Below are 57,671 nucleotides of genomic sequence, written 5' to 3'. Positions count from 1 at the left end.
AGATCAATCGTGAGCAGATAGACAAATGAAGCAGCAATGATAACTGTAACTGTAACGAATTCGATGGAGGCATCTACGATATCGGCACCATATTCGGTATCCTCTTTAATGCGGGTCACTAAATCGCCGCTATGATACTGACGTGCTTTTTCGTAAGGCATTTCATTGACTGTCCGGAACAAATCAGCCGCTATATCGCGCTGAACAAGCCCTCTCAGCTTACGGATCAAATAACGGTGAATGACAATAAGTCCAATAGACACAGCCATGAGTATCGCAACCCATTGAACTGCCGCAAGCAGCTTAGCTGTTGTTCCAGTATGTGCCATATCGATAAAGAAACCCTGCATCTTGGCAATCCCGATATCGAACAATATATCGACTGCGATGAGAAATGGGAACGCCGACAACAGCAACCCGTATCTCTTGGCATAGCGGAAAATAAACGACAGCTGCGCCCTCATCCCTGCCTGTGTATATGTGTTATTCATCTCCGTTCACCCTCTTCCCCTTCTCTTTCGTTTACCCATTTGAAATAGAATCCGCGACGGTTCATTAGCTGCGTATAGGAGCCCGATTCTGCGATTTTGCCGTTCTCCAGCACAATGATTTGATCGGCTTGCCGGGCCAGCGAGAGTCTATGCGTAATACAAACGACTGTCTTTCCTTGACGATACTGATGCAAGGATTCCATAACAAGCGCTTCGTTTACGAGATCTAAGGAAGCCGTTGGCTCATCTAACAATAAGAGGGATGGATTTCTTACGTATGCTCGTGCTAATGCTAACCGCTGCATTTCACCGCCAGACAGCTTGGCCTCGTTTTCGCCAATTCGTGTATCGTACGACAATAAACGGCTCTTAATGTTGTCATGAATGCAGGCTAATCGAGCAGCTTGCTCGATCTCGTCCTGTGAGGCGTCTTCGCGGCCAAAACGGATATTGTCCCGGATCGTTCCTGTAAACAGGATCGGTTCTTGAGAAACAAGCGCAAGCTGCGAATGCCATGCAGATGAAATTTCAGAATTATTGCAGTACATTTTCCCTGATGTCGGCTCTATTAATTTGGATAATAGCTTTAATAAGGTAGATTTGCCGGAACCGCTTCTGCCAACGATGACTGTCAGGGCTCCTTGTGGAATGGTCACATTAATATCGTCTAATACGGGCCGTGAACCTTTGTAAGCATAAGAAACCTGTGACAATTGAAGAGAGATCTCTGAGACTTCATCTTTTCTTCTATGACAAGATTGCACTACAGACTCCTCTGCATCCAGAAAATGTTGAAAACGGCTCGTATGCGCAATCGAGGCGATCAGCTCATTCCAAATGCCGGAAATCGACTGAATGGGTCTCGTCAGCTTCCCGCTGGCTACCAGAAAGGCTGTAAGCCCGCCGATGGTCAGATTCCCTTGAAGGGTCTGATAACCGCCAAATCCTAAAATAAACATCATGCTCCCGAACATAAAAGCGCGATTCGCGTAATCGAACATCCCGTCATAGACAGAAATCATCAGATCACGTACACGAATGCGATTCAGTTTTTGTGTGTACTTATGAAGGAACAAAGTGCGTAACGAAAGTGCGCGTACGCTTTGTCCGCCTTGAATCGCATCCTGCAAAAAAGAATCTCCGCGCGCCGCTTCTGTATTACGCTGATCGTGCTGCCGCTTTAAAAGTCCAGTCAGCGGATAGGTGATAACCGGGAAAGCCAGCGCAAAGCCAATCATGCCCAGCGTTAGTGTCAGATTCAACCAGCTGAAATAGGCAAAGGCAACGCCTAACTGAACGATGTTCGTGAAGAAGAGCAGAAACTTGTCGTTAAGCCCTTTTTGCGCTTCAGCCGCAGAGTCATTGATTCTGCTGTATAAATCCGAGCTATGATAGTCTGCCAAGTCGGATATTTTTTTCAACGATACAGCTTGAAGCAGTTTCATTTGCAGCCGGGATGTGGACTGATTGTAAAAGACTGACTTCAGCCATGCGATAACCACATTGATGGTCAATTGGGCGGTAATTGCTGCCAACCCGACGTATATCCCGCTATATACGAGTGCAGACGAATGCTCTGCAGCACCTGTTATCATTCTGCGAGTAGCTTCAATGATGCCAAGTCCAATAACGGTTGAGAGCAAGGAAGCCAGAATGACGAGCAAATACCAGCCCATATAAGGCTTAGATAGCGATAACAAACGAATGAAAGAACGATAGGTCGATTGACTAGAACGGCTCGCTGTGTCCATAATAATGAGTACTCCTCAAAGCATAACTGCTTTTAGACCTATACTATTAAAAGCCGCCTTCTAATCCTAGGGAACAAACAGGTATTAAAAATTGTAGACACAAAAAAGAACCGCATCGGATCAATGCCGATACGGCTCTTTGAAGAGCGCTATTTTTTGGAATAGACAATTTTTTTAATACTGCATGAAGAGAGAAAAAAACGGTCCGACAGCTGGTCGATCGTTTGCCCAACGGAAAACAGATGACGAATCTCCTCATTCCGCTGGATGAGATTTTTCCGGCTTCCAGACGCTTCTCCCCATTTTTTGCGTATGCCTTTAGGCTTCGGAATATACACCATCTCACCGTGTACATACTTCTGCATTTCTTTCAGCAGCGCTTCTGGAAAAACAAGATCGGCTTTGACATATTTCATACTTGCTCCGCTCCTTAAAATAGTATTTCTTTTTAAGGGAGCAAAGCCTCGCTATAAACAAACTTTAATGATCTTGTCATGTTATGGCGGTAAATAAACTCCGATTAAGCTCTATGCAAACAACCGCCGTTGTTTATAGTAAGACTTTGCATAGAGCGGCTTTCTAAATTATTCTCAATCATTTTCATGGGAACTTCCCCCCTTCTCTAGATGCTGAACCCAGTTATTAGGTGATGTTATTCGTATATTCGCTGCTTTATGCCAAATCCCTTCCCTGACTTTGAATCTTCTTCCATTTCAACAAAGCAATCACATTTTTCCTTCCGCATACAGCTGACCGCAAGCGGCCCCAATATCCGATCCAAACTGCGTCCTTACGGTAACATTGATTCCTTTGGACTTTAGCATTTGAACGAAAGCATTGACCCGGTTCCGATCGGTTTGTTCATAGCGTTCAACAGTCTCATCGGTCGAATTATACGGGATCAAGTTCACATGATAAAGATGCTCCCATTGACCTCTGTCCCGCAGCAAAGCGGCAACCGCCTCAGCATGTTCTATTGAATCATTCGTCCCTCTCAGCAAAATATATGCGATGTACACTTTCCTGCCCGTACGCTGGATATGATGATCCAATGCGTCCATCACTTCATCCAGCGGGAAGCGGTCATTGATCGGCATCAGCTGGCTTCTCTGCTCATCGAATGGAGAATGCAGCGAAAAGGTTAGATTGACTTGCGGATACTCTTCCATCAGCCTGATCATACCCGGCAATATACCGATTGTAGAAACTGTTATTCTACGATGGCCCAAACCGAATAGCTGAGGGTCCGCCAAAATTTTCAACGCATCGAATAAATAAGGATTGGCAAGCGCCTCACCCATTCCCATGAAAGAGACGCTGTCCAGGGCATGACCATTTATGTGAAAATTCAGCAGCTGATCCGTTATTTCATCTGCCGTTAAATGACGCTTCAAGCCCATTGTACCTGTAGCACAAAAACTGCAGCGGAAGCCGCAGCCGCATTGGGACGAGATGCAATACGATTCCCAGCCGCGTTTGTAGCTTAATCGAACGGCCTCCACTCGTTCACCGCCCGCTACGGCAAACAGAAGCTTGCTTACTTGCGCAGATTGCTTTTCCAATACAGGTGTAACGCTGCTTACTGAATGTCCAAGCTCTCGGATGAGCTCATCGCGCAACGGTTTGGGCAGCATCTTCATTTGTTCATACTCACCGATTCTTTGCTGAAAAATCGCGGTTGTGATCTGCTGGTATCGATAGCTTGGCTGTTTCATGCCCAATATGATTTGTTGAATCTTCTCATATTTCGATGTTGGTTTCATAACTTTCTCCTTTTGCCCACGGAGAAAAAACGCAAAAAAAGCACCAGGCCGCCGGTGCTTTTTGCGCTTTACGTTAACCAAGCTATACGAAACCGCACTACACGATAATGACAAGCATACCGCAAAGTGTGTTTGATCTATAGAAGGTTAACGTTCCGGTAGCTTCTTCGTTATTTTTGTGAACCATGCCGTTCTTCAAGCGCAATGACAGGCTCACCTCAACATCTACAACCTCAAGCATCCCGCACACCCTCCTTTAACTTCCATCCTGCGATTTAAAGTTCAACAATTTTTGTTGCGACGTTCTGGCAAAATTCCCGGTCATGCTCGACAAATAGAATCGTCGGCGCGTACTGGAGCAGCAGCTCTTCAATCTGCATCCGTGAGATCACGTCAATGAAATTAAGCGGCTCATCCCATATTTGCAAATGGGCTTGTTCGCAAAGACTTTTTGCGATCAAGACTTTCTTTTTTTGCCCGCCGCTAAAAGCGGAAATGTCTTTTTCAAACTGCACCCTGGAAAAATCAAGCTTTCTCAAGATCGATTTAAACAGACTTTCCTCGATGCTGTTATCTCTTGCGTAGTCCGTCAGATTGCCCTGCAAATGTGACGTATCCTGCGAGACATAGGAGATTTTCAACTGGCTGCCCAGCCTGAATGTACCCGTATGTTCGATATCTTCGCCGCATATCAATTTAATTAGGCTGGATTTCCCGGAGCCATTTTTACCAGAAAGAGCAATTCGATCTCCCTGCTCGATTGTGAAGCTGACATCATGGCAGGCTTGCTTCTCTCCATAATAAATCGATACATTCTCAAGCTCAGCCAGTTGCTGTTTGTGATAAAGGAGCTGCGAGATTTTCAAGCTTTCCGAGCTTTCAACGTTTTTGAGTAGCGTTGATTTCTCCTCCATTGCAGCATGCTGCCGCTGTTCAATCGACTTGGAGCGTTTCATCATCTTTGCAGCCTTATGGCCGATGTATCCTTTATCGACCTTAGAGCCGGAGTTCCTCGTCCCGTTTTTCGTTTTTTCCACCTCATGCGACCAGTTGCTCGTTCGTTTGGAGGCTTCCGACAACCGCTTAACATCCCTCCGAAGCTTCTCGTTTTCTGCAAGCTCGAAGTCGTCCTGCCGCTTCTTGTTTTCCCACCATTCGGAGAAGTTGCCGCTTTGGATTTCTACATTCGTTTTATTGATGGACAAAATATGGTCGACACAATTGTCCAAGAAGGACCGGTCATGGGAGACGAGAATATACCCGCTTTTGCCATTGAGATACTCACTGACCAGCTGTCTCGCTTCCATATCCAGATGGTTGGTCGGCTCGTCGATTAACAGAAAACTATTTTCCTTGAGAAACAAGGCCGCCAGCAGCACTTTCGTCTGTTCTCCGCTCGACAGCGAACCGAAAGGCCGATACAGCACATCCTCCGAGATCCTCAGAAGCGACAGCTCACGCATTAATTCCCAATGCACATAATCGGGGTAGATCGTCTCGACGACGTCAATCGTATTGTCCTCCTTGTTCTCTACCTGGAAAGGAAAATACTCGAAGCTGACTTTTGCCGAAATCGTGCCGCTGTATTCATATTTACCTAGGAGCAGATTCAAAAATGTCGTTTTCCCTCTGCCATTCCTGCCTGTAAATCCAAGCTTCCAATCGGTATCGATCTGAAAACTGACTTTATCAAAAATGTTATCGTAGCTGCCGTCATAGGCAAACGTTAAGTTCGTTACATTGATTAATGACATGGAATTATCCTCCTGTACAAAAAAATAAGAGCCACAAGAAAGTTACCTTTCCGCGGCTCAAATAAATACAGCAAACTATACCCTGCCTAGGCAGAGTATAGTAAGGCTATTCCGTTTGAGTGAAAAGAATAAGTAACTTTCTTGCTTAAGCGAATAAAAAATAAAACAAGCATGAAACAAGCGGGAAGATTGCTTCCGCCTGAACTGTTTTATTGTTTTATGTCATCAGCAAGAAATCCTACATTATTCCATTCAACTCCTCGACTTAAATTAGAGGTATCATATCACAAGTTTTTTATGAATTCAACCCGCTTCCTTGTATGAAACGATCAAGCCGCTTAACTTAAATGAAACTTAATTTGCTTGCTCATCCTTATAGAAAAAGTAAGATAACGTTAAGAGAGGGTACGATCAGCGGTAATCTTCTCCTGTTATAATAATAAACAAAACTAGATGAATGAACTGGGGGGCTCGTTATGATCGAATGGATTCAGCAAGCGGAAGGCATATGGCAATATATCGTATTATTTCTATTGGCAGCGGCGCCGTGGCTTGATGTTTTTGTCGTTGTACCGATAGGCATTATTGCCAAGATGAATCCTGTTGCCGTTGCGATTACCGGTTTTGCCGGCAACTTTCTGATGACTTTACTTATTGGCATTTTCTTTAAACAATTTTCAAACTGGAGAGAACGACGCAGATTGAAGAAAGGAATTACCGCTCTATCGAAAAAAGAAACGCGTGCGCGGCAAATATGGGATCGTTACGGCCTTCCGGGTCTAGCCCTGCTCGCTCCCCTTATTTTTGGTACCGATATCGCCACGTTACTAGCGCTGTCATTCGGATCGTCGCGGGTTCGCGTTATCCAATGGATGGCGGTCAGTCTTGCTTTATGGACGATTGTAATGACTCTCGGGGCGGTATACGGCTTTAGCTATATGAAATTGATTTAATCATTAAAGGGCAATGTAAGAGATCGAAACATGCGCAGCGGATTGTTCGATCTCTATTTCTTTCCCTTCAGTCAATTAATTTCTTCAAGCGCTTCAATCGATTTAAGCTTCCGCTGTCTAAGCTTCTTGCGAATGAACAAAAATATAATGATGAGCGGAACACCAATTACGAGCAAATATATGGATACATGCTTCACCATATGTTCAGCCGAACGGCCGTAAACATAGAACAATATGCCCACAGAATAAAACTTGACGGCCCTCCCTATTGAAGCAAAAGCGAGCAGCTTCCAGAGCGGAAATCGGAGCGAGCCCGAGATAATGGTGAATACTTTAAACGGAATTGGCGTGAAGGCGCCGATCATAATGGCTGCTTCTCCATTTTTCTGAAACAGGTTCATCGCTTTGTCTATCCAGTCCTTCTTGAGCAGTTTATTCAGCACGGAGCTTCCAATCATTCTTCCAATGAAGTAGCCGACCGGAGTGCCTAACAAGCAAGCAAAAAAACCTGCTGTAGCCAGCCAAAGCGCATTAGAAGGGTTAAGTATGCTGAGCGGTAGCTGCAGAAATAGTGCAGGAATGGGAAAAATAATAGCATCCATAAAAGAATGAATGAACAGGCCCAGCGTACCAAACTCGGCCAGGTAATCGATTATCTTTTGTAACATATACGCCTCTCTTCATGATGACTTAACCCGCAGGGGCTAATTCAAGCTGGCCCCTGCGGGTATTTTCCAACAATCCAGTCGTCTATAATCTGCAGCCGCCACCATCCACCATTAGCGTTTGTCCCGTTATATAGTCAGAATCTTGGCTGGCGAAAAACACAACAGCTCGTCCAATGTCTTGTTCGACGTCTCCTACCCGGCGCATCGGGATTTTTGAAAGTGTCTCTTCGAAATGCTCCGGCATATGTTCGGCCCACATTTGAACACCCGGGGAGTTCGCAAACGGACATATCACGTTAACCTTCACGCCGTAAGGTCCGAATTCATTAGCTGCAACTCGTGATAGACCTCGAACCGCTTCCTTGGCTGCTCCGTATGCGGCCTGATTCAAATCGCCATTGATGCCTGCTCCCGATGCAAAATTAATAATATGTCCCTTTGTTTGTTTTAAATAGGGAAGTGCGTGTTGCATCAAGTAAAAGGTCGGGAAAAATCCGGTTTTAAACGGCAGCTCCAAATCTTCCGGGGTCAATTCTTCAAATGGCTTCACTCTTGAAGCTTGCGCATTGTTGACGAGAATATCGATTTTTCCGAATGTAAATGCCGTGTGGCTTATTATTGGAGAGTGGGTTTGAAAATCAGCTAAATCAGCGTGTATGAAAATGGACTCGGGCTGAATCTCCTGTAATTCCGCTACAGCTCTTTCACCTGCTTCTTTGTTATAATCCACGATTGCCACCTTCGCGCCTTCTTTAACAAAAGCCTTTGCGATGCCGTTCCCCACACCGGAGGCACCACCTGTAATGATTGCTACTTTATTTGCGAGCTTTGTCATCCTAATCACCTCGGTTATTATTTATGAATCTCATTATGAATGCCTTGCCACCGCTGCTTCTAATGCATGACTGGACGGGATTGCCCTTCTTCTGCTTCACCTTCCGGAGCTTTAGTCCTTTTGACGAAGATCCCCAGTACGAGGGCTATAAGCGCGATGTAGAACGCAATCTGGAATGCGCCTTGCATTCCAGCTACCAGTCCGTGCACTGCTTCTTCAGGCGCTGTTGAATTGGAGGAAGCCTCTAAATACGATTTGGTGCCGTTGGAGAAAATACTAATGAACAATGCCATCCCTATTGCACCTGAAACTTGCTGGAGTGTATTCATAATTGCCGTTCCGTGCGGATAGAGATGCCTTGGCAGCTGGTTCAGCCCTGTCGTCTGTGCTGGCATCATAATCATGGAAATGCCAATCATCAGAATGACATGCAGCGCTATTAACATTCCTTTGCTCGTCTCAAGCCCTATCCCTGACATTAGAAAAAGGGAAATCGCTGTAATGATGAGTCCAGGCACGACAAGCACTCTTGGACCAAATTTATCGAAGAGCTTGCCGGATATAGGCGACATAATACCATTGACGATACCTCCTGGCATTAGCGTCAGTCCTGCTGAGAAGGCTGTCAGCATCAAAGCCTTCTGCATATATAGCGGCAGGATCAGCGTGGTCGAGAACAAGGTCATCGTCATAACGATCATAAGAATCGCCGTGAGTGCGAACATCGGATACTTGAATGTCCGCAGATCCATCATTGGCTGCTTGGAACTTAATTGACGCCAAACGAACAGCAGCAGCGCAGCTCCGCCCGCAGCAATGGACCATATCACATCTTGCTCCGACCAGGAAACCTCGCCGGCTTTACTGAAGCCATAGACAATTCCTCCAAACCCGATGGTTGATAACAGAATCGACAGCACATCAACCTTCGGCCTGGTAATGTCCGAAACATTTCTTAAGTAAAGAAAGCCAAACACTAACGATATAACGACTAGCGGGATAACGAGAAAAAACAGCCAATGCCAGCTTAATGAATCAATAATGAGTCCGGACAAGGTTGGTCCGATAGCTGGTCCAAACATTAACACGAGTCCAATCATCCCCATCGCTGCTCCCCGATTGTTTGGGGGGAAAATAATAAGGATTGTGTTCATCATCACAGGAAGCAACAATCCTGTACCCGCTGCTTGTACAATTCGTCCTGCTAATAACAGCTCGAAGGAATTGGAAAAGCCGCATATTATGGTGCCGACTAGAAACAGCAGCATGGCGGATAGAAACATCTGCCTTGTCGTAAACCACTGCTGCAGCAGCGCTGTTACGGGCACCAGTATGCCAATCACCAGCATATAGACGGTCGACAGCCATTGAATAGTAGCCGTCTCGACGCCAAATTGATTCATTAAATCTGGAAATGCAATGCCTAGCAACGTTTCGTTCAGAATGGCGACAAAAGCTCCAATAATTAAAGCGGTAATGATGGGGCCACGCTTAATGTTGCTTAAATCTGCTTTTCCTTGTGTACTCTCTGCTGCGATCACTTCCTACCTCCCGCTTCATGTTGTTCTTACACCCCTAGTATACGAGTGTTTATTAACTCATAAAAAGAGCTAATAATTTGTAGATTAACAATTGAAATTGTATAATAAATTAAAAGAGGAGTTATTTCAAACACTTGCTTAGGAGATGTCAATTATGGAGCTGCAGCAGTTGAAATATTTTTCCGAGGTCGCTAATCAATTGCATTTCGGCCGCGCTGCTGAGCGTCTTCATGCTTCCCAGCAGACGGTCAGCCATCAAATCGGGCTGTTGGAGGCCGAGCTTAATCTGAAATTGTTCAATCGTACGACGCGTAAAGTAGAGTTGACGCTAGCGGGTGAAGCACTGCTGGAGGAGGTCAAGCTTGTATTCATGCATTTGCAGCGAGGTGTGGATGAAGCGATTCGGGCGGAAGGCGGAAGAAGAGGCAAATTGACGATTGGCTACTTCGGAATTATGCTGTACAGCATTTTACCCAGTGTGGTTCGTCTCTATCGCGAGCGATTTCCCGATGTTGAAATTGTCATGCAGGAGATGGATTCGTTTCTGCTGGAGGAAAAGCTGCTTCAAGGAGAAATCGATATCGGCTTTTCCGTCTATATCAATGATAAGCATAGCGAGCAAAGCATGAACTGGCTCACCTATTCTGTGGAGCCTATCGTAATCGCCGTGCCGAAACAGCATCATTTAGCAGTGAAAAATGAAATTCGGCTGTCCGATTTGGCCAAGGAACCTTTTGTCGTGTTGAACCGGAACGATTCGCCGATGATGTTTGACGCCTTCGTTCTATTCTGCCGGCAAGCTGGCTTCAGTCCTAATATTGTACAGGAAGCCGCCAGCGACCAGGCTGTCATCGGACTTGTTGCCGCCGGTGTTGGCGTTGCGTTCGTTCTAAACTGTATGAACAAATTATTCGACAGTGATATTAGCTATATCCCTCTGGCAGAACCGATGTTTGAAGTGGAGCTCGCGATCTGCTGGCTCCATAACAATCAGACGGCACAGGTCGAGCAATTTGTAGAAGTGGTGAAACGATTTTTGTAATCCATTATTCGCTTGTCATTATAAAAGCTTTGCAAAATAAAAGTTGCGTTATGCGGCTTTTAGCGGAAATTTCCTTTATCAGAGTTGTAGATTTCCTTCCCTTGATCATCGTAACCGATTACAGTAATCGGCGGACCTCTGTGCTTTGAGGATTACTTAATTTGACGGTTTTACGGTTTGATAGGGAGGGAAAATGTCCTTTATTAATTTCCACTCTATTTCATTTATAACAAATAATTTGTTAATATGTAAAACTAAGATAATCGGTAGGCGGCTCATTACTCCTCAGAGAGAGCTTTCCTATTTAATTGCTATTTTCAAATGGATTTGCTGGATTCATTCGAGATCCAGGAAGTGTCGGTTGCATAGCAGTGCTTTTGTCCAAAACAAAAACACCTTTAAGAGATTGGTTTCATGTCTTAAGACATGAAATCAATCTCTTAAAGGTGTTAGAGTACATGGGATTATGTGATCTAACTTACAATAATGTAATATTTACTTCTTTAGATTCAACTCATTAATGGTTTGAATAATATCATCCAATGTATATCTAGCCAATGAATTTTCTAAAGCCAGTTGTGCTTCTATCAATGGTGCTTTTAAACTCTCATGAATATTGCTACCCACTGGACATTCCGGATTCGGTGCGTTGTGTACATCAAATAAACTATTCTGTTGATTAGTAACAGCTTTATAAATATCAAGTAACTTAATCTCTTTAGGGTCATAATTTAAACTAACCCCGCCAACACCTGAATGTGTTTTAATCAAACCAGCTTTTTTTAACAGCGTATTAATTCTCCGGATAACAACAGGATTTGTGTTCACACTTGTAGCAATAAAATCTGATGTAATGTGCCCGTCTACAATAGCACTAAACGCAAGAATATGAACTGCAACTGGGAATTGTGTATTAATACTAATAATAATCACCTGAAATTATCATACGCATCTAAAATTTCTTTGTCAATACGAACGGAACTCTTTGTTTATTAATTGCAGCTTGCTTTTCATTATGTTGAATGATATGATTTCGTCGTAACCATTTCAGTTACAACAAAACTTTATCATTCGGAGGAATATGAAATGAGAGAATTAATCATTCAGAACATCAACAATACTGAGAGTAAAGAATTGGATAATTTCGGAGGAAGTCCGTTTACGGTGAAGCATGTTATTGGTGGCAGTAGCATCGATCAATGTGAGGTATCCTTTGTTGAAGTACCTCCTGGGCAATACGCATACGGCTATCACTATCATGATCAATCTGAAGAGGTTTTTTACATTATCAGTGGTGAAGGAAGTCTTCGGACAATCGATGGAGATAAACAAGTAAGTACTGGAGATATGCTTTGTTTTCCTAAAGGAGAAAAAGGGTCTCACTTATTAACCAATACATCATCAACAGATAAGCTTGTCTATATCGATTTTGCCGTACGCAACAGTCCTGCTGATATTGCAGCATTCCCCGATTTGAGAAAATATATGATTATCGGGGAACATATTAATGCAATGGTGGACATGCCTGAAAACAAGTAACATGATCAATTAACCTCACATGCACGAATGATGATGAACGCACGATATAGCTTATTTGTGATTTGTTATGAACTAAATACTATTAAAGGGAGTTATAGTCTTGGGAAAGGGAATTTTCTATAAGGATTACACTAATGAATCTGTAGAAGTTTGCAGGGATTTGTGTAATGAATTAATGGCTCATCAAGCGAAACACGCCATTAAAGCAAAAGAATTATTTGAAAAGATGACTTTCGAAAACCGCCTAAAACCTGCCTTTGAACAAGCGACTGCAAAATCACTTTTAGTAGCATTTCATGAAGAAACACCTGTAGGCTATATCTTCCTAACTGCGGACACAATAAGTAAAAAAGTTAAAAAACACCGACCAGTTTGGGCATCAGGGTTTACAAAAGACAGTAACGGACTTTTCCCGGACTGGCTGCACACCCCTGCCAAGATTGCCACTCTCAATAGCTTATATATTTCTCCTGACTATCGAGGAAATCATATCGGTAAATATTTAACTGATCATGGAATGAACTGGATGAACAATGAATCCGGTGCTGAATATTTCTTTGTTTATGTTTCGAATGGCAATAATGTCGCTCCGCTTTATGTGAAACTTGGTTTCAAGTACAGTCATCCTGTATTTGACGGTGTTATTGACGCTTACTATATTAAGAACAATTAATATTTCGATCCTCAGTATAATATTCATGAAGATAAAGACAGACCGAATTCTTATTAACTCGGTCTGTCTTTATCTCTTCAGTAATTAGCCTTTAATAAATTACCGCTATATAGTTAAAAATATAAAAACACTATATTATATTATATTAATTATAAACAAAAAAATCTTTCATTCCACCTGCTTTCCCTACAAAAAAACAACTACAACCGCAATAACGGAAATAGTTGTTTTTATAAACTCTGCTAATAAATAATTATCGAATGATAAGCTCATATTCTTTATCATTCATGGTAATGACGGCTTTAAGCGGTGATGTTCCGCTCTCTACCTCGGTCGGTACCTCTGCAAGATAGAGCAACGTTGCGGTCTTAAGAGGTTCAATTGACGTGATATTCGTGTAGGTGAAATCGGCTCCGCCTTGATCCTCAATGGTCGAGAAGGTATTGTACTCGTATTTGTCATTATATTTGACCGTAACGTCGGCAAACCTGTCAGCGCTTTTACCGGCCTCTAACAAGCTCTTAAGCTTAATCGTAATAGCTAAATAGGTCGTATCCGCCTCTTTGGCCTCGTAATATGTGTAGAACGTTCCAGGCTTGGAGGGCTTAACAACTTTCGCAAACTTTGTTCCTGTAACCGTAAATTCAGCAAAGTCCGCTATAGTGACTGCTTTATTCACTTCGACGGCCACGTCGCTAGCTGGCTCTGGAGTCTGTTCCGGCTCTTCTGCCGGAGCTTCGTTCTCAGCAGCCTTCTGCTCTTCGTCCGCAGGTACGTGCCCTTGTTTCAGCTTTTCATTTTCTTCTTTTAACGCTGCAATTTCTTGCTTTAGTTGCTTGATTTCTTCATTAGAGCTGCCACTCCCGGATGAACAGCCAGCCAATAAACTGCCTAACAGGCCCAGTGTTACAATAAATTGTAATGTCTTCTTCCCCATCTAGCACCTCTATCTCCTATAGTGTTTCCAGTATACACCAATACATTACTATATTCTACAAATTCTCTCTCCATTCGACTTCTCCCTTGGTTAGAAAAAGACACTAAAGGGTGCTGCCCTTCAATTAATTCTATTCTTTTTCTGCATCCAAAGCTGCGATTTAACCGTTCTTTAAGCATTCAAGCTTCAATAGTAACCTTAAAGCTCTAGACGGAATTTCGATTAAAAATCGTGCAACAATCCCATCAACTTTAGTATTTGCATGAATGTTGTAAGGTAGAGAGGTAACATCATTTACTCCTGATCGATCAGGACATGGAGGTTGCTATCCTTTGTTAACCAAACCAGCCGGGACAACGATTCCCATTTTGCCATGCAAGTCCATTGATGAGCAGCTGGCGTTCTACCAAGCATTGGGATTCGAGCTCACTTACCGTCAAGCCAAACCCAATCTATATGCATGTGTCCGTCACCGTATCGCTGAGCTGCATTTTTTTGTACTCAAGCAATTAGATCCAGCCAACACTTACAGCATGTGCTATGTGAGCGTTCCAGATGTGGATACCGTGTATAACGAATTTTGCGAAAATCTTAAAAAAGCGTATCAAAAGATTCCCTCCAAGGGTTTTCCCCGATTAACGAAGCTCAATAATCTGTCAGAAGACCGGCGATTTAACCTGATTGATCCTGCCGGAAATCGCTTGTTAATCGGTCAAAAGCATGCCTCCGTTAAACCCGATCATCCTGCCTCAGACGTTAAGATGCCTTCATCAAGGTTTACCAAGGCTTTCGATGCAGCGTACCGCTTGGCATATGCAAAAAACGAACCCGTTGAAGCAGCCAGAGTACTTGATCTTGGTTTAAAGAATACCGAAGATGCTGCTGTTGAAGCTCGATTTAAAGCTTATGTATTGCGTGCAGATATTGCCTTCACTATGGATGATATGGAGCTTGCAAAGAAATTCTTCAATAACGCTGTACAGCTGAAGCTTACTGATCAAACGCTCGTAGGTGACGCAATAGAACGATTAGATGAGCTAAAAGTGTCGTTGGACTCTTGATTCAGCACGTTAGTCAATCGGATCCCTCGTAAAAAGCACAAAGAAGGAGTGTGAAAGTCTGCCATATGGCAAAGCGTTCACATTCCTTCCCTCTCACTTATTAGCGGTCTGCTCCCCGGTCTGGTTCATGATTGTTACGACTGGCTTACCCGCAGTCATTAGCGTTCTTGATCCCCAAGCAGCCCCAAGCAGTGCAATACCCGTCAACAGGAAGACGTACGGTATATCAATCCAACCGCCAAGAAAACCGCCGAGCAGCGGACCGACAACAATGCCGAATTGACTGGCAGATTGACTAAGACTGACCGCCCTCCCGCGAAAATCACGATCCGCATATTGGATGATCAAGGCATTTAATGCGGGATATACCGCTGCAAAAAACAGGCCATAGCCAAACCGCAAAAAACCAAATGGAACTAAGCTTTGCGTTACGAGCTGCAGCAAATTTCCGATGCCGCCGCCAACCAGTCCGATAAACAGCGTTTTACCATAACCGATCCCGCCGCCGATTTTACCCCACCACGGCCCCATGATGACGGTCGCAATTCCTATTGCCGAGAAAACGATCCCCGAGCTAAGCGTTGCCTTCTCGATAGAACCGCCAATTTGCACGACATAGATCGTCAGTAACGGCTCAATAATTAATACAGAAGTGGAGACCAGCATGATCAAACCGTATACTTGCAATAATCGCGGATTGGCAGCTGCTGTTTTCAAATCCTGCCTAATACTGCTTCGGGCATCTGACTTGCGCTCATGAACTTCCTTAACTCCCAGAACGATTAGAGCAGAGATCAGCGTAATGATGCCTGACGCAATGAAGCATCCTCGCAATCCGATCCATTGACTCAGCAATCCGCCCATTAGCGGACCTAAAATGCCGCCGGCAGCAGTCGATGTGGAAATGACACCTAGTGCATAGCCGACATGCTTTTCAGGTGTATTGGTACCGACTAACGCTATAGATGCAGGGGTAAAGCCCGCCATCAGCCCTTGGAATATGCGCACTACAATAAACATATAAGGATCTTGAACAAAAAAGTTAGCCAGATGGGCAACACCTAGCCCAACGCCTGAGCGAACCAGCATCAGCTTGCTGCCATATCTGTCAGCGAGTGAACCCCAAAAAGGCGCACAGAGACCGCTTATCAAAAAACTAATCGAAATAGAAATGCCGGACCAAGCCTCCAGCCCGCTTTTCACCCCCAAATCCTGTTGCAGAAACAATGGGAAAAACGGTACGGAAAGCGTATACGACATATGGTTGAGAAACAGACCCAGCCATAAAATATATAAATTGCGCTTCCAATGCAGCATATTGCCTGTCCCCCATTTCTACGCTGCATCCTGATGTCCAGCGCCGTAAGACGTCCGTCAGAAAGAAACCTTCTTGCTTATTCCACTATCGCTATGGTGCTTCTAGACCGTTTGAACTGCCGAACGACTGATTATCAGATCTCCCTCGATCTGTTGCGGATTCTTAAGCAGGTTAAATATCGGGCACACCTGTTCAATCGCTTCGTGGAGAGCTTGAAGCTTCTCCTCGGATTCGTCGGATTGTATGAACAACTTATAACGAATGTTATGAGGATAGATCGGTACCTCCTCATAACCAGGTTTACCGGCCAACGGATTCATCTCTCCTTCCACCGTCACCTCAAGAGAATGGAGAGACACTTCCCGCTCCGCAGCTTGAATTAAGGCGATATGCGTCAAGCAGCTTCCAAGAACGCCCAGTTGAAGCTCCGGCGAAGACGGCCCCAGATTATAGCCTGCAAAATCAGGCTGGCTGTCACTAATGACCTGAAAATCGCGAATTCGGATCTCGCGTACACCGCTTCGTCCTGCTGCTCTTACGCTCGCGCTAATTTTGGACACCGCTTGATCTCCATTTTGCTCAAAATGAGCCTTTCTTGCGTATATAGCCTTTCTCTTCTGTTCCAAATATTCATTTAAAGTTCCCATACGCTTACCCCTTTCAAATTAAATATAATAATTCCCATTGTTAAAGTATGTTATTAACCTAATATAGGCTAACCCATGGACGGTGTATAATAGAAAAGATTGATAAGCGTATTTAACATCTTATATAACAAAGAAACCAGCGAATTCTCCACTGGAGATTCGCCGGTTTTCAAAGGCAATGAATTACGCTCAGCTATTAGCGTTTGAAATAGAGACGTGGAGCACCATAACCAAGTGTATAAGCCGACTGGCTTCTTATCAGCTCTCGAGGGCCCCATTTAGATATAATTTCAATAGGATTTCCCGATGCATCCCATTTCGTCACTTTCGCAAAGTGATAACCTGGATAATAAATGGCGTCCACATAAGGCATTATTGTTGTTGATGCTGTGCTAAAGGTGTCCCCGGGCCGCGATGCAAATCTTCCTTGGCGCTTCATGAAATCGGTAATATCATTGTCATATCCTTGATTGGGAGCGCCAGCAGCATGAGGAATTCGATTGTCCACGATATAATCGTAACACATCAAATCGTTATGCGCCGGACCAACAAAGCTGTTATCGGTGAGGGAATTGTAATAGAAGGTTGAATCTTCTTGCTGGTATTCGCTGAGCGTATATAAAGTCACGTAAATTTGCTCAGAGACAACAACCTTAGAGGGTCCCGCATAGCTATTCGGATAAGTGACCGTAATATTAAGCGTTGGCTTCTGCGTCCCTCTCGGATCATAGAAGTCGTTAAACGTATAGTTCATCGAATAATTGCCGCCCCACCCCGTAGGCAAGAGCGTGCCCAGCGTTGTCGTACCGCTGCTCGTTGTGACAGTGGCTACTACTGAAATCGGGTTGCCTTCTGCCCATGCCGTTAATTGATGTGTACTGCCCCTTAATATATAAGCTGAGCCTGGTCCGCTTTCATATCCGTTCGTATAGTAAAATGCCCCTGGCCCGCCAGCATACACAAGCCCCGGTGTCTCTGCAACTATCTCCATCTGTGATAAAGAAAGATTGTTTGTATTCCCAGTATAATCGTACATGTATAGATAATAGTCTCCGTCTAAATAATTTGAGTAGCTGGAATAAGTATTAAAAACCATGTCGTACATCGACTGGCCATCCGGAGAAGATGGCGTAATCTTGGAGATCGCAAAACGGTAATCTTTACTTCCCGAGTTGCGGATTTTATAACGGTAATTGTCGAAATGCACCTTATAGCGCCGCTCATTGTTCGCATAACGAATCGGTGAATGCCCTGTCGGATAAGTAGCGTAAATCGTCTCTCGTCCGTTCTGAACCATCAAGGTTCCGCCGCTGTACCAGGCGATCTGTCCTGGCAAGGCAAACGCACCCAGCGGAATCGAACTCAATCCGATTAGCAAAGCAAGGAATATAAATGTTCTTCGTATTCCCTTCATTATTTAACTCTCCTTCGAGAATCAGATTATGAAACCCCTTACATAATAGAATAAATAATGGGAAATAAATAGGGAGCTTTGAACCATTTAAATTCCGACATATAACCTTGCTAGAATGCGAGCGAGACTGGCGTTCTAGGGCCCATTTCGAATATCCACGCATACAAAAAGGGAGCATGATGTCGTCAAACCTGACACCTGATCCCTTTTCTGAAGCTAACTGTAAAACATTATCTTCCCGATTTGAATACCTGACCTTCATCCTAGACCAGCTGTTCTTCCAGCACTGATAACATTGCCTCCAGACAAGCTACCCCCTTCGCCTCTGCAGCTCTAGCTTCCGATAAGTACTGGATGCCCTTCTCCGCTTGATCGGGTGAATTAGGGTCTCCGCCCTTTGGAAAAGGAAACAGCAAGCTGTATTCAGCAAGCGCATCAGCCACTTTATCATAATGAATGGCAGCTTCCTTGGCAGCAGCGATCAGCCGCTCGTCGGCACCCTGCAGCAATTGCTGCTCCTCCGCGACCTGCTTCAAAAACTGTGCAGCAAACAACCGTTGGTCATATACGTAAAGACCGTGCAATGCATTGCCATACACATCTACTTCACCTCTGCCAAGCGCTTCAATCCATGCATCATAACCTTCAAGGCCATTACGGTATTGTGAATGTTCCCGTTTGTAGCCCGGCGTGCGCGCATGGCGGACAGCTAATTGGAGCGCTCCTCTCAGCATTTCTCTTTTATCTGCGGGCTTATAATCAGTCACCGCCATCACATACAGCTCATGTACCTGACCGCGTCCCAATTTCTCGTAGGGCAATTCACCGTCTTGTGTAATATCCCGGCAGCGAAGCTTACGCGTATCATCATCATAGCCGTAAATCAAGCCAAATTCCGGTACGAAAAGATCCCAGGAAAGAACAGGAATGCCTCTGTCCAAGCTCCAATGCACCAGTTCAAGAGCATGCTCCAGCTCTTCAGGTGTTGGAGGAATTTCAGTAGGCCCGCCTGCAAAGCGGGTTTGGAAGCCCAAGTTCGCGAATTGCTCCTGATGATGGAGGGGCCACTCAAAGGCTGAATATCCCGCAACATTAACTCGCTCTCTATCGATAATAATTCGGAATGCGTTAGCTGTATAACCGGCAACCTCGACTAATGAAAAATTATTGCATGCAGTGTATTGCAAAATCGAGTAAATAGAGCCTGTATCGGTCAGATTCGTATGCGTAAAGCTATTCGTGTAGTCGGGACGGTTACTCATGAAACTAACACTCCTTCGGATTATAAAGTATTGGAGGTGCTAGAAGCTTTGCCTTCGGCTTGCCGTCATTGCGCCGCTGCTTCACATACATGCTAATCTGAAGCCGGAGCCGTTCACGCTGCAGCTTGCCGCGCGCACGGGATATGCTGTTGTAGACGTTCGCTACGGAAGTATCGAGAACGATGGCAATCTCATGCGGAGAAACCTGACGGAAAAAATGAGCTTCGAAAATCTCCTTTTCTCTCGGACTTAAGCAAGAAAAAAGCTCTCTAATCCCGTCTGCCAGCTCCTTTCGAAGCAAAATGACAGCAGGATCGGATGTATGCCGTGCGGCATCCTCATCGTAACGACGGCTGAGCCGGAATAGGATACGATCGATATCTTGACCGCTCTCTGCAACATTCGCGCTCTCGGTTCGCCCAGATTTTCCGGGACGTGTCGATCCCGCTGCAATGCCGGTGAACGGCTGCTCTTTCGCATACAGCCCGCCTCTGCGAAGCTTCATATACGCTTGATTGCGAACGATGCGCGAGAGCCAAGCTGCAAACCGGTTATGATCGGCCAATCGGCCTACATGCAGAAACGCCTGCACCAGTGCTTCTTGGACAACATCCTCCGCAACATGATGATCATGCGTCAGTGAGCGGGCCCACTTATACATATTCGCCCGGTTTCTCCGGACAAGCTCGCCGAAAGCTTGCTTGTTTCCTTCCATAGCCATCGCACTGAGCTGCTCCTCCGGCATCGAATCAAGACTATTTTCTGTCGCTATGCTATTGGCCGCCATACTTAAATCAACATATGAATCTGCGCTGCGATTCAAACGCGCCGCCTCATCAGCCTTTCCCCGCATCGCTAAGCTCCTTTCGCCCCTCCATCTCTATTGATGCCAAAGCGCTCACGAATCTATCATCTATTCAAAAAAATAATTTAAAAGGACGAGCCTTCACTGGCCGCCCTTTCGTTCTCTTCTATTTAATCAGGATCATATTTCAGCAAATGATCCATAATGGTCTGCCTGCCAATAGGCGTCCAGCTCATTGCAAACCAATTATCAATAAGATTAACCTTATTCCTTTTTACCGCGGGTATCTCGTGCCAGACCTCCGAGTAGATCAAACGCTGGTACATGAGCTCGCTGCCTGCCAATACATGATGTTTATGTACAAAGAGATGATCCGTTTCTAGCATTGGCAATGCTTCTGGCGGCATCTCCTGTCTCCAAATATCACCGATTACCGGAATGCCAGGCTCAAGACCAAGATCACTGTAAAGCAGCTCATTTAATGGATGCCCTCCGGTACCTTGTATACCAATTGTGCGATGACTAACCTGCATAAGAGTCACACGTCTTCTCCCCAGCTTTAACTGCAGGGCCCGCTTTACTTCCGAAGCACGTAATTCTAGCCGGGCAATCGCCTGATCCGCCTCGCTCTCCCGTCCAAGCAGCTCCGCAATTTTAATAAAATTCAATTTCCAATCCCATAGAGATAAATCGAGAATAACCGGAAGCGCAATTTCTTTAAAGTTCTCCTTGAAATCGGTGTGATAGTGATCCGCAATGATAAGATCGGGAGCGGATTGCCTCAACTCCTCCATCTGAGAACGAAACCGCTGCGCGTATTCGTTTTCATTAACGCCGGGATAATGAAAGAGATCAAGCGAGTATGTCGGCTCAATACCGATGGATTGCAAGTATTGTTGGAACCCTAGCGAAGAGGCTACCGCGACTCGCAAGGATTGACGCTTCATATATATAGTAGGCGGAACGCCAACAGCACGCTGGAACATGCGGCTGAAATAAAACTCGCTGCGGAAGCCAACGCTTGCCGCCACTTCTTTGACACGGCTGTGGCTTTTATTCAGCAGCTCCTTCGCTTTATTCATCCGGATCATGCCCAGATACTCGACCGGCGTCGACCCCGTTACTTTCAAAAACAGGCGGGAGTATGCCGCGGGAGTCATCCCCGCTTCCTCTGACAGCCTCCCGATGCTGATTTTATCAATATAATGCTGTTCCATATAGGCAATGCTCCGGTCAAGCCTCTCATCATTCCGCTGACCCGATTCTGGCGTACTCATTATAAGACCGTGAATAAATTGCTCCAATTGCAGCCGAAGCGATAGACGGTCATGTTTTTCTTCATTTCGGCTGTCCTCATACATCCGAAGTATTTGCTGCAAGATTTGCTGCGGCTGGACGACCGGTATGCGGCCAGGACGAAACGGACCGGACAAAGCAAGAGAAATCGATGTCGTCATCCCCGCCTTAGTCTTCGTCAATGTGACCGGACGAAAGAATACACCGTAATAGGAAAAGCCCCCGGATCGTTCCGATAGTTCGACAATCATTCCCGGTACAAGCAAATACAGTTCAAACGGTTTAATGTCACAAAGCATACCGTCCATGAGAACGACACCTTCGCCTTCGGTAATATAGCACAGTATGTAAGCAGGAATACGGAAGGTTCGGACCCCAGGACTGCCTGCAAAGCTTCTTTTTCGCACAGACAAGAACAGGTATAACGAATGAGCGTGCGTCTGACTAGCGGGAGACAGCATCTGGCACCTGCCTTTCATAGAGCAATCATTATGTTTCTTCTAATTATATAGCTCTGCGGCGAATGAGCAAAGCAATCATATAAGGCGCCCCTATTAATGCCGTAATTAATCCTGCAGGTATTTCATACGGTGTAAAAACCGTTCGTCCTAGTAAATCAGCCGACATTACAATCAATCCTCCTATCAAGCCTGCAACAGGCAATCGCCTAAGACTTCGAGTACCCGCTAAATGGAATGCCATATGCGGCGCCATCAATCCGACAAATGCAATCGTGCCAGCCATCGATACGGCAGCCCCCGCTAATCCCACGCTGAACAATAGGAGTATAAGTCGCGTCCATTCTAATCGAATGCCCATCCCAACTGCGGCTCCGTCGCTTAACTGCAGTAAATCCAGATGACGGGTGAAAAATAACAGAGCGGCAAACAGAAGTAATATCCAAGGCAAAAGCGGCCAGAAATGTTCCCAAGTTCGTCCATACAGACTTCCAGCCATCCATGTAAACGCTTGGGACACTCGAAAGATTTTACCTAAGGTCAATAGATAAGTAATGAGCGCTCCGGCCATCGCCGATATTCCGATACCGATCAGCAGCATCCGCTCGGTAGAGCTGCCCTTTTTCCAAGAGAGCTGATAAATCGCTAAAGCCGTAACCAACGCACCGCCAAATGCAATCCAAGGCAGGCGACTCATTGAGAATCCTGGTGCGAGAACGAGAACGGCAACAACAGCAGCCGCGGCTCCCGAATTAAGGCCGATAACGCCGGGCGATGCCAGCGGGTTACGGGTGATGATTTGCAGAATACTTCCCGACAAGGCCAGACCGCAGCCGGCCAAGAATCCAACCAGCGCTCTTGGCAGCCGGAGCTGACGAACCGTGAAGGCATATTCGTCGCCGCCAAGTCCAACCGCCGCTAGAAGAGCCTCCCCTGCCGGAACTGTTCTTTCTCCGATAACAATGCTGAGTAACAGTACCAGTATATTTAATAGAAGAAACACAATGACGACCCTTATCCAGCGTCGTATTATAATAGAAGGAATTATTTCGTTCTCCCCCTTCGCTGTGCCAGATAAATAAGGAACGGCGCACCAAAGAAGGCCGTTACGATACCTGCCGGAATCTCTTGTGCTGGAAGCACGAAACGCGCGCCGATGTCTGCGAGCAGCAGCAGCAAGGCACCAAGCAAAGCGGAATAGGGAATCATCCACCGATAGTCGCTCCCAATCAGGAAACGTGCAATATGCGGAACAGCCAGACCAATAAAGGCAATGGGACCCGCGATTGCCACGGCACCGCCCGCAAGCAGTACAATAACCACAATGCATAGCACTTTAATAAAAAATACACGTTGGCCTAATCCTTGAGCCAGTTCTTCCCCCAAGCCAATTACATTCATATGGCGACTGAGAAAGAAAGCAGCAGCTAAACCTGCAAGCATATAAGGAACCACTTGGACAAACAATTGCAGATCTCTGCCTGTAAGCGATCCGGCAAGCCAAAAGCGCATCGTGTCCAATGATTGTTCATTCAGAATCAGTATCCCTTGGGTAAGGGAAGCGAATAACAGATTAATGGTCGCCCCGGCCAATATGAGCTTAACCGGAGTCAAAGAGTGTCCCCCTATGGAGCCTAATAGAAACACTGTTGCACCCGCAATTGCAGCTCCGGCCATCGCCGCCCATGAAAAAACGGATAGCGAGGTGGATTGCAATACGATAGAGACGATAACAACTGCCAACGCCGCTCCATTGTTCACTCCGAATATTTCTGGTCCGGCAAGACCATTCCTGCTAAGTGCCTGCATAAGGCAGCCGGCAACCGCCAGTGATCCGCCTACTGCCGCAGCTATCAATGCCCGAGGCAATCGGACGGAACGAATAATTAATTGATCGTACGCTCCATCAAATGAACAGAGCGCATTTATAATAGAAGAAACAGAAACTTGAACGACGCCAAAGGCAATACTTGCGATCAACGCAAAGCCGACTCCTGCACTAAGAAAGATCAATCCGATCCATCTATACTTCACACCCATACCTCCTAATTGGAAAAGAAATGAAGAAAGATTGGGCCGTCGATAGGACGACCCAATCTTATCTTTATTTCAGCAAAAAGGAGTGCAGATCGTCAACCACTTTATTTACAGCTTGAATGCCCAATCCGCTCATCCAATATTCCCAGTCAACAGGTTTCACCTGCTTGCTCTGAACACCAGGCAAGGAAGTCCACAGCGGACTTTTCTCCAGTTTGGCAAAAGCATCCGGCTCTCTGTTAAACCAGAGAATAACATCGCCGTCCAGCTCTGTCATCTGCTCTTCCGTTACATCCTTCGAGAAGCCCTCGACATTTTGCGAATCGACGCGCTGTACTCCGGCGTCTGTCATAATCGTACCTGCGAACGTATCCTTCAAATAGATCTGAATTTTATCTGCACGCGGACGGAAGAGCGAAACCTTCTTCACATCCTGACCCGCCAAATCAGCTTTGAACTGATCGATACGTGCTTGATAAGCATCCAGCAGTTTTTTCCCTTCCTCCGATTTGTTAACCGCATCGGCATGGAGCTGAAGATTGTTTTTCCAAGTCACACCTAATGTCTCAACGAACACTGTAGGAGCGATTTGCCCCAGCTGGCTGTATATCGCATCATGCGTATCCTTGTTTCCGATAATGAGATCCGGCTTCAACGCATCGATCGCTTCCAGATTCGGTTCATTGACAGAACCGATATTTTGAATGCCTTCTGTACCCTTCAAGTAGGCTGGATAAGGATCACCCGCAGCCAAAATCGACGGTGCGCCAATCGGTTTGATGCCCAGTTCCAGCAAATTATCGAGTGCGCCAATATCCAGCACGACGATTTTGGATGGATTAGCCGGAACCTTCACATCTCCGTATGCGTCTTTGACTGTCCGCTCCGTGCTCGGCTCCACCGTCGCTGCAGGCGTATTTTCTTTAACCGCTGCCGCTGGAGCTTCCGTGTTCCCTTTGTTCGATTCCCCATTTCCGCAAGCGGAGAGGATCAGAATAACCAATGCGATTAAAGACAACGTTCCCCATCGTTTCAAGCTGTGTACCTGTTTACTTGCCAACATGCCTAAATTCCCCCTGTGACCTAATTAAGAATGATAACCATTATTAATAAGATAACGTATTACCTCAAAAAGTGTCCATGCAGAAACTTATTCATCTCATGTACTTTTTTTCAAGTTGCATATAAATACCCATATTAATCCAGTTCTCCACCGCGGGATAACGGGTTGAAGACCTTATGCATACGCAGCTCCGTGTCCGGGAATAACCGTCTAGCCGTCAATTGCTCCACCCCGATATACGGGTCAAATAGGAAAAACTGCCGAAACCGCTCGCTGTGCTCAGGGAATCGTTGCTGATACTGCTCAATCACTCCGCGTACTTTACTCCAAAATACCTGCTCCTCCAAACCAAAATGATCCTGAAGGAAAATCGCCAGCTCCCCGAGATTAATAAAGAAAAAGGCATCATGCACAAAATCCCGCACTGCTTCCAGATCATTGGTCTCCAAAAATGAATTCCGGTTCACACGCTGATGTTCGGCCGGGGTTGAAGCCAAATTAGGACAATCTTCCGGATTCGCAAGTCCTTCTCTAGCAAAGCGGATTCCGTCATGAAAATCCTTCAATGCAACTCGGACCGGAAGACCCTCGCGAAGCACAAGTACCATATTCTGAGCATGAGACTCCAGCGCAATGCCATGTGCATACAGGAGATGAATAATCGGATTCACGCTTGCCTTGAGAAGCTCATTCAGCCAGTGCTCCAGACCAAATCGCTCAATCCACGGCGCAATATACGGCTGACCGGAAGGATCAGCAGCGCATAAGGCATTATACGGAATAGCTGTCTCACTCTTATCCAGATGCATCGGCAAGCTTTCTCTCCAAATGCAGGACAACGTGCCATAGGATTTGGATTGTAAGGGTGCAAGCATGTCGCTGTTCGCATACGCAATGCCAGCAACTTCGCCTAACAGAATAAGCCGCAGCTCATCACGCAGATAGGCATCCCTGGAAGCGATCCGTTTGAGCCAATCGGAGATAACAGGTGCATTTTCCACCGTATGAGGCGCTAATATGCGGCTAGTCGACGTGTTCAAGATGCTAAGCGACAGCTTGAGGTAATGCTTGCTCGGACGGGTTCGGTTTACTAGCGTGCGAATAGATTGCTGAGCCGTGTATGCCTCATCAGTGCGGCCCAGCAATAAAATCTTCTTGCTTCTTATGTCAGCAGAGAGCACTGACGACAGTGTCGTTCGCCATTGCCAAGGATGAACCGGCAGCATCACATAATCGCCAGGATTGGCCCCGGCCTCCCGAATGCAAGCCATAAACCGCTCCAATTCTTTCTCTCCTAGCTGCTCTCTCAGCCAATTGGACGAGCCGGGGTCCGGATGCAGTGCAGAATGGCTAACCCTAACCCGGCTGCGGTGAACAGCTACCCAAACAGGATGAATCGCTTCGGCAAATTCGGGACCATACTGCAGCTGATCTGTAATATCAAAGCCGATACGTGACTTATAGCTAGGGTGATAGGGATGTCCGTCCATCATTCCGCTTTCCCAATCCTCATCGGACATGGCGTGCAGGTTCAAATTATCCTTGTGCCGCTTGTATTGTGCCAGAGTGTCGTTGATTAATGTCTGCTCCAGCTCCTGGATGAAATGAAGCACCTTCTCCTCGGCAGCCCCAGCGCCCTCTGCAACCTCCAGCAAAAAAAGAGCAATGGACTCGGCTTCTGTCTCGCCGATGCCGCTCCTTCTTCGAACCGGCTCTTGGTCAAGCCGGATTCGCCCGAAGGTATAGCGCCGCTCGCTTCCGAACAGATAGGCAATTGGCTCACCATCCAGCCCGGTCCCGTCAATGCGGGTATCTCCCCCCTCCGATTGATAAGCGATTAGCCCTTCAAACAGCATCGACTCTATCAATTGGCGAAAAATTCTTCGTCTTACAGCAACATAATGCGGGGACTGGATCGCTTCCCGGTAAAATTCAAAAGCGTGCTTCCCTTCCGGCTTTGTTCCGTAATCTGCTTGCCCGTTCACGTTCACCATACGCACATGGTTCACTCCCCGTAGTATGAATAGCGTTCCAACGCATAAGCATGAAGCGGATTGCTTACCCGGTGCACGCAGTCTATTTGTCCGTCATCAATCCGGCGCCTCGTCAACTGCTCGGCCTCAATCTCGTCCTTAAACACATCAAACCGTTCAAATCGGCTTTGCAGCTCCGGAAATTGTTTTTGATAATCCATAATGACGTTGGCTGTTACTTCCCAAAAGCTCCGTTCCGATAAGCTGTAATGCTTCTCCAGAAAAAAGGCCAGCTCTGTCAAATTGATCAACAGCAGCGCATCCAGTAAGAAATCGGTCAATTCCTCCGCTGTTTCCTTCTCGATGAAAGAATTCCGGTTAGGGCGCTGATGATTCGCCGGCGGATATTCGATGGCGGGATACTCCCGTCGTTGCTCCACGCTGGGAGAATAGCGGACACCATCATGAAAATCCTTCAAGGCAATACGCTTCGGCAGGCCGCGTTCCATGACGATTATCATATTTTGCCCATGCGATTCCAGCGCTGCGCCATGTGCATGCAAGAGATGAATCAAAGGGATCACCGAGACCCGTAGCAAGGTTTGCAACCATTCCTCCAGACCATACTCTTCAATCCATGCTTGGATAAGCGGCTGCCCGGCGTTGTCCGTATGAACCAAGGCGTTGAAGGGATAAGCTTCTTCTCCTTCAGTGAGGAAACCATGCAGACTTTCTCTCCATATGGCGCCAAGCGAGCCGTATACCTTTTGCTCCAGCACATTGGGAAGCTTCTGATGGTGATAGGACACCCCCAGCACTTCTTTCAGTACGATAACCTGCAATGTCCGGGATAGAAAAATATCCTCAGCCACAATGCTGCCTAGCCAATCCGAGATGCGAGCTGCATTCATAATCGTATGCTGCGCCAGAATTCGTCCCGACGATGTATTCGTAATGTTCAGAGGCAGCTTGACGTACGCCTTGCTGCGGTCGCTCGTATTCGCAAGTGTCCGAATGGATTGCTGGGGCCGGTAAATTTCCGAACCGTAACCGAGATAGATCAACTCGCCTGTGCGCAGCTGCTCAGCGAATTCCGGCGCAATAACCCGCTCCCACTGCCAAGGATGTACAGGCATTAGAATATAATCTTCCGGCTGTTGGCCATATTGTTGCAGAACAGCGGCAAATCGGCCGTAGTCCTCGCCCAGCTCTTGCCGTATAAAATCGGCTTCAGACAACAAGCCTCCGGATATGGACAGCTTTGCTGATGAACGTTGTACGGCCAACCAGATCAGACGAAGATTCGGCTTGAATTCCGGCCCATACGCTGCATTGTCACGGAGTGTGAAACCGATACGAGATTTATAACAAGGATGATAGGGATGTCCCTCGATAAGATCACCCTCCCACTCATCATAATCCGCAGTGATCGCAGTAGATGAAGCCGATACTTGCTTGCCGCTATGCAGTACCGACATCGTATCCTTCAGAAGTGTCTGTTGAATCTCATCGATAAAAGTGGATAATCGCTCTTCTTTCGCTGCAAGCGCGGACGAAATCTCCAGCATGAATTGAGGAAGCGACTCCGCCTCCCTGGCTTCTCCCTCTGCTATACGCATAACAGGCGTCTCAGCAAGACGGATTCGGCCAAAACTCCATTTCCGTGAAGCGGCGAACCGGTATTGAACAGCTTCCCCGCTCTCACTTTGGCCATGCAGGCTGTAATCAGCCTCCGTCTCCCCGTGGATAACCGGTTCTATCAATATCCGCTCATACAGGAACGACTCAATCAATTGCCGGAAGATACGCCGTCTGACGATAGCGAGCTCCTCAGACTGTACGATGGACCATGCGAGTCCGCTCATACGTCACCTCCTGCTTCCGTACCGGATTCCAAATAAATATGCTCAGGATGAGGATGGCTTAAAAAGTCATGATGCGATATCGCCCAGCCGTAAGCTCCCGCATATGGGAATAACAAAATGTCGCCGGCGCGCACCCGTTCCAACTGAACATCCTGCGCCAGAACATCCTTTGGCGTACACAATTGTCCAACGACGGAAGCCATTTCCTGATTGAGCGAAGGCCGCTCGTAAGGATGAGGCCATTCCTCAACCGGGATAACCTCAAACGGATGGCTGTGCTGCCAGGACGACGGCAGACGGAAATGATGCGTGCCTCCTCGCACAACGATATAGCACTTTCCGTGATTTCGCTTAATATCCAGCACCTCCGCCGCATAATATCCCGTTGCTGCCGTTACATACCGGCCGCATTCGAAGTAGATCATCAAACCGGGGCTTACCGCTTCCTTCACTAAGCTGTCCAATCGACCCACAAAATGATTCCAGTCGAATTGCTGCTCCAATTCCGCGTAGTTCACGCCCAAACCGCCGCCTGCGTTTACATAACGGAGCGTTAAGCCATAAGTCTCCGCCCAGCGCCGTGCAAGGGTGCAATAGTAACGTACTAATTCCGCATGTGCCTCCGCGTCCAGATTGTTGGACAACGAGTGAAAGTGAAAGCCTTCCACCTGCAGGTTGGGCAGCGCTTTGATCTGTTCCATCGCTTGAGGCAGCTGCTCCTCTTCGATACCGAATTGCGTAGGGCGGCCGCCCATTGCCAATTTGGCTTGAGGCAGCGGGCCTTTCAGGTTAATGCGCAGCAAGACGGACACTTTTTTGTTATGGCTGCCAGCAATCGCATTCAGCTTATTGAGCTCGTGCATACTTTCGGCATGGATCAGATGCACATCATGCTGCAAGGCTCCCTCCAGCTCCGCCTCTGTTTTGCCTGGGCCCCCAAACAGAATCGGAATATCAGCAGACACTTGGCGAACCTTCTTGATTTCCCCAAGGGAGGCAACCTCAAAGCCGTGCACGATAGGTGCAAGCGCCCGCAAAATAGCCTCTTCCGAATTTGCCTTGATCGCATAGAACAGCTTGCAAAATCCGGGCAGGACCTTCACCCGGCTTTCCGTCACCTTTCGCAAGGCGTCCAGATTATGCAAGTAGGCGCAGATCGGTTCACTCTGCATCTGCTTCCGTTCCCGAACGGTCTCTGCCACGCGGCGGTGCTCCGTCTGCATTTGCTTTCCTGTAAATACTAAAGCCATAACGGAGTTCCCTTTCCTGCCGACAGCGCACGGCGATACAGCTCAGCCGCGCTTGCGATGTCCTCGACAGCCATGCCCATCGGATTCAAGACGATAATCTCATCATCCGACTCCCGGCCCGGCTTGCGTCCGATTAAAATTTCACCCAATTCAGCATGCAGCTGCTCCCGTGAGAACTTGCCTTCCAGCACCAGCTGGTTAATAATTTTTTTCTCCCGGTTCGATTGCTCCCAATCATCCACCACCACTTTGTCCGCCTGGATGAATACGTCTTTATGCAAATCCATGATCGAAATATTACTGACAAACGTGCCCTTAGCAAGCCATTCATACGGGATATGCGGAGCGGATGCGACTGTAGCCGTAACGAGCACCTCTGCCTGCCGGACCGCTTGCTCCGCCGTCTCCTCGACGATCACTTCGATACCCTCAAAACGAAGCCGAATCTCCTCCGCTAGCCGGCCGGCAGCCTCCGGGTTCAAGTCGTATAAGCGAACTGCTCGAATCGCCTCAAACTGCTCCAGCAGAGACAATATCTGCATCTTAGCGATTAATCCGCAGCCAATAACAGAGACGGCTTGGAATCCCTCCCTTGCCAAATAACGAGCCCCGATTACAGTAACAGCGGCAGTGCGCATGCTGCTGATTAAGCTGCCCTCCATGACGGCAACGGGGTAATTCGATTCAGGATCATTCAAGATGATTAAAGCGCTGGCTCTCTCCTTGTTCCGTTTCGCCGGATTATCATGCTTGCTGCCAATCCATTTCAGACCGCTGATCGCGGTTTCTCCTCCGACATAAGCGGGCATCGCAATAATCCGGTCGGCAATATGACCGTTCTCACCGGCTGATCGCAAGTATGGCTTAAGCGGCTGCACATAATCTCCGGCGCTGTGCAATTCAAGCGCCCGGCTGACCGCAGCCACATAAGGATCAGAATGAGCCCCTCCCAGCTCGATAAGATCTTGCTTGCTTAAATATAAAATTTGATGCTCCATCGTCGTTTCCAATTTACGATTCACTCCCTTTTCAAATTTGTTATTGTATCGCTTCGATAGGGTGCTGCGGCAAAGCATTAACCCATTTCTCGTCATAAACGCTATCCAGATAGCGTTCGCCGCGGTCCGGCAATATCGTGACGACAGAAGAAGAGGCCGGAATAGTCGGCAGCAGCCTTTGCAGCGCCGCCACAATTGAGCCCGAAGAGCCTCCGGCGAATATCCCCTCCCGCTCCATCAGCATAAGACAGCCAGCGACGGAATCGCGGTCGTCAACATGAATGACCTGATCGATTTCCTCCGGTATGAACAGTTCCGGCACCCGATTCGCACCGATCCCCGGCAGCTCGCGCTGGCGGGATGGCGTCCCGAAAATGATAGAGCCTACAGCATCAACAGCAATGACTTTAACATGGGGATGGGCTTCCTTCACTCTTCTGGAGATGCCAAGTATGCTGCCTGTCGTACTCACCGCGCATACGAGATAATCCAGTTTATCCCCCATCTGCCGGACGATCTCTTCGCCCGCTCCATGATAATGGGCTTGCCAGTTCAACGGGTTCGCGTACTGGTTGATCCAGTAGGCATTGGGGTCCTGCTCTGCCAGTTCTTTCACTCTGCTGATGCGGCTTTTCAAGTAGCTTCCCTGCTCATCAGGTATTTTCACCATGTCGACGTTAGCGCCTAAATACCGGATCAGCCGAAGATTTGTTGACGTGATCTTCGGATCGACAACACAGGTAAACTTCAGCCCGTATCGTTTGGCAGCCATCGCAAGACCGATTCCCAGATTGCCTGAGGTGCTTTCGATCAAGTGCGTGCTCGGTGTAATCGTTCCGTCTTTCAACCCCTGCTCGATGATATAGCGGGCGGGACGATCCTTCATGCTTCCGCCGGGGTTCATCATTTCGAGCTTGGCATAGACCGCTGGACCAGGCGCGGCGAAGAGCGCATTTAAGCGGACCAACGGTGTTTGACCGATACAATCGATAATGCCATCCACCGCTTCGGGCATTTTTTTAGCGAGCTGCAGAGAACTTTTTTCCATGTGAACACACCAGCTTTCTTCTTGAAAAATAGGTATTTTGCCGCTTTTTTTGATAATTGATAATGATTATTGTTTTCATAGGCGAAATACATGCCCATTATGGAATCCCCAACTTCTCCCTGTCAAGATATTTTTTTTATGGATTATTTTTCATTTTTTCTAATTGACAATGATTATTATTGTTGATAATCTGTATCACGCAATCCCTATTCATTTGGTTCAAAGGCAGGTGACATGACGATCACACAGCAATTAGCATGGCAAAAAAATGCTCGAATTTTGTGGGGAGGCCGATTTTTAACGAGTATGGGACTAACGGGAATCAGCCCCTTTATCCCCTTCTATCTGGAAAACATGAATGCCGGGACGATGACGGATGTCCTGCTCTGGACCGGTCTCTCTCTCTCCGCCCCGGCCGTTTCTTACGCTTTGCTCACCCCTTTCTGGGGTAAGCTTGGTGATCGCTGGAGCCGGAAGTGGATGGTCGTTCGCGCCTTGCTTGGCCTAGCCTTGAGCATGCTTCTAATGGCCGTTGCCCAGACTCCGTTCCAGTTTTTTCTATTCCGGCTTTGCCAGGGAGCCTTCGGCGGCATCTCGGACGCCAGCAGCGCCTTCGTCGGAACCCATGCTCCGCATAAAGAGCAAGGGGTCGCACTCGGCAGGCTGGAAAGAGCATCAGCCCTTGGTCTGCTTGCCGGACCATTGCTTGGCAGTCTATGTGTAAGCACTTGGGGCAGCCGTCCGCTGCTGTTTATTACGGCAGGATTAACGGGACTCCTTGGCGTGCTCGCCGCATCCGTTCTGACGGATAAAGACGAGAAGCGTACAGCTTCTGCAGCAGCCAAAAGCACCGGTGTCCTACCGGCCTTTCTATCTCTTGTCCGCCAACCGTTTGTAAGGCGGTTTGTAGCTGCAGGCATGCTTTTCAAGCTGGTCGACTTCTCCATATTCGCGATCTTTACACCGTTCATCCGGGAGCTGTTTCACTCCCCCGCCAGCAGTGCAACCATTGTCGGATTGCTGCTCGCTGTATCATCTCTTGGCGAACTCATCGGCGCTCCTTGGTGGGGCAGACGGAATGACCGGAACCGGCTTGAACGAAATCTAATCATTGCCGGCGTGCTATGCGCCCTATGCTTGGCAGCACAGACCATTCCGCTAGGTATCATATGGCTGCTGATCATTCGCTTCCTGCAAGGTTTTTTCTACAGTGCACTTTTGCAGACCGTCATGCTTGCCGTACTCCGTTCATCCTCCAATTCCGATCGTGGTGTCCGGGTCGGCGCAACGAACAGCCTGCTCATGATCGGCCAAATATCCGGTCCTACGATTGGTCTGTACTTAGGAACGCAACTGGGGATGTCTTCGGTCTTCTTCGTCATGGGCGGCGTCATGCTTGCTGCTTCCTTGCTGTTCTGGCAGCTTCCTGTTCAGGCACAAAGGCCGAATGCGCAGCTGTCTTCCGATTGACAATTTGAAAGGAGTGTCGCTATGCAACTTCATGCCAAGCTAGATCCATCCTCCCCTGCTGTGGACGCTGTCATCAGATCGCAGCAGGAAAGTTTGACCCGGCTATTAAACACATACCTTCGGGAGAGCGGTCAGCATTCTCCAAGCTACAGCAGTCCCTATCGATCCGAACTTAGTCTTAAAATAGCACTGCCGCATATAAAGAAATCACTATATGGCTCTTTGAGGCATCACTCCGCCGGGGGACATCATGAATTTGGGGATTCTTTTTACACCGAGGAACATACACATGCAGAAGAAATTGGCTTCGAAGAGATTGTCGCGCTGCTGCTGGAGGAAGTGTCTTTCGCAGAGAACGATCCGGGGTCCCGGGAGCTGAAAAAGCTGGAGCTGCAAACGCTTCTGCTGAACAGCACCAGCCGGATGGAAGACTATTACCGTCATGCCAGCCAGCAGCCAATGCCTGCTCTTGATTTCCGTTCTTGCGAGCAGTCACTGTTAAGCGGACACCCCTTCCACCCCACACCTAAAAGTCTGGAGGGCTTTAACGAATTAGACAGCCTAGCGTATTCTCCCGAGTACAGGACTGCGTTCCTGCTTCACGGCTTTGCCGTATCGCAGGATTATGTTGTGGAGGATTGGCTTGCGGAATCCTCTGGCCGTACGGATGCGGAGTGGATCCCCGAGCAGATGAAGACCGCTGCTCGCAGCAAGCTTTCAGATGAATATACCAACTATGCCATCCTTCCTTGCCATCCGTGGCAAGCAAACTATTTGCTTTCGCTAGAATCCGTGCAGCAGCTGCTCCAAAGCGGTCATCTCGTAGATTTGGGCTTGACTGGACCGAAGGTTTATCCCACCTCCTCAGTGCGGACTGTCTGGAATCCCGAACAGCGCTGCTTCTTCAAGCTGTCACTCCATATCCGGATTACGAATTTCATTCGGGAAAACAACTATGAGCAGCTGCGGCGCACTTTCGATGCGGCTAAAGTCGTTCAAGCGATACGAGAACGCTATACGAACGAACAGTTTCAATTGCTGCTGGAGGAAGGCTATCGCACAGTTGGCTTATCTGGAACCACTCATCTGGGTGAAGAGCTCATGGCCAGCTTCTCTATGATCGTGAGGGAGGCGCCGGAAGCGTGCAGCTCCACTGAACAGCCCCCTTACGTACTCGCATCGCTGCTTGAAGTACAGCCCGGCAGTGAAGAACCGCTGCTGTTCCAGGCTGTCCGCGAAAGCCAGCCGGAAGAGCCGGCGGATTGGATCGCATGGTTGCGGCGTTATTTACAGTTGTCCATGCAGCCGCTTGTCCGTCTTTACACCGAAACCGGGATCAGCCTTGAGGCTCACGTTCAGAATTCGATGGTGAGCTTGGACAAAGGGATGCCTGCCGTCTTTTATGTGCGGGACCTCGAGGGCATTAGTGTGAATGAAACAATCGCAAGGCGCGAGAATTGGATACCTCATCTCATAGGGGAGAACAGCCCTGTACTGTACAGCGAAGAGGAATCCCGCCATCGTCTGAAGTATTATTTTTTCGTTAATCATCTCTGCCATCTGATTCAACGGCTCGCCTTCTATTCCGGTCAAGCGGAACAGCCATTTTGGCACGAGGTGAAGCTCACGTTAGAGCAGATGAAACGGGAATCTGATCATTCGGCTATGCATGACCTGTTGGACGACTTATTGAACAGCAATGTTCTTCCGGCCAAAGCGAATCTGCTCAGCCGCTTCCACAAGCGTGGCGAAACACCGCTCTATGTCAACATTCCAAATCCGATTAAGGGCTGCTGAAAAGCCAATTAAAAAGAGGTCTTCTCGGAACAATGTCATTAAGCTAAGCATAAACCTAATGACATTGGCTCCCTGGAGACCTCTTTTTGTGCATGCCTATTATAGATACTGTCTTTCACCCGTTTCTGCTGCTTTCACTACCGTATCCAAAAGTCGATGAATATCCACGGCAGCTTTGAAATCAGGCAGTCCGGACGTACCCTCCTGGATATCGTGGGCAAACCGACGATGTGCTTCCGCTACATTGACAAGAGGTCCGCCCTGTTGATAGATGCTCGCCATTACCTGGACGCAGCATTCTGGAACAGAGAGCTCATCCAATGAAGCCAGCGGTTCTCCTTCTATTCTGCGACCGCCCTTCAAGCTGTATGGTCCCATCTGAATGCTGCCTTTCTGATTTTGCAGCACAAGGGTCCCATCCTCCCCGCTAACCTCCATATATAATCCAGGATACTTTACGCCTCCCTGAATATGGACACTAGCAACAGTTCCTCCCTCCAGCTTGCCCTGTATTACAATTTGATCATCCGATGTTTTTTCCACAATTTCATCCGTACCCAAAACCTCAGCTTGCCTATATTGATTCTCCATCGTTGCGGACAGTTCTTTGAAAGGGCCTGCAATATAAGTGAGAGCATCCAGTGAATGTCCGCCGTAGATGGCAAGCAAATTACCGCCAGCGGTTCTGTCAAACACATATTTGCTGTTGCTGTAGCCGAAGCTTCCCATCACCTCGGTATACACCTTCAGATGTACAGAGCGTATCTTTCCTATATATCCCTCTTCAATAAGTTTCTTCATATATATAATCTCGGGTGCCTGCCTCGCCTGCAATCCAATTGCATGATGAACTCCGATGGCTTCCGCGAGCTGCTGCATCTCAATCGCTTCCACGGTATTTGCGCCAAGCGGCCATTCGCAATAGACTGGTTTTCCTGCGGACAGGGCAGCATGTACAGCGTCGTAGTGTTCGCCTACTTTAACGCTTACGACTACCATATCTACTTCGGGATGCTGCGCCATTTCGTTTGCATTTGCAAACGCATAAGGTATGCCGAATTCTAATGCGCTTTGCTCCGCGCTTTCTCTCCTGCTCGTGCTTACCGCAACTAGTTGAAGCTCTTCCAGCTGTTGAATCGCAGGAATATGCGTATGCTTAGCCCATCCATTATTTATGGATCCTCCTATGATGCCAACACGGATTGGTCTATCAGGTACGTTGCTCATTATGAAACCCTTCCTTCTGTAAAATGTAAGCAATTAAAACTATAGCCCATCCTTTGCTCAAAATGTAAGAAGGCAATTTTTCTACAGCTGCTTTACAATTGTAAAGTGTTGAACGATGGACAAAGCCATTTGTCCATGCCCGGCCCATTATGTTAGCATAGAGCGAATAAGAATAGCATTAGGAAGGGACGGCTCTACTCATGGATTCGACAATGGCTTCATGCGGCGAAAATACAGATTTGGCTAGGACGGTTCTGAAAATATTGGAGGGTAAATGGTCATTCCACGTCCTTGCACAATTGTCCAAAAAACAGCCGCTGCGGTTCAACGAACTTAGAAGGCTGATGGGCAATATGAATACAAAAGGATTGACGGATACGTTGAGGCATCTGGAAAAAAACGAAATTATTAATCGTGAAGTTTTCCCTACTGTTCCCGTTTCTGTCCAATACGCTCTAACTCCAAGAGGACAAGAATTGCTGGATGTTCTGGCCGCCATGAAACAATGGGGACAAAAGTGGCTGAGTCCGGGTTCGTGAACGAGCGGTTTCAGAGCAATAATCTATTTATAATTTCTAAAAGATTGTTGTTTTAAAGGATATGAATTGGATTGGAACGAATACATTAACAAGGAATACGAAAAGGAATTATTATGAAAACAATAACTTTATGTGGTTCTACAAAGTTCAAAAAACAATTTGAACAAGCAAATGCATACCTTACACTTCAAGGAAATATTGTAATTAGCCTCGCCTTCTTTGAGCAGAGTGAAGGGTTTGAAATAACTAAAAAACAAGCTGAACTTCTTGGAAATCTCCATTTTAGAAAAATCGATATTTCAGATGAAATATTCGTAATTGATGTAAATGGTTACATTGGAAATAGCACAAAAAAAGAAATTGAATATGCAAAAAAAAGGAAAAACAATTCGTTACTACTCTAATGGTGAAATTGCTTCAAATGAATTCAACTGTTTGTGAATCTCCTTCAATAAAGCCACCTCTTTACAGGTGATTCTTGTCAGTATACGGCATATCATAAAACTTCCTGTAAAGTTCTATCTACTCCACAAAATCAATCCTTAATATAGCTAATCTAACGCTGACAAGAGCAACAGTATTTAGAAATAGGGTTTTAAAACATAAAAATACAATACTCCGTAAATGTTAAAATATCCTATCATTTCATGAGGAGGCTGCCATGGTAATCGAGACAGAAAGGTTAATATTAAGAGAGTTTATTCCGGCAGATTTAGAAGCTATACATGAGTATGCATCCAATCCAGTTGTCGTCAAGCATATGCTATGGGGACCGAACTCTATAGACGATACTCAAAGCTACTTGGATATGACCTTGGGGATGCAGGAACAGAAACCTCGCCAAGGCTTTGAATTAGCCGTTATTCTAAAAGAAAGCGGTCAATTAATTGGCGGCAGCGGCGTTCACATCTGCAGCCCGGCAATCGGTGAACTAGGTTACTGCTTCCATGAGCTCCACTGGGGACGAGGCTACGCCTCAGAAGCCGCCCGCGCCCTGCTCTCTTTCGGCTTCGGTGAGCTTAATCTTCATCGGATCTTCGCAACCTGCCGTCCGGACAATATCGCATCAGCCAGAGTCATGCAAAAGATTGGCATGCGCTATGAAGGACATCTTAGGGAGCATATGTGGCACAACAAAGACAATAGATGGGTAGATTCGCATCAGTATTCGATTTTGAAACAAGACTATAAGCAGCCTCTTTGAAGCTTTGATTCATTTATAACCTCGCCTTGCTGCGCTTTCATATTAAGCAACACACAAAACAATACCTCCTCATTTACGTACAGTTGTCGCTCAAGCTGCTGAGAGTATCTCGGCAGCTTTATTGCGCTTTAATCCCCCTCTGGCTGCACCCAAAACGAATCAAAATGTAAATGTGCATGTTGTTAGGCGTGAAATCGGCGATTTGTCGCTTCAAAATGCAAATGTGCAGTTTGATTGGCCTAAATCAGCTCTATAGAGTGAAATCGGGCGATTTCAAATGTACTTTTACATTTTGAACGGGATTTTGGGTCATTTGACCTCCATCAGCCTGCACTTTTACATTTTGTTTGAGCATGGAGAACGACAGAACTAGTCTAACAAGGCGGTTCAACATCACAGTGGCAATATGAAATGCAGCTTCTCGACACCTCAAGGACGATTGCCGCATTGAGGTGATCATCTTTTTTTACAAAAACAATCATCCTGCTGTCACAAAAATAAAGCCTTAATTGTCTTAGATATCGTTAGATCATTACAACACTTGGAGGAATCGATATGAACTTACGAATGCATGCACATAAAGTTAATCCGGCTGCTTATCAGACGATGATGAAGCTGGAAGAGACAGTGAAGCAAATGAACGGCGATCCGATCCTGTTTGAACTAGTGAAAATTAGAGCTTCCCAAATAAACGGCTGCGCGTTTTGTGTCGATATGCATACGAAGGACTTGCGCAAACTAGGAGAAAGCGAAGAGCGGATGAGCCTGATTGTCGTATGGCGCGAAACACCATTATTTACAGAGAAAGAACGTGCAGCATTGGCGCTAACCGAAGCTGTGACTCAAATCTCCAAAGATGGCGTGCCGCAGGAACTTTATGACGAAGTGCGCAAGCACTTCAACGAAACTGAATTTATCTCGCTTATTATGGCGATTAATGTCATTAACAACTGGAATCGTATCGCAATCTCTACGGGCATGTTCCCAGGTTGCTACGACAATTAATACAATCGCAATGCAGTGAAGCCACCCCCACGGTCATATCATTAAGTGCAGCTTAACTTAATGACATAGACCGCAGGGTGGCTTTATTGTCTATATATTGATAGGATGATTACAACGGAGGTTGATATGCCTGTGACGTCGAATGAAATGACGCTGGAAGTTGAACAGCTGTATCGGAATTATAAACCGCTGCTAATTTCCATTGCCTATAAAATGCTCGGTTCGATGGCGGAAGCCGAGGATGCAGTTCAAGACGTGTTCGTTACGATCAGCAAGCATGGCGCCGATACGATCTCGCATCCGAAAGCCTATCTCGTTAAGCTGGTTACGAATCGCGTCCTCAACGTCATGAAGGCTGCTCCGCGCAAAAGGGAAAGCTATCCCGGAGAGTGGCTTCCAGAGCCCGTTATTGAGCTTGGCTGGGAGGACGCCCCGCTTGAGCGGGTCATCCAGCATGAGCAGCTTGGCTATGCCCTGCTAGTCCTGCTGCAAACCTGTACGCCACCGGAACGTGCCGTATTCGTCCTGCGCGAATCTTTCGGCTATGATTATGCCGATATTGCTGCGATGATGGACAAATCAGAAGCCGCTTGCCGGAAAATCTATAGCCGGGCATCCGCGAAGATCGGCCAGTCCCAGCATGGGGATAAAATAGTATTAAATGACTCCATGGAGAAATTTGTTCAATCCTTCTCCCAAGCGATCGATAGCGGGCGATTCGACTCCTTTATCCATCTGCTCACCGACGATGCTGTCCTGCTCAGCGATGGGGGAGGTGTCGTTCGTGCGGCAATCAATCCGATCGAAGGACGCCAGCGGATTGCTGCCTTCCTTACCGGAATCGCGGGAAAAGGTTCGCTCTCCGGAGAGTGGCTTCCTGCTTCGGTTAGCGGTCAACGAGGGCTGCTTCTTAGCCGGGAAGGATTGCCGCCGCTCGTTCTCGTACTGGAGCCGGATGCTGAACTCACTTCCATTCGCAGCATATATTTGATCGCCAATCCGAATAAGCTTACACGTATTACTCCATGAACGAACGCAAAAAAAGGAGCAGTCTGCAAATGCAGCTGCTCCTTTCGTCTATCCATTATAAAGCTCTATTAAGCTTGATCCATCCATTGAAAATGGAAGCTGCCTTCACGATCAAGACGCTGGAACGTATGCGCTCCGAAGTAATCGCGCTGTGCTTGCAGCAGGTTGGCAGGCAATCTCTCTGTGCGATAGCTGTCGTAGTACGCCAGCGCGGAAGCAAATGCAGGAACCGGAATGCCGCGGGTAACGGCAACGGAAATGACGTTTCTCCATGCATCCTGATATTGCTGTACAATACCGCCGAAGTAGTCGTCCAGGAACAGGTTTTTCAGTTCTGGGTCGCGGTCATAGGCGTCTTTAATATTTTGCAGGAAACCGGCACGGATAATGCATCCGCCGCGGAAAATCATCGCAATGCTGCCATAGTTCAAGTTCCAGTTATACGCGTCCGAAGCGGCGCGCATTTGCGCAAAGCCTTGCGCGTAGGAAGCGATTTTGCTGGCGAAGAGCGCTTTGCGAACGGCTTCGATGAAGGCTTGCTTGTCACCGTCATAGCCTGCTGCTTCTGGTCCGCTTAGCTTCTTGCTGGCTGCTACCCGCTCTTCTTTCATTGCCGAGATAAACCGTGCGAATACGGACTCCGTAATAATCGACAGCGGCACGCCCAGATCGAGGGCGCTTTGGCTCGTCCATTTGCCTGTTCCTTTTTGTCCAGCGGAATCCAGAATGACATCCACCATCGGTTTGCCGGTCTCCGGATCGGTTTTCGAGAAGATATCAGCTGTAATCTCGATCAGATAGCTGTCCAGCTCGCCATTATTCCATTCGGTGAAAATCGAATGCAGCTCTTCTGTGCTTACATTCAGCACATCCTTCAGCAAATGATAAGCCTCGCCAATCAGCTGCATATCACCATACTCGATGCCGTTATGCACCATTTTCACATAGTGTCCAGCTCCGCCTTCACCGATATAAGTGGAACATGCATCGCCGTTCACTTTTGCCGAAATCGCAGTTAGAATCGGCTCGACCAGCTCATAAGCGCTTCTTTGACCGCCGGGCATAATCGCCGGCCCCTTCAAAGCGCCCTCTTCGCCGCCCGATACGCCTGCGCCGATGAAGCGGAAGCCTTTGGCCGACAGCTCTTCATTTCTGCGTTGCGTATCCGGGAAGTAAGCATTGCCGCCGTCGATCAGAATATCGCCTTCGCTGAGGTGAGGAACAAGCTGATTGATCGTGTCATCCGTCGCTTGACCGGCTTTAACCATAATGAGAATTTTCCGCGGTGTTTCGAGGGATTGAACAAACTCTTCCACGCTGTATGCGCCGATAAAGTTTTTGCCCTTCGCTTCCTCAAGCAGCTCATTCGTTTTCTCTGGTGAACGATTATAAAGCGCGACTGAAAAACCTTTGCTTTCAATATTTAAAGCGAGGTTTTTGCCCATGACGGCCAAGCCTACCACGCCGATTTGTTGTTTTGCCATTGTGAAATCCTCCCTTTCTATTGGACCTTTATGATTAGTTCTGAGCTGTTTTTTTCCAATCGGCAGCGAATTTCTCCAGACCTTGATCAGTCAGCGGATGCTTGGAGATCTGCTCGATAACAGAGAAAGGAATCGTCGCAATATGTGCGCCTGCCAGTGCAACGCGAGTTACATGATCCGGGTGACGGACAGAAGCGGCAATAATTTGTGCATCCAGACCATGCGTGCGGAACACTTCTGCAACTTTGACGATCAGTTGAACGCCATCCTCCGAAATGTCATCCAGACGGCCAAGGAAAGGTGATACGTAAGTGGCGCCAGCGCGGGCAGCCAGCAATGCCTGATTAACTGTGAAAATCAGCGTAACGTTCGTCTTCACGCCTTTTTTCGTTAAGTAACGGCAAGCCTCAAGGCCAGCGAGCGTCATTGGCAGTTTAATGGTAATATTTTTATCGTAATTGTTGATTTTGATAAGCTCATTCGCTTGGGCGATCATCTCTTCAGCCGTAATCGCATCTGGTGTTACTTCTGCAGATACGGACTCGACCTCAGGTACTAACTTCAAAATCTCCTCAATGCGGTCCTCGAACTTCACGCCTTCTTTGGCAACGAGAGAAGGATTGGTCGTTACGCCGGACAATACACCGATTTTATAAGCCTTTTTAATATCTTCCACATTTGCGGTATCAATAAAGAATTTCATGATTCATTACCTCCATTTATTGGTTGATATAATTGCTTAATTGATTACAGCAGCTCTTTAGCCAAGCGGACTACATTTTCCGTTGAGAATCCGAAGTAATCCAACACTTGGTTCCCCGGACCGGAAGCGCCAAACGTATCAATCGAAAGCACTTTGCCCGATGGTCCCGCATAACGGTCCCAGCCAAGCGAGATGCCGGCTTCAATCGCAATCCGTTTCGTTACGGAGTCAGGAAGTACGCTTTGCTTGTAAGCATCGTCTTGACGATCAAACCGTTCCCGGCTTGGCATCGCCACGACACGTACCGAGAGATTTTCCTGCTCTAGTACAGCTTTGGCACTCACCGCAAGCGATACCTCTGAGCCCGTTCCAATAAGAATCAGATCAGGTTTATCATTCGTTTCGGTCAAAATATATGCGCCTTTGGCGACCGCATCGACATTGCCCTTCGTTGCTTCATAAATAGGCAGGTTCTGTCTGCTGAGCACCAGTGCAACAGGACCTTCCTTCTGCTGCAGAGCATAAGCCCATGCGCTAGCCGTTTCATTGGCATCGGTTGGACGTATAACCGTCAGTCCCGGAATCGTGCGAAGCGCAGCCAGATGCTCAACCGGCTCATGCGTAGGTCCATCTTCACCTACCGCGATGGAATCATGCGTAAAGACGTAAGTGACAGGCAGCTTTTGCAGCGCAGCCAGACGGATCGACGGGCGCAAGTAGTCGCTGAATACGAAGAACGTGCTGACGAATGGTTTTACTCCGCCATGAAGTGCCATACCGTTGCCGGCTGCGCCCATCGCATGCTCGCGAACGCCGAAGTATACGTTTCGTCCGGAGTAGGACTCCCTTGCAAAAATTGATTCGCCTTTAATATCCGTCATTGTAGAATGCGACAGATCGGCGCTGCCTCCGAAAATCGAAGGAACCGTTTTTACATAATGGTTAATCGCATCACCGCTGGCAACCCGCGTAGAAATTGATTTAGAGCTATCGAAGGTGAGAATGTCCGAAGCGTCAATCGTTACCGTACCGTCAATAACCTGCTTGAGCTCCTCGCCCTGTGCCGGATATTGCGCCGCGTAAGCAGCCAGCAAACCATTCCACTCCGCCTCTTTTGCAGCGCCGTTTTGCTTGAGCTGCTCGAAATGTGCCTTTACCTCATCCGGTACGTAAAACTCTTCTTCATATTTCCAGCCGTATACTTCCTTCGTTGCTTTCGCTTCTTCCTTGCCCAGCGGATTGCCGTGCACCTTGTTCGTACCCGCCGCCTTGCTTCCGTAACCGATTATTGTACGGACCTCGATGAGCGTCGGCTGCGAATCATGCTGCTTGGCCGCCGCAATGGCTTTAGCGATTTGCGCCACATCATTGCCGTCTTCAACCCGCAAGTAGTGCCAATTCGCTGATTCCGCCCGCTTCTGAATATTTTCGCCAAAGGAAAGGTTAAGATCGCCATCCAGTGAAATATCGTTGGAATCATACAGTACGACCAGTTTGCCCAGCTTCATATGTCCCGCCATCGACATGGCCTCGTACGAAATGCCTTCCATCAAGCAGCCGTCTCCGACTAAAGCATACGTGTAGTGATCAACAACCGGGAATTCAGTCTGATTGTATTTCGAAGCTAGATGAGCCTCCGCCATTGCCATTCCGACTGCCATCGCAAGTCCTTGGCCAAGCGGCCCCGTAGTTGCGTCAATGCCATCGGTATGACCGTATTCGGGATGTCCAGGCGTCTTGCTGTTCAGCTTGCGGAACTGCTTCAAATCGTCAAGCGAAACCTGATAGCCTGACAAATGCAACAGGCTGTACAGCAGTGCAGATCCGTGACCTGCGGATAAAACGAAACGATCGCGGTTAAACCAATTGGAGTGACCCGGATTATGATTCAAAAATTGGGACCACAGCGCGTAAGCCATCGGCGCAGCACCCATCGGCAGTCCCGGGTGACCGGAGTTGGCCGCGTTGATGGAGTCGATCGACAATGTACGGATTGTATCGATCGCTAATTGATCAATGGTTTGTGTTGTAGGCATATTGTTCTCCTTCTTTCAGTTGAATTTCGACTTCTGATTTATCATCGAACCACCAATGGTAGCCGTCCGCTGCAAGCAGCGCATGGGCTTCGGCAGGTCCGTAAGAACCAGCTTCGTAAGGACGAAGAGGAACTAAGTTCTCTTCGAAGGCTTCCAGCACCGGCTGTACCCATTGCCAAGCCAGCTCTACTTCATCCCAGTGCGCGAAGAACGTCGGATCTCCGTGCAAGGCATCGAATATCAGGTTCTCGTAAGCTTCTGGAGCATCCTCTTGCCCTGAAAACAGATCGATTTGAACCGGCTTGAACTGGCCTTTATTCTTCGTATCCTTCGTATTGATTTGAAGCGTGATTCCTTCGTTCGGACTAATCTCGAAGATGAGAAGATTCGAAACCGTCCCTTTTTTATGCTCAGAAGCAGGATGCTGCAGCGGCTCTTTGAATTCAATAACGATCCGCGTCGTTTTTTCCTTCATTCTTTTGCCGGTCCGGATATAGAAAGGAACCCCGCGCCAGAAGAAATCATCAATTTGCAGCCGAGCTGCAATAAACGTATCATTCATGGAGCTCGCATCGATTCCAGGCTCCGACGTATAGCCGACAACCGGTTGACCATTAATGCTGCCTGCTCTGTACTGGCCGCGAACGACGCTGGCTGCGACATCCTGCTTCTGCAGCGTCTCCACCGCTTCCATCACCATTTTCTTCTTAAACCGCACTTTCTCGGAGGTGCTGATATGCGGAAGCTGAACGGCAAGCACCATCAGCATTTGCAGCATATGATTCTGGAACATATCCCGGACAGCACCAGCCTGATCATAATAACCCGCTCGTTCTTCGACACCGACCGTCTCGCTCGCAGTGATCTGCACGTTAGCGATGTAACGGTTGCTCCATAACGCTTGAATGACCGGATTTTCCTGCTGCAAAGCCTCAAGACGCTGCACCATTGGCTTGCCAAGATAATGGTCAATTCGGAAAACTTCTTCTTCGGCAAAAGATTGGCTGAGCTTCGCATTCAAGTCGCGGGCAGACTGCAAATCATGTCCGAATGGCTTCTCAATCACGAGACGCTTCCAGCCGTCTGCGGAGCCTAGACCGCTTTGCTGAATTCTTTCGGCGATCGTCTCGAAAAACTCGGGACCAACCGACAAATAAAACAATCGGTTTGGCGTTGCCTGCAGTTCGGCTTCCCGCAGCTCGATCCGGTTCAGCAGCTTCTCGTAGTCCTCTACGTGGCCGATATCCAGCACATTGTAGCGGAACGCGCTTGAGAAACGTTTGATTAACAGCTCATCGCCCGCTTCCCGTCTAGAGAAATCGCGAAGCGACTGCTCGACGTTCGCTTGAAACGTTTCGTCCGTCAATGCTCTTCTCCCCAGACCAAACACGGTGAAGGATTGCGGCAGCTTTCCATCGAGAAATAAATTATATAGAGCAGGGTAAATTTTTCGTTTCGCTAAATCCCCTGTTGCACCAAACAATACAAAAGTAGTTGCTTCCATGTTCAATCTCCTTCCATCAGAGCGATTCTAAATTTCTTGCATGGCCGTGACGGATGCGAATGCGCCCATCTGCGTGTCAATCTGCAAGCTCTGGTTTCTTTTTCTTAATTCCACTATAATACGTTTATAAGCTATACAAGTAATTAATATATTTCACAGGAGCTATAGATCACGTCTATGAACAACAATTACGAGCTATATAAAGTTTTTTATTGGGCAGCGAAGACAGGCAGCTTAACGCAAGCGGCCAAGGCGCTGTATCTCACTCAGCCAAGTGTTAGCCACGCTATCAAGCAGCTTGAAGAAAGCTTCGGCATCACGTTGTTTTACCGCAATTCCAAAGGCGTTTCACTCACGCAGGAAGGCGTCGTCCTCTACTCCTATATTGAGAAATCGCAAATTCTTATCTCATTGGCGGAAGAGAAAATGGCCGCGCTGAAAAACCTGGACAGCGGCGAGCTGCGCATCGGCGGCAGCGATTCGTTGTTCAAGCATTATTTGCTTCCCTATCTAGAAGAATTTCATCAGAAATATCCCAGCATCAAGCTGCATTTAAATCACGGAACGACACCGGAAATTATTGCGTTTCTAAAAGAAGGCCGCATCGACTTGGGTGTCGTTCGGATGCCGATCGTCGACTCTCAGCTTGAAGTGCGCGAAAGCATTCAGCTGCAGGATTGTTTTGTAGCAGGCGCCCGCTATGCCGAGCTTAAAGATACGGTCTTATCGCTGGACTCACTGCTGGAGCATCCCGTTATTCTATTCTCCCGGAACAGCCGGGCCAGAATGGCGATTACGGAGTTGTTTCAAAGCTATGGCTACACATTGAAACCAGAGATTGAGGTAGGGAGCGTCGATCTGCTTATTGAATTTGCACGCAGAGGGCTTGGTATCTCCTATGTGACGAGGGAATTTGTCTCCAAGGAGCTGGAGGAGGGTTCGCTTTTTGAGATTCATCTGGATGTGCCTCTGCCTCCCTCCCATGTCGGAATTATGATCATGCGCAATATGCCGCTTACGAATGCGGCGAGCAAGTTCATTGAGTTAGTGCGCTGATTGACTGCTGACCAGTACAGCAGAGCGTTCTGAGCGGATGACTTACACTTAAAGGAGCACCTGTCGTATAAGGTGCTCCCTTTAGGTCGTCCAAAGTTCCTGTGTTTATGATTATTATATAATCAATTGCTGATATAATTATTTACTTATATAATAGAGTGAGTGTATGATAGTTTCAGACATCGGGATTTTATTATGGAGGTGATGAGTTGAACCAATCTGTTGAGCAATTGGCGGAGACGATGAAGCTGCTTGCCGACCAGACAAGACTAACAATCATCGCGTTGTTGAAGGAAAAGGAAATGTGTGTAAACGATATCGTAGATATATTGGAGACCACGCAGCCGAATGTAAGCCAGCACTTAAGAAAGCTGAAAACCGGCGGTTTGGTGAAGGAAACGAGAAAAAGCCAGTGGATTTACTATGCTTTGAATGTTGCGGATAAACCTTACTTAAACAGCCTATTGGAAGAGCTTCCATCCATGAAAGATAAGCTCGGCAAGCTTAACCCGGATTGCTGCAATTAAACAACAGGAGGACATTATGCTCACCGCTGCACTTATCTTTATTCTTACAATCATTCTTGTCATCTGGCAGCCCAAACGTTTAAACATCGGTTATTCGGCTATGGGTGGAGCGGTTGTCGCACTTCTGCTCGGCGTCGTCAGCTTTCAGGACGTCTGGGATGTGACTGGCATTGTCTGGAATGCAACGCTGGCTTTTGTCGGGATCATCCTGATCTCTTTAATTTTAGATGAAATCGGTTTTTTCGAGTGGGCCGCCTTGCATACAGCCCGTTTTGCCAAGGGCAACGGCTATCGGATGTTTGGCTGCGTTATCTTGCTGGGCGCAGTAGTATCCGCCTTTTTCGCCAATGATGGCGCCGCTCTGATCTTAACACCAATTGTGCTCGCGATGGTCCGGGCGTTGAAGTTCGATGCCAGAATGATTTTGCCATTCATAATGGCAAGCGGATTTATATCCGATACGGCTTCCTTGCCGTTTGTCATCAGCAATTTGGTCAACATCGTTTCCGCCGACTTTTTCGGGATCGGATTTGCCGAATATGCCGGCCGGATGATCATTCCCACTTTATTTTCCATAGGAGCCAGCTTGCTCGTTCTTTACCTTGTTTTCCGCAAAAAAATCCCTAAACATTATGACGCTCAATCGCTCATGCAGCCGAAGGAAGCCATTAAAGACGTTCGTTTGTTTAAACTGTCATGGTTCATTCTAGGGGCTTTACTTGTTGCTTACTTATTCAGCGAGTTTCTCCATATTCCAGTATCGATCGTTGCAGGAATCGCTGCTCTCGTCTTTATCCTTGCTGCCAGGAAAAGCCCTGTCATTCATACGCGAACCATTATTAAAGACGCGCCGTGGTCCGTCGTTATTTTCTCCATCGGCATGTATGTCGTTGTCTATGGATTAAGAAATGCTGGACTTACCGATCAATTGAGCAGGGTATTTCAGTGGGCTGCAGACCAAGGCTTGTTTGTTGCGACTGTGGGAACCGGCTTTATTGCCGCCATTCTCTCCTCCGTCATGAATAACCTGCCTACCGTTATGATCGACGCATTAGCAATTCACAGCACCAATACGAGCGGCGTTATTAGAGAGGCTCTTATTTATGCCAACGTCATTGGCTCTGATCTGGGTCCAAAAATTACGCCAATCGGTTCGCTCGCTACGTTGCTCTGGCTGCATGTTTTGGCTAAAAAAGATGTAAAAATCGGCTGGGGCTATTATTTCAAAACGGGAATCGTTCTTACACTTCCGGTTCTGTTCTTTACGTTGTTCGGACTCTATCTATGGTTAACGATACTTCATTAAGAGAGTTAAAGGAGACTGGCCGATATGGAAAAAAAGCTTATATATTTCTTATGCACAGGCAACTCATGCCGCAGTCAAATGGCAGATGGTTTCTTGAAGAAGCTTGGCGGGGAGCGCTTTGAAGTGGAAAGCGCAGGCCTGGAAGCGCATGGCTTAAACCCGAGAGCGGTACACGTCATGCAAGAAGCAGGTGTCGATATTAGCAGTCATGCCTCCAATGTAATCGACCCTGCTATTTTGAACCGTGCGGATTATGTCATTACATTATGCGGGCATGCCGATGAACATTGTCCTGTCATCCAGAGCCCCAACGTCATTAAGCAGCATTGGGGCTTCGAGGATCCGGCTCAAGCAACCGGTACAGAAGAAGAAATTATGGCCAAGTTCCGCAACGTTCGGGATGCGATTAATGCCCGTATTCAGCAATTTATTGAGCTGGAGCATGAAACTCAAGAATGACCGTACCAGGCTTTCATCTCCGGTTTATTTAAGCGCCACAGTACAAGGATCGGCAAAATAATGCCTAGCAGAAAGCCGATATTTTGCCAGACGAAATACTCGATCAATCGCAACACGATCAAAAGCCAGGCAAGTGCAACGGCATAATTCCGCCGGCTTGCCTCAGGCTGGCTTAAGCGGTAAGCTGCCCAAGCGGCTGCAGCGCCGAAAATAATCATAACCGCTGCCAGCACTGCTTTCATCGTTTCAATATTGCCTATAGCGTATATTCCATTGACTATATTTACAATGGCGGCAAGGTACAGCAGTAGTTGGGTGATCAAGACTGCCGCCGGTTTCTGGGCCTGCTCCCCTGGGTCATTTGACATGATTGGCTCTCCTCTTTCTTTTATCTTGATTACTTGTTGTTTATATTCCCCAAGCCTGCTCGAAAATAAAAGAAGGCTGCTATTGCGTGTTTAAGCCAACGTTTACATTATCCATTAATTTAAACTATGCTTCCGAAGTAGCTATGCTGGCAGGTGAAGATAGACTTCTATCTTATTGCCTATTATAATTAGAAACTACATGTGCAACTTTACTGATCGAGAAATGGGGAATTGAAATGATACAAAAAGCAACATTTGCTGGCGGATGCTTCTGGTGCATGGTAACTCCTTTCGAGGAACAACCCGGCATTCATGGCATTATTTCCGGTTATATGGGCGGCGAGCTCGAAAATCCGACTTACGAGCAAGTACTGACGGGAGAAACCGGACATTTGGAAGTCGTGCAAATTACGTTTGACTCCTCGATTTTCCCTTATGAGAAGCTGCTCGAGCTCTACTGGCCGCAAATTGATCCAACGGATGCCGAAGGCCAAGGCAATGATCGCAAAAGCCAATACCGCACCGCGATCTTTTACCATAATGAGGAACAGTTCCAGCTTGCTGAAGCATCCAAAGAAGCTTTGGGACAAAGCGGCCGTTTCGATAAACCTATCGCAACATTAATTCGCGAAGCCGAAGTTTTCTACCCTGCGGAAGAGTATCATCAGAACTATCACCGCAAAAATCCGGAGTTCTATAAGGAATCCCGAATTTATTCCGGCCGCGATGCCATTATCGAGAAATACTGGAGCAAATAATCCGATTAGGCTGTCAATGCATGAACATGCATGGGCAGCTTTTTTTATGCAAATATGGACTTAACCACTACAAATAGACGAATGCCTCCGAGATAAATACCCAGTCATAGACGAATATCGTGACATAACTTAAAGAGTACTCAAAACTCAGGAGGTGCTTTAATCAATGTCCGGATTTGGTGGATCTCATCATATTGGAATCATTTTGGTTCTGTTTATTTTGTTAGTGATAATCGCTTGCAGCTGCGGAATCTTCGGCGGCTATGGCGGCTACGGCAACAATGTTGGCGGCATCGGTACCGGTGGTTACGGTAACAATGTCGGCGGCATCGGTACCGGTGGTTATGGCAACAATGTCGGCGGTGTAGGCACTGGCGGTTACGGCAACAATGTTGGCGGCGTCGGTACCGGCGGATACGGTAAAAGCTACTAAGAAAACCTCCTCATCATCTGCCAGTAAAAAATATCTCCAAATACGCAAAAGGCCCATCATGACGGGCCTTTTGTTTGTTATTTCCTGTCCTATTCGATTTGTGCAGCAGGAAGTTAAGTTAAATCGTCGGAATCGTTCCCCCGTCGATGACAAATTCACTTCCTGTAATTGCAGATGCCCGGTCCGACACGAGAAAAGCGGCTAATTCAGCAACCTCTTCCGGCAACCCCGGACGGCCAAGCGGAATGCCTCCCAGTGAATTCATTAATTGCTCAAGCGCACTATCTCTGCTGCCCGTTGAAGTAGCCATGCGATCAATCAAAGCATCCGCCGCCTCCGTTTGAATAAAGCCTGGCGATAGCGTGTTTACACGAATGCCGCGAGGAGAAAACTCGTTGGACAGGCCTTTGCTGTAATTGGCAAGTGCAGCTTTAGCAGCGGCATAAGCAAGTGTCGTCTCGTATAACGGCAGCTTACGTTGAATGGACGTAAAGTGGAGTATAGCCCCTGCTCCTCCTTTTAGCATAAGAGGAACTAGTCCTTGATCCAGCCGTACAGCAGAAAGTAAGTTCCAATTCAACGCTTGCAGCCAATCTTCATCCGACAAAACGAGTGCGCCTCCTGGAGGTGTAGATGAACCGCCAACGCAATGTATGACAATGTCGATGCTTCCCCACTCCTCCTTAACAGCTTGAATAATTTTATCGGTACCCTCTCTAGATGCCAGATCAGACTGAATGAACAACACCGATTCCGGTATATCCGAAGACAAGGACCTTGCCGCAGTCATGACGGTGGCACCGCCTTTCACAAGCTTGTTGACAACTGCTTGTCCCATCCCTTTAGTGCCGCCGGTTACGAGCACCTTTTTACCTGCAAATTCGGAAGCATGTATATACGAATGATGGATTTGATTCATGTGAGCTAGTCTCCTTACGTTTCTGAAATGTTTAAGCTTTTGATTAGATTGTTCTCCATTCTAAAGGAAAAATTAAAAAATAAGGACAATTCGGGTAATCGCCGTTGATTTCAACCCTTAAACTTGGCTCTTCTGCTTCAAAAACAGAGTCTAGAATCGTCAAGTTTACCCTTGAGCCAATATACTCACCATCGCTCCATTCTCTAATAGCCGTTTTCCCTTCAAAAACCCGATTATCGTCGGTCAGAACTGCATCATCGGCAAAAGCGGCAAGCATGTCATCCGTTTGATGCGCATTGCTGGCAAATACGAAACTGGCGATCGCTTCAGGCAATTTATTAGACAACATAGGTTGATCGCTCCTTTCTTACGTTGAATTTTACACGCACAGTTCTGATATGTATAATTGATTAAAATAATAAAAACAATGAATAATATTCATGAAAAAAGGTGCTCATAATGGAACTCACACAATTGGAATATTTTCTTGCGGTTGCAAGGCTGCAGCACATGACCCGCGCCTCGGAATCCCTTCGTATTACTCAGCCTGCACTAAGCCATGCAATCTCTAAGCTCGAGACCGAAATCGGCGTTCCCTTATTCGACCGTAACGGCCGCAATATCAAACTGAATCGGTATGGAACAATGTTCTCCAAATGGATCGTCCAGGCTTTGCAAAATATTGAGAACGGCTTGCAGGAAATTGAAGAATGGTCCAATCCGGAGACTGGTGTCATATCGCTTGCCTATCTCAATATTCTCGGCGTCGATTTAATTCCAAATCTCGTGAAATCTTATCAGTCAAGTAATCCCAAGGCACGATTTGAGCTAACGCAAGGAAATATCGGTGACATTAATGAACAGCTGGAGCAAGGCTTTGCAGATATCATGATCACCTCCAAGGAATCGGTAAACAATGATCAGGAATGGATCTGCATCAAGAAAATGCCGCTTTATATTGTCGTATCTGCCGACCATCCATACTCAGACCGCAGTTCTCTTGGAATGATGGAGCTGTCAGGAGAGCCCTTCATCGGATTGAAAAATAATTGCGGATTGAAAGCAACCATCCTATCCCGGTTTCACGAAACCGGATTTCATTTGGCTTCGACTTATGATGCAGAAGACTTGATCACAGTTGCTGGATTTATTAAAGCTGGACTCGGCGTATCCGTTCTGCCCCGAACGTTAGGGTTAATGCTCGATGATCTCGTATGGATTCCAATTGCCGATGAGGGCTGGAATTGGGAGATCGGATTAAAATGGCGTAAAGACGGATTTATCTCCCCGGCAGCCAAACGGTTTATGGCGTTTGTTTCCTCTTCGTCTGCGATTTAACCGTCTTCTGCCTTGATGGATAGATTGCAACCACCTGTCTATCTGCATATAATATAATTGATAATAATTATCATTATTAACAATTGAGGTGCAGCATGAATTTATCTGAACTTAGTGGTTGGATCGTTACGAACGTCACCAAGAGCGCCATTTCATCCCCCCGGCAGCTCTTGGAACATTCTACGCATACATCGGAACGAACGCTGTTTGTCGTCATTGAAGGGAAAGGTACACTTCACACCTTGAGCGGTACTTTCCCTTTGAAGCCTGGGATAAAATGGATTTGTCTGCCTGATGATGCCGCAAATTACGTGCAAGATCCTGCCCAGCGTATGCAGTGGATTCAAATTCGTTACCGTGTTTCTGAGCATTTCGAAAACGAAAACGATGGATTACCTCTCGCACAGCCTGCCTTTGACGAGCAATCGGTCACCTTCGCAAATGCACTTTACGAGCAGTGGAGCATTCCCTCGAATGAAGACAGTCAGCAGCAAAAGGCGACGCTGCTCGCATGGCTGATGCTGTTATTGGATAATAGCAATAAACAAAAACATTCTAGAGGGGCTTCCACCGCTATTAGCCGGGTAATCGAATATATGGAACGTGCTTATTCGGCAGACATTCAACATCGAGAGCTGTCAACGATTGCTGGTATGACCTCTTCCCATTTCTCTTTTGCTTTCCGAAAGCGAACAGGCCATCGGCCAATGGACTACTTGGCTGATTTGAGAATCGGCCGAGCCAAGCAATTTCTGCATTCGGACGGATTGAATGTAAAAGAGACCGCACAGAAGGTCGGCTTCACGGATGAATATTATTTTAGCCGCCGCTTTAAGCAGCGTGTTGGTGTTTCTCCCGCCGCTTATGTGCAGATAAGAAAAAGCGCGATGAGAACAATCTCCCTTACCTACACCGGTCAATTATTGGCAGTTGGACTAAAGCCGCTGGGGGCATTCCGTCAACACTTGGCGAATCAATCCGTTGATCCGTTGAAAATGGGCATCGCAGATGTCGGCGATTTTTACCATATGAACTTGGAGTCTATTGCAAGCCTCTCTCCAGACTTGATTGTGACTGCGCAAGACGTCCCCCGATTTGAGCAATATCATATGCAATTGAAGCGAATTGCTCCTATAGCCGTCATTCCATGGGAGCAATACGATGTATTCGGCCATCTCAGGCATGTTGCGGGAATTGTTGATAAGGAAAAGGAAGCAGAGAAATGGATTAGCTTGCATTTCGAGCAAGCCGAGCAAGCCCGAGAGGCTGTTTTACCTTATGTGGGAAAGGAAGAAAGCGTCTCGCTGTTCCGAATTTCTGGTGAAACGATCGGGCTGTGGGGCGGGCGCGAGTTCGGGCATGTTCTCTATCAGACACTAGGACTCAAGCCTCCGGCGACAGTATCCCAGCTGATGGACGAACAGAAAAACTTCAACCCCATAAACCTGCGACTTGAAGAAATGAAGCATTTTGCCGGAGATATCATGTTCATATCCGTACCCGAGGACTCCGTTTCCCTCGCTTATTTGGAGCGCCTGATGACAGAACCAGCCTGGAAAGAATTGAAAGCCGTGCGAACAGGTAACATATGCCGGATCTCAGATACGCTATGGAAGTTTTATGAGCCGCGGGCCATTACGGAGCAGCTGAAGCAAGCCGTAAATTTGCTCCGATCCCGGAAATCCTCATAAATGGGTCGTACGGAAGTACAAATCGATATACAGTCCATTCTCTTGAACTAGGAGGGCGTTTATGATTTTCATTGAGAATAAATATCATTTGTATTGAAGGAGCGGTTTAGAGAAATGGGTACAAGCAAAATCACAGCAATGGTAATCGTGCTGCTCTGCACGATGATGTTAGCGGCATGCGGCAGCGGGGTTAATTCTAACGACGCAAGCCAACAACCGCAAAATAGTCCTGCCGTTCAACAGGCTGACAATACTCCAGAACCGAGCGCTGAAACTGAGCATACATTGCGTACGGTAACCGACGATCTCGGACATGTGCTTCAAATTCCAGCCCGTCCCCAAAGAGTGCTTGCGCCTTATTTGGAAGATCCGCTGACGGTTCTAGGCGTGAAGCCAGTCGCACAATGGTCGAACGGTGACGTTGTGCAGCAATATCTTCAAACCGGTCTGGCCGGCATTCCGAAGGTTGACTTTTCCAGCGGCAGTCTTGATCCTGAGCAAGCTGCTTCCCATACCCCTGACCTGATCATTTTGATCTTTGACTCTTGGGCAGAGAACGGGATGTACGAGGCTTATTCCAAAATAGCTCCAACCTATGTGTTCAAGGATGGGATGAGTGATTGGCGGAAGACGCTTCGTACATTAGGCGATTTGCTCGGCCAGACGGATGAGGCAGAAAAGTCCATTCAAGCCTATGACGCTAAAGTCGCGGAAGCGAAACAACAAATTCAACAGTCCATTGGTAATGAAGAGGTCGCATTGCTATGGCCAAGCGGTAAAAATCTGTTCCTTCTAAGCGCTCTCGATTACAGCGGGAAGCTGCTCTATGAAGAGCTCGGCATAAAAGAACCATCCCTTGCGCATGGTCAAAGCTTCCAAAACTTGTCGCTGGAGAAATTGCCTGAGCTCGGCAATGCCCATATTTTTCTCATCATGCAATACAACGATACGGAAGCAAAAGAGCTGCAAAGCAAATCGGTATGGAAAGGACTTCCAGCCGTCAAAGAAGGGCGGGTTACTGAAATCAGCTGGAATCACTGGATGAACAACGGTTTAATTGCCAACCAATTGAACTTGGAGGATACACTTAAAACGCTAGTGAAATAATCATATCGTTTCACCCTATTAAGAGCGAAAAGCCTGGATTGAATCTTCCAAGCTTTTCGCTCTATTAATTTATTCGGGCACCCTCAAACCGGGTGGCTACACCGCTTTGTATGTCACCATTTTCACCGGTAGCTCTAGCAAATACCTCTACCCGATCCCTGACCTTCAATTGCACAATGCCGGATGCGTCAATAATGCCTGTTCTTGGCGTGAAATTTTCCTGATCTGTAATTCTCGGCACGCCGTTCACCCGAATTTCCAAATCCATCCTGACCGGCGTCATTGTAATCTGCTCAAACGCAACGCTTGCAACAAGCGTGTATACGCCATTTTGCTTCGGACGGAAGGTCGATGTAGCGGAATTGTACTCATTGTTCAGATCGAGCTCTTCCACCTGATATTGAACTTTACTAAAAACTCCGTTCGTCAACGTCTGATCAATACCGGAAATTGCTGCAAATGCTGATTTTTTAAATCGTGCACGCGTACATTTTTTTCGACTGACCGGCTTGCATTCCGTCTGCTTGGACACTGTCGTTTTGCGAATCGTTGTTTTGCAAATTGTTCTCTTAACGACTGATCCTTTACAAACCGGTTTTCTCGTCCCTGTTCTCCGTAATGTCACTTATTCTCCTCCTTGTATGGCTGTCCATTGCTATAAAAGATAGATTAGAATATAGCAATCTATTATATGGATTTTCCCAGTCATAGAAACGGTATTAGCCTGGAGAAGAAGAAATAAGGCGTTACATATTTCCGGACAGCAAATCTTCAAGCAACTGTTTGTTGTATAAAAGATTGGCATCCTCCGGGGCATAAGCGAGGGCCAACTCGTTATGCTTATAGGCTTGCTGAAGCTTGCCCAGACTGCCGTAACATACGGCTAGCTGCTCATGAGGCAGCCAGGTCCATGCTGCATGATTGACACCATATAACCGATTATCAGGTTTCTCTAGCTTAAGCGCCAATTCATACCAATTGACAGCTTTCTCAAAGTCTTCATTTTCCTGAAAGTAATAGGCAATCCGACATACGTAATCGGCACGCGGCACATCATAGTGAAACGTCTTCAATAGTGCTAGCAATTGTTCATCCTTGCAGCCGAGCTCATGATAACAATGAGCCATTCGATCGCAAGCATCCAGTTTTTCTTCGAAATAACCGCTCGGATCATCCAACTGACATTGATAAATAGCGATTGCCTTCTCGTAATGCCCATTTGCGGTCAGCTCCATAGCATAATGCAATAATTGCCGATGATTGAGTACA

The 57,671-nt window shown here is 47.1% G+C and carries 54 protein-coding genes and 2 pseudogenes (1 of these 56 running past the window's edge); 21 read left to right on the top strand and 35 right to left on the bottom strand.

Annotation, left to right across the window (positions count from 1 at the left end):
- From TY10_RS04365 to TY10_RS04345, 6 genes are all read right to left on the bottom strand, one after another.
- Positions 1–491, bottom strand: partial view of an ABC transporter ATP-binding protein gene (locus TY10_RS04365; RefSeq protein WP_042160936.1) — the 5' portion only. It extends 1,294 nt beyond the left edge of the window; the window shows 491 of its 1,785 coding nt (coding positions 1–491); its start codon is at positions 489–491; its stop codon lies beyond the left edge, outside the window.
- The gene (locus TY10_RS04360) at positions 488–2,242 is read right to left on the bottom strand and encodes an ABC transporter ATP-binding protein (RefSeq protein ID WP_042160934.1); all 1,755 of its coding nucleotides are present in this window, start codon (positions 2,240–2,242) and stop codon (positions 488–490) included. Before TY10_RS04360 ends, TY10_RS04365 begins: the two co-directional genes overlap by 4 nt.
- 149 nt (positions 2,243–2,391) lie before the next feature.
- The gene (locus tag TY10_RS04355; protein WP_042160932.1) at positions 2,392–2,658 is read right to left on the bottom strand and encodes a CD3324 family protein; all 267 of its coding nucleotides are present in this window, start codon (positions 2,656–2,658) and stop codon (positions 2,392–2,394) included.
- Positions 2,659–2,967: 309 nt separating this feature from the next.
- Positions 2,968–4,005, bottom strand: coding sequence for a Cfr family 23S rRNA (adenine(2503)-C(8))-methyltransferase (locus TY10_RS04350; RefSeq protein ID WP_042160931.1), 1,038 nt, complete (start codon positions 4,003–4,005; stop codon positions 2,968–2,970).
- Between the two features lie 97 nt (positions 4,006–4,102).
- Positions 4,103–4,246: a hypothetical protein gene (locus TY10_RS30235; RefSeq protein WP_155985692.1), complete on the bottom strand. Its 144-nt coding sequence runs from the start codon at positions 4,244–4,246 to the stop codon at positions 4,103–4,105.
- Positions 4,247–4,280: 34 nt separating this feature from the next.
- On the bottom strand, positions 4,281–5,759 hold the full coding sequence (locus TY10_RS04345) for an Lsa family ABC-F type ribosomal protection protein (protein WP_042160929.1): 1,479 nt from the start codon (positions 5,757–5,759) through the stop codon (positions 4,281–4,283).
- Between the two features lie 476 nt (positions 5,760–6,235).
- Between TY10_RS04345 and TY10_RS04340 the strand changes: the two genes are divergently transcribed.
- On the top strand, positions 6,236–6,712 hold the full coding sequence (locus TY10_RS04340) for a small multi-drug export protein (protein WP_042160927.1): 477 nt from the start codon (positions 6,236–6,238) through the stop codon (positions 6,710–6,712).
- Positions 6,713–6,783: 71 nt separating this feature from the next.
- Here the strand turns inward: TY10_RS04340 and TY10_RS04335 are convergent, their stop codons facing one another.
- The 3 genes from TY10_RS04335 to TY10_RS04325 all read right to left on the bottom strand — a co-directional run bounded on the left by TY10_RS04335 (position 6,784) and on the right by TY10_RS04325 (position 9,711).
- Positions 6,784–7,380: a YqaA family protein gene (locus TY10_RS04335; protein WP_042160925.1), complete on the bottom strand. Its 597-nt coding sequence runs from the start codon at positions 7,378–7,380 to the stop codon at positions 6,784–6,786.
- 82 nt (positions 7,381–7,462) lie between these two features.
- Complete coding sequence (locus TY10_RS04330) at positions 7,463–8,215, bottom strand: SDR family NAD(P)-dependent oxidoreductase (protein WP_042160922.1); 753 nt, start codon at positions 8,213–8,215, stop codon at positions 7,463–7,465.
- A 59-nt stretch (positions 8,216–8,274) separates the two neighbouring features.
- Positions 8,275–9,711, bottom strand: coding sequence for a DHA2 family efflux MFS transporter permease subunit (locus tag TY10_RS04325; protein ID WP_420329376.1), 1,437 nt, complete (start codon positions 9,709–9,711; stop codon positions 8,275–8,277).
- A gap of 199 nt (positions 9,712–9,910) precedes the next feature.
- On the opposite strand from TY10_RS04325, the gene TY10_RS04320 reads away from it, so the two are divergent.
- Entirely contained in the window at positions 9,911–10,798 is an 888-nt protein-coding gene (locus tag TY10_RS04320) for a LysR family transcriptional regulator (protein ID WP_042160918.1), read from the top strand.
- Between the two features lie 495 nt (positions 10,799–11,293).
- Here TY10_RS04320 and TY10_RS04315 read toward each other — a convergent pair whose 3' ends face one another.
- Positions 11,294–11,722 carry an Rrf2 family transcriptional regulator gene (locus TY10_RS04315; protein ID WP_042160983.1) on the bottom strand — a complete coding sequence of 143 codons (429 nt, stop codon included), beginning with the start codon at positions 11,720–11,722 and terminating at the stop codon, positions 11,294–11,296.
- 162 nt (positions 11,723–11,884) lie between these two features.
- Between TY10_RS04315 and TY10_RS04310 the strand changes: the two genes are divergently transcribed.
- Both TY10_RS04310 and TY10_RS04305 read left to right on the top strand, forming a co-directional pair.
- Positions 11,885–12,337: a cupin domain-containing protein gene (locus TY10_RS04310; protein WP_042160916.1), complete on the top strand. Its 453-nt coding sequence runs from the start codon at positions 11,885–11,887 to the stop codon at positions 12,335–12,337.
- A 100-nt stretch (positions 12,338–12,437) separates the two neighbouring features.
- Entirely contained in the window at positions 12,438–13,010 is a 573-nt protein-coding gene (locus TY10_RS04305) for a GNAT family N-acetyltransferase (RefSeq protein ID WP_052350356.1), read from the top strand.
- Between the two features lie 253 nt (positions 13,011–13,263).
- Here the strand turns inward: TY10_RS04305 and TY10_RS04300 are convergent, their stop codons facing one another.
- Entirely contained in the window at positions 13,264–13,947 is a 684-nt protein-coding gene (locus TY10_RS04300; RefSeq protein WP_042160914.1) for a hypothetical protein, read from the bottom strand.
- A 332-nt stretch (positions 13,948–14,279) separates the two neighbouring features.
- Here TY10_RS04300 and TY10_RS04295 point away from each other — a divergent pair, with 332 nt between their 5' ends.
- The gene (locus TY10_RS04295) at positions 14,280–15,008 is read left to right on the top strand and encodes a bleomycin resistance protein (RefSeq protein ID WP_042160912.1); all 729 of its coding nucleotides are present in this window, start codon (positions 14,280–14,282) and stop codon (positions 15,006–15,008) included.
- Between the two features lie 93 nt (positions 15,009–15,101).
- On the opposite strand, the gene TY10_RS04290 is transcribed toward TY10_RS04295, so the two are convergent.
- The 14 genes from TY10_RS04290 to sbnA form a co-directional block, all read right to left on the bottom strand.
- Positions 15,102–16,325 (bottom strand): MFS transporter, encoded by a 1,224-nt coding sequence (locus tag TY10_RS04290; RefSeq protein ID WP_042160910.1) that lies wholly within the window; start codon positions 16,323–16,325, stop codon positions 15,102–15,104.
- Between the two features lie 102 nt (positions 16,326–16,427).
- Complete coding sequence (locus TY10_RS04285) at positions 16,428–16,973, bottom strand: OsmC family protein (protein WP_042160908.1); 546 nt, start codon at positions 16,971–16,973, stop codon at positions 16,428–16,430.
- Positions 16,974–17,169: 196 nt separating this feature from the next.
- On the bottom strand, positions 17,170–18,387 hold the full coding sequence (locus tag TY10_RS04280; RefSeq protein WP_042160907.1) for a hypothetical protein: 1,218 nt from the start codon (positions 18,385–18,387) through the stop codon (positions 17,170–17,172).
- 263 nt (positions 18,388–18,650) lie between these two features.
- On the bottom strand, positions 18,651–19,649 hold the full coding sequence (locus TY10_RS04275; protein ID WP_042160904.1) for a hypothetical protein: 999 nt from the start codon (positions 19,647–19,649) through the stop codon (positions 18,651–18,653).
- 4 nt (positions 19,650–19,653) lie between these two features.
- Positions 19,654–20,502 (bottom strand): RNA polymerase sigma factor, encoded by an 849-nt coding sequence (locus TY10_RS04270; protein WP_052350355.1) that lies wholly within the window; start codon positions 20,500–20,502, stop codon positions 19,654–19,656.
- A gap of 122 nt (positions 20,503–20,624) precedes the next feature.
- Positions 20,625–22,211: a helix-turn-helix domain-containing protein gene (locus tag TY10_RS04265; protein WP_162160571.1), complete on the bottom strand. Its 1,587-nt coding sequence runs from the start codon at positions 22,209–22,211 to the stop codon at positions 20,625–20,627.
- A gap of 43 nt (positions 22,212–22,254) precedes the next feature.
- A complete protein-coding gene (locus tag TY10_RS04260; protein WP_052350354.1) occupies positions 22,255–23,211 on the bottom strand; it encodes a FecCD family ABC transporter permease in 957 nt (318 codons plus the stop codon).
- A gap of 41 nt (positions 23,212–23,252) precedes the next feature.
- Entirely contained in the window at positions 23,253–24,248 is a 996-nt protein-coding gene (locus tag TY10_RS04255) for a FecCD family ABC transporter permease (RefSeq protein WP_042160901.1), read from the bottom strand.
- A gap of 64 nt (positions 24,249–24,312) precedes the next feature.
- A complete protein-coding gene (locus tag TY10_RS04250; RefSeq protein ID WP_052350353.1) occupies positions 24,313–25,308 on the bottom strand; it encodes an ABC transporter substrate-binding protein in 996 nt (331 codons plus the stop codon).
- 134 nt (positions 25,309–25,442) lie between these two features.
- Positions 25,443–27,302, bottom strand: a complete 1,860-nt coding sequence (locus TY10_RS04245) for an IucA/IucC family protein (RefSeq protein ID WP_081735102.1) — start codon at positions 27,300–27,302, stop codon at positions 25,443–25,445.
- Between the two features lie 11 nt (positions 27,303–27,313).
- Positions 27,314–29,146: an IucA/IucC family protein gene (locus TY10_RS04240; RefSeq protein WP_042160900.1), complete on the bottom strand. Its 1,833-nt coding sequence runs from the start codon at positions 29,144–29,146 to the stop codon at positions 27,314–27,316.
- Positions 29,143–30,396: a type III PLP-dependent enzyme gene (locus TY10_RS04235; protein ID WP_042160898.1), complete on the bottom strand. Its 1,254-nt coding sequence runs from the start codon at positions 30,394–30,396 to the stop codon at positions 29,143–29,145. The genes TY10_RS04240 and TY10_RS04235 overlap by 4 nt, the downstream gene beginning before the upstream one ends.
- Complete coding sequence (sbnB, locus tag TY10_RS04230; RefSeq protein WP_042160971.1) at positions 30,387–31,394, bottom strand: 2,3-diaminopropionate biosynthesis protein SbnB; 1,008 nt, start codon at positions 31,392–31,394, stop codon at positions 30,387–30,389. Before sbnB ends, TY10_RS04235 begins: the two co-directional genes overlap by 10 nt.
- Before the next feature lie 40 nt (positions 31,395–31,434).
- Complete coding sequence (gene sbnA, locus TY10_RS04225) at positions 31,435–32,442, bottom strand: 2,3-diaminopropionate biosynthesis protein SbnA (protein ID WP_272945265.1); 1,008 nt, start codon at positions 32,440–32,442, stop codon at positions 31,435–31,437.
- A gap of 234 nt (positions 32,443–32,676) precedes the next feature.
- On the opposite strand from sbnA, the gene TY10_RS04220 reads away from it, so the two are divergent.
- Complete coding sequence (locus tag TY10_RS04220; protein WP_081735101.1) at positions 32,677–33,912, top strand: MFS transporter; 1,236 nt, start codon at positions 32,677–32,679, stop codon at positions 33,910–33,912.
- 21 nt (positions 33,913–33,933) lie between these two features.
- Positions 33,934–35,709 (top strand): IucA/IucC family protein, encoded by a 1,776-nt coding sequence (locus tag TY10_RS04215; protein WP_042160894.1) that lies wholly within the window; start codon positions 33,934–33,936, stop codon positions 35,707–35,709.
- Positions 35,710–35,808: 99 nt separating this feature from the next.
- Here the strand turns inward: TY10_RS04215 and TY10_RS04210 are convergent, their stop codons facing one another.
- Entirely contained in the window at positions 35,809–36,936 is a 1,128-nt protein-coding gene (locus TY10_RS04210) for a Gfo/Idh/MocA family protein (protein WP_042160892.1), read from the bottom strand.
- 200 nt (positions 36,937–37,136) lie between these two features.
- Between TY10_RS04210 and TY10_RS04205 the strand changes: the two genes are divergently transcribed.
- From TY10_RS04205 to TY10_RS04185, 5 genes and pseudogenes are all read left to right on the top strand, one after another.
- Entirely contained in the window at positions 37,137–37,475 is a 339-nt protein-coding gene (locus TY10_RS04205) for a winged helix-turn-helix transcriptional regulator (protein WP_042160890.1), read from the top strand.
- A gap of 113 nt (positions 37,476–37,588) precedes the next feature.
- Positions 37,589–37,916: pseudogene (locus TY10_RS04200) on the top strand (hypothetical protein).
- Between the two features lie 220 nt (positions 37,917–38,136).
- Complete coding sequence (locus tag TY10_RS04195) at positions 38,137–38,679, top strand: GNAT family N-acetyltransferase (RefSeq protein ID WP_042160888.1); 543 nt, start codon at positions 38,137–38,139, stop codon at positions 38,677–38,679.
- Positions 38,680–39,234: 555 nt separating this feature from the next.
- Complete coding sequence (locus TY10_RS04190) at positions 39,235–39,684, top strand: carboxymuconolactone decarboxylase family protein (RefSeq protein ID WP_042160886.1); 450 nt, start codon at positions 39,235–39,237, stop codon at positions 39,682–39,684.
- A gap of 132 nt (positions 39,685–39,816) precedes the next feature.
- Positions 39,817–40,713, top strand: coding sequence for a sigma-70 family RNA polymerase sigma factor (locus TY10_RS04185; protein WP_052350358.1), 897 nt, complete (start codon positions 39,817–39,819; stop codon positions 40,711–40,713).
- A gap of 68 nt (positions 40,714–40,781) precedes the next feature.
- Here TY10_RS04185 and gndA read toward each other — a convergent pair whose 3' ends face one another.
- The 4 genes from gndA to zwf are packed head-to-tail and all read right to left on the bottom strand — an operon-like array spanning position 40,782 to position 46,440.
- Positions 40,782–42,197 (bottom strand): NADP-dependent phosphogluconate dehydrogenase, encoded by a 1,416-nt coding sequence (gene gndA / locus TY10_RS04180; RefSeq protein ID WP_042160884.1) that lies wholly within the window; start codon positions 42,195–42,197, stop codon positions 40,782–40,784.
- Between the two features lie 34 nt (positions 42,198–42,231).
- Entirely contained in the window at positions 42,232–42,900 is a 669-nt protein-coding gene (fsa, locus tag TY10_RS04175; protein WP_042160882.1) for a fructose-6-phosphate aldolase, read from the bottom strand.
- A gap of 44 nt (positions 42,901–42,944) precedes the next feature.
- Entirely contained in the window at positions 42,945–44,936 is a 1,992-nt protein-coding gene (gene tkt, locus TY10_RS04170) for a transketolase (RefSeq protein WP_042160880.1), read from the bottom strand.
- Positions 44,914–46,440 carry a glucose-6-phosphate dehydrogenase gene (gene zwf, locus TY10_RS04165; protein ID WP_042160879.1) on the bottom strand — a complete coding sequence of 509 codons (1,527 nt, stop codon included), beginning with the start codon at positions 46,438–46,440 and terminating at the stop codon, positions 44,914–44,916. The genes tkt and zwf overlap by 23 nt, the downstream gene beginning before the upstream one ends.
- A gap of 177 nt (positions 46,441–46,617) precedes the next feature.
- On the opposite strand from zwf, the gene TY10_RS04160 reads away from it, so the two are divergent.
- From TY10_RS04160 to arsC, 4 genes are all read left to right on the top strand, one after another.
- Entirely contained in the window at positions 46,618–47,496 is an 879-nt protein-coding gene (locus tag TY10_RS04160; RefSeq protein ID WP_042160877.1) for a LysR family transcriptional regulator, read from the top strand.
- A gap of 242 nt (positions 47,497–47,738) precedes the next feature.
- Positions 47,739–48,023 carry an ArsR/SmtB family transcription factor gene (locus tag TY10_RS04155; RefSeq protein WP_042160966.1) on the top strand — a complete coding sequence of 95 codons (285 nt, stop codon included), beginning with the start codon at positions 47,739–47,741 and terminating at the stop codon, positions 48,021–48,023.
- Positions 48,024–48,039: 16 nt separating this feature from the next.
- Positions 48,040–49,329 (top strand): arsenic transporter, encoded by a 1,290-nt coding sequence (locus tag TY10_RS04150; RefSeq protein ID WP_202903143.1) that lies wholly within the window; start codon positions 48,040–48,042, stop codon positions 49,327–49,329.
- 24 nt (positions 49,330–49,353) lie between these two features.
- On the top strand, positions 49,354–49,788 hold the full coding sequence (arsC, locus tag TY10_RS04145) for an arsenate reductase (thioredoxin) (RefSeq protein WP_042160874.1): 435 nt from the start codon (positions 49,354–49,356) through the stop codon (positions 49,786–49,788).
- Here the strand turns inward: arsC and TY10_RS04140 are convergent.
- Positions 49,779–50,156 (bottom strand): hypothetical protein, encoded by a 378-nt coding sequence (locus TY10_RS04140; protein ID WP_042160872.1) that lies wholly within the window; start codon positions 50,154–50,156, stop codon positions 49,779–49,781. The genes arsC and TY10_RS04140 overlap by 10 nt on opposite strands.
- A 239-nt stretch (positions 50,157–50,395) precedes the next feature.
- Here TY10_RS04140 and msrA point away from each other — a divergent pair, with 239 nt between their 5' ends.
- Together msrA and TY10_RS30955 are read left to right on the top strand one after the other, a co-directional pair.
- Entirely contained in the window at positions 50,396–50,914 is a 519-nt protein-coding gene (gene msrA / locus TY10_RS04135) for a peptide-methionine (S)-S-oxide reductase MsrA (RefSeq protein ID WP_042160964.1), read from the top strand.
- A 166-nt stretch (positions 50,915–51,080) separates the two neighbouring features.
- The gene (locus tag TY10_RS30955) at positions 51,081–51,347 is read left to right on the top strand and encodes a hypothetical protein (RefSeq protein ID WP_042160870.1); all 267 of its coding nucleotides are present in this window, start codon (positions 51,081–51,083) and stop codon (positions 51,345–51,347) included.
- A gap of 118 nt (positions 51,348–51,465) precedes the next feature.
- On the opposite strand, the gene TY10_RS04125 is transcribed toward TY10_RS30955, so the two are convergent.
- Positions 51,466–52,266 carry an SDR family oxidoreductase gene (locus TY10_RS04125; protein WP_042160868.1) on the bottom strand — a complete coding sequence of 267 codons (801 nt, stop codon included), beginning with the start codon at positions 52,264–52,266 and terminating at the stop codon, positions 51,466–51,468.
- A 43-nt stretch (positions 52,267–52,309) separates the two neighbouring features.
- Complete coding sequence (locus tag TY10_RS28650; RefSeq protein WP_052350352.1) at positions 52,310–52,615, bottom strand: Cif family virulence factor; 306 nt, start codon at positions 52,613–52,615, stop codon at positions 52,310–52,312.
- A 110-nt stretch (positions 52,616–52,725) separates the two neighbouring features.
- Here TY10_RS28650 and TY10_RS04115 point away from each other — a divergent pair, with 110 nt between their 5' ends.
- From TY10_RS04115 to TY10_RS04105, 3 genes are all read left to right on the top strand, one after another.
- The gene (locus TY10_RS04115; protein ID WP_042160866.1) at positions 52,726–53,604 is read left to right on the top strand and encodes a LysR family transcriptional regulator; all 879 of its coding nucleotides are present in this window, start codon (positions 52,726–52,728) and stop codon (positions 53,602–53,604) included.
- A gap of 95 nt (positions 53,605–53,699) precedes the next feature.
- Positions 53,700–55,295, top strand: coding sequence for an AraC family transcriptional regulator (locus TY10_RS04110; protein ID WP_042160865.1), 1,596 nt, complete (start codon positions 53,700–53,702; stop codon positions 55,293–55,295).
- 114 nt (positions 55,296–55,409) lie between these two features.
- Positions 55,410–56,402: an ABC transporter substrate-binding protein gene (locus TY10_RS04105; protein ID WP_042160863.1), complete on the top strand. Its 993-nt coding sequence runs from the start codon at positions 55,410–55,412 to the stop codon at positions 56,400–56,402.
- Between the two features lie 64 nt (positions 56,403–56,466).
- On the opposite strand, the gene TY10_RS04100 is transcribed toward TY10_RS04105, so the two are convergent.
- Both TY10_RS04100 and TY10_RS04095 read right to left on the bottom strand, forming a co-directional pair.
- Positions 56,467–57,027: a hypothetical protein gene (locus TY10_RS04100; RefSeq protein WP_052350351.1), complete on the bottom strand. Its 561-nt coding sequence runs from the start codon at positions 57,025–57,027 to the stop codon at positions 56,467–56,469.
- Between the two features lie 121 nt (positions 57,028–57,148).
- Positions 57,149–57,671: pseudogene (locus TY10_RS04095) on the bottom strand (tetratricopeptide repeat protein); the annotation flags it as partial.

It is taken from the genome of Paenibacillus gorillae (genome assembly GCF_000513275.1).
Classification (GTDB): domain Bacteria; phylum Bacillota; class Bacilli; order Paenibacillales; family Paenibacillaceae; genus Pristimantibacillus; species Pristimantibacillus gorillae.
This window is presented reverse-complemented; position numbering and strand designations above follow the sequence as displayed.

Bases quoted from the DNA above. Each gene is read 5' to 3' on its own strand.
- TY10_RS04330 (WP_042160922.1), bottom strand. From the start codon at position 8,215: ATGACAAAGCTCGCAAATAAAGTAGCAATCATTACAGGTGGTGCCTCC.
- TY10_RS04210 (WP_042160892.1), bottom strand. From the start codon at position 36,936: ATGAGCAACGTACCTGATAGACCAATCCGTGTTGGCATCATAGGAGGA.
- TY10_RS04125 (WP_042160868.1), bottom strand. From the start codon at position 52,266: ATGAATCAAATCCATCATTCGTATATACATGCTTCCGAATTTGCAGGT.
- TY10_RS04320 (WP_042160918.1), top strand. From the start codon at position 9,911: ATGGAGCTGCAGCAGTTGAAATATTTTTCCGAGGTCGCTAATCAATTG.
- TY10_RS04290 (WP_042160910.1), bottom strand. From the start codon at position 16,325: ATGCTGCATTGGAAGCGCAATTTATATATTTTATGGCTGGGTCTGTTT.
- TY10_RS04300 (WP_042160914.1), bottom strand. From the start codon at position 13,947: ATGGGGAAGAAGACATTACAATTTATTGTAACACTGGGCCTGTTAGGC.
- TY10_RS04270 (WP_052350355.1), bottom strand. From the start codon at position 20,502: ATGCGGGGAAAGGCTGATGAGGCGGCGCGTTTGAATCGCAGCGCAGAT.
- TY10_RS04340 (WP_042160927.1), top strand. From the start codon at position 6,236: ATGATCGAATGGATTCAGCAAGCGGAAGGCATATGGCAATATATCGTA.
- TY10_RS04350 (WP_042160931.1), bottom strand. From the start codon at position 4,005: ATGAAACCAACATCGAAATATGAGAAGATTCAACAAATCATATTGGGC.
- TY10_RS04195 (WP_042160888.1), top strand. From the start codon at position 38,137: ATGGTAATCGAGACAGAAAGGTTAATATTAAGAGAGTTTATTCCGGCA.
- TY10_RS04355 (WP_042160932.1), bottom strand. From the start codon at position 2,658: ATGAAATATGTCAAAGCCGATCTTGTTTTTCCAGAAGCGCTGCTGAAA.
- TY10_RS30235 (WP_155985692.1), bottom strand. From the start codon at position 4,246: ATGCTTGAGGTTGTAGATGTTGAGGTGAGCCTGTCATTGCGCTTGAAG.
- TY10_RS04105 (WP_042160863.1), top strand. From the start codon at position 55,410: ATGGGTACAAGCAAAATCACAGCAATGGTAATCGTGCTGCTCTGCACG.
- TY10_RS04150 (WP_202903143.1), top strand. From the start codon at position 48,040: ATGCTCACCGCTGCACTTATCTTTATTCTTACAATCATTCTTGTCATC.
- fsa (WP_042160882.1), bottom strand. From the start codon at position 42,900: ATGAAATTCTTTATTGATACCGCAAATGTGGAAGATATTAAAAAGGCT.
- TY10_RS04360 (WP_042160934.1), bottom strand. From the start codon at position 2,242: ATGGACACAGCGAGCCGTTCTAGTCAATCGACCTATCGTTCTTTCATT.
- TY10_RS04335 (WP_042160925.1), bottom strand. From the start codon at position 7,380: ATGTTACAAAAGATAATCGATTACCTGGCCGAGTTTGGTACGCTGGGC.
- TY10_RS04115 (WP_042160866.1), top strand. From the start codon at position 52,726: ATGGAACTCACACAATTGGAATATTTTCTTGCGGTTGCAAGGCTGCAG.
- TY10_RS30955 (WP_042160870.1), top strand. From the start codon at position 51,081: ATGTCCGGATTTGGTGGATCTCATCATATTGGAATCATTTTGGTTCTG.
- TY10_RS04140 (WP_042160872.1), bottom strand. From the start codon at position 50,156: ATGTCAAATGACCCAGGGGAGCAGGCCCAGAAACCGGCGGCAGTCTTG.
- TY10_RS04160 (WP_042160877.1), top strand. From the start codon at position 46,618: ATGAACAACAATTACGAGCTATATAAAGTTTTTTATTGGGCAGCGAAG.
- TY10_RS04280 (WP_042160907.1), bottom strand. From the start codon at position 18,387: ATGAAGGGAATACGAAGAACATTTATATTCCTTGCTTTGCTAATCGGA.
- TY10_RS04110 (WP_042160865.1), top strand. From the start codon at position 53,700: ATGAATTTATCTGAACTTAGTGGTTGGATCGTTACGAACGTCACCAAG.
- TY10_RS04255 (WP_042160901.1), bottom strand. From the start codon at position 24,248: ATGGGTGTGAAGTATAGATGGATCGGATTGATCTTTCTTAGTGCAGGA.
- gndA (WP_042160884.1), bottom strand. From the start codon at position 42,197: ATGGCAAAACAACAAATCGGCGTGGTAGGCTTGGCCGTCATGGGCAAA.
- sbnA (WP_272945265.1), bottom strand. From the start codon at position 32,442: ATGGAAAAAAGTTCTCTGCAGCTCGCTAAAAAAATGCCCGAAGCGGTG.
- TY10_RS04345 (WP_042160929.1), bottom strand. From the start codon at position 5,759: ATGTCATTAATCAATGTAACGAACTTAACGTTTGCCTATGACGGCAGC.
- TY10_RS04215 (WP_042160894.1), top strand. From the start codon at position 33,934: ATGCAACTTCATGCCAAGCTAGATCCATCCTCCCCTGCTGTGGACGCT.
- TY10_RS04220 (WP_081735101.1), top strand. From the start codon at position 32,677: ATGACGATCACACAGCAATTAGCATGGCAAAAAAATGCTCGAATTTTG.
- TY10_RS04240 (WP_042160900.1), bottom strand. From the start codon at position 29,146: ATGAGCGGACTCGCATGGTCCATCGTACAGTCTGAGGAGCTCGCTATC.
- TY10_RS04155 (WP_042160966.1), top strand. From the start codon at position 47,739: ATGAAGCTGCTTGCCGACCAGACAAGACTAACAATCATCGCGTTGTTG.
- TY10_RS04205 (WP_042160890.1), top strand. From the start codon at position 37,137: ATGGATTCGACAATGGCTTCATGCGGCGAAAATACAGATTTGGCTAGG.
- TY10_RS28650 (WP_052350352.1), bottom strand. From the start codon at position 52,615: ATGTTGTCTAATAAATTGCCTGAAGCGATCGCCAGTTTCGTATTTGCC.
- tkt (WP_042160880.1), bottom strand. From the start codon at position 44,936: ATGCCTACAACACAAACCATTGATCAATTAGCGATCGATACAATCCGT.
- arsC (WP_042160874.1), top strand. From the start codon at position 49,354: ATGGAAAAAAAGCTTATATATTTCTTATGCACAGGCAACTCATGCCGC.
- TY10_RS04235 (WP_042160898.1), bottom strand. From the start codon at position 30,396: ATGGCTTTAGTATTTACAGGAAAGCAAATGCAGACGGAGCACCGCCGC.
- sbnB (WP_042160971.1), bottom strand. From the start codon at position 31,394: ATGGAGCATCAAATTTTATATTTAAGCAAGCAAGATCTTATCGAGCTG.
- TY10_RS04190 (WP_042160886.1), top strand. From the start codon at position 39,235: ATGAACTTACGAATGCATGCACATAAAGTTAATCCGGCTGCTTATCAG.
- TY10_RS04265 (WP_162160571.1), bottom strand. From the start codon at position 22,211: ATGCTGTCTCCCGCTAGTCAGACGCACGCTCATTCGTTATACCTGTTC.
- TY10_RS04245 (WP_081735102.1), bottom strand. From the start codon at position 27,302: ATGGTGAACGTGAACGGGCAAGCAGATTACGGAACAAAGCCGGAAGGG.
- TY10_RS04275 (WP_042160904.1), bottom strand. From the start codon at position 19,649: ATGAGTAACCGTCCCGACTACACGAATAGCTTTACGCATACGAATCTG.
- TY10_RS04310 (WP_042160916.1), top strand. From the start codon at position 11,885: ATGAGAGAATTAATCATTCAGAACATCAACAATACTGAGAGTAAAGAA.
- zwf (WP_042160879.1), bottom strand. From the start codon at position 46,440: ATGGAAGCAACTACTTTTGTATTGTTTGGTGCAACAGGGGATTTAGCG.
- TY10_RS04285 (WP_042160908.1), bottom strand. From the start codon at position 16,973: ATGGGAACTTTAAATGAATATTTGGAACAGAAGAGAAAGGCTATATAC.
- TY10_RS04250 (WP_052350353.1), bottom strand. From the start codon at position 25,308: ATGTTGGCAAGTAAACAGGTACACAGCTTGAAACGATGGGGAACGTTG.